Source organism: Pseudomonas sp. P7779, assembly GCF_013386315.1.
In the GTDB taxonomy this organism is placed as follows: Bacteria; Pseudomonadota; Gammaproteobacteria; order Pseudomonadales; family Pseudomonadaceae; genus Aquipseudomonas.
On the sequence record NZ_JACARZ010000076.1, the window covers coordinates 1 to 40,573 of the forward strand.

The following is a 40,573-nucleotide window of genomic DNA, read 5'->3' on the forward strand; positions in this document are numbered from 1 at the left end:
AGAATAAGCCACCCGAGCAGCCCCAACCCCAAGCCCCTCCCGAAACGCCAAATAATGCTTCAACACCTGCACCGGCGCCTCAATCTGCGGATAGTGCCCAATATTCGCCAGCAACACCGTATCCGCGTGCGGCACCAGCTCACGATAACGCTGAACCATATGCCCCCCGGAAATCGGATCAACCTCCCCATCGATCACCCGCAACGGCACCTCCCCCCGCTGCATGGCCGCCACCCATCGATCCCGCTGCCGCCGACGCTGAGGAATATACGCAATCAACTTGTGCAAAATCCGCGGCCCATCCTGGCTCTCGATCAAGCTCCAGAAATCATCCAGCGCACTCTCACTGGGCCGAGTCGCCGGCCCGAAAATCTGCCCAAAACTGTTAGCAAGGGCATTACGCCCAAACGCCCGCCCGATCATCCAACCCAATGGGCTCAGCAACAGCTTCTGCACCAACGCCGGACGATGCGTCTCCGGAAACAACCCACCGTTGAGAAACACACAACTGCCCATCCGAAACCGGCCTTCGTAATGCCGCGCCAACAACTCCTGCGCAACACTGTCACCGTAATCATGGGCCAGCACATGCACCGGCTGCTGCACCCAAAGATGCTCCAGCAACGCCTGTTGCAAGTCCGCCTGCTCCAGCAGGCAATAGGTGTGGTCCAGCGGCTTGGCCGAATCGCCAAACCCCAGCATGTCGCAGGTAATCACTTGATAGCGCTGGGCCAACGGCTGCCAGAGGTAATGCCAATCCCAACTGGCCGTGGGAAAACCATGGATCAGCAGCAACGGCTCGCCCTGCCCCGCCACCCAGTACCGAATGGTGCGGCCGCGAAACTCAAAGCTCTGGGCACGCTGGCGCCAGATGCGCAGCGGGATCTCGGCGAGTGGCATCAGCTTTTATACCCGGGGTCGAGTGCATCGAGTTTGCGCAGCAACGCCGGCCACGCCAGCGCGCCGCCCATGCCCTGAGCGCTTTTGGTGACCCCAGCGATCATCGCCCGGGCACCGGCCAATATCTGCGGCGCAATGCTGATCAGTTCAGCGCCACCGTTCTGCGCCATCACCTGGATATCGCAGGTGCGCTGGAAGATGAACATCATCAGGAACGTATCGGCGATGCTCCCACCACAAGTCAGCAAACCGTGGTTGTGCAGCATCAGGAAATTGTTTTCGCCAAGGTCGGCCTGCAAGCGGGCCTTTTCCTCGTGGTTCAGCGCGACACCTTCGTAGGCGTGATAGGCCAGGCTGGACAGCACAAACAGTGATTGCTGGCTGATGGGCAGCACGCCCTGCTTCTGCGCGGAGACGGCAATGCCGGAAGCGGTGTGGGTGTGCAGCACGCAGACCACATCGTGCCGCACTTCGTGCACCGCACTGTGAATGGTGTACCCGGCAGGGTTGACCTCGTAGGGACTGTCCATCAGCTTGTTGCCGGCCTGATCGACCTTCACCAGGCTCGACGCGGTGATCTCGTGGAACATCAGCCCGTAGGGGTTGATCAGGAAGTCTTCGGTGCCCGGCACCTTGGCCGAGATGTGGGTGAAAATCAGGTCGTCCCAACCATGCATCGCCACCAGGCGATAGCACGCGGCGAGGTCGACGCGGGCCTGCCATTCGGCCGCGCTGACCTGGTCTTTTACACTGTGTGTCGATTGAACAGTGGCTAGGCTCACGGCAATGACCTCCTTGGCGCGCTTATTATTGTTTTTTTGAGTGAAGAGGCAGTCTAGTCAGACCTCGAGGCCGCCGTAGTTGCATTGGCAGCCAGCTTGATGACCGAACGGGTCAGTCCTGAGGATAGTTCGATTTTGTTCTGCGCGTGTCAGAGAAGCGACGCCAATAAAGGCGCGGCGAACAGGTTGAGCAAGCCGGTCAGCACCATTACCAGGCCCGCCACGGAGCCTTCCTCACCGCCCACCTCATGAGCCCGGCTGACACCCGCGCCATGAGCGCCCACGCCAAACAATGCGCCACGGGCCAATGGCGTGCGCAACGGCAACCACTTGAGCAGTACGCCGCCGAGCATGGCGCCAAACACCCCGGTGAACATCACGAACACCGCCGTCAGTTCCGGCACGCCGCCCAGGTCGGAAGACACCGGCATGGCGAACGGGGTGGTGATCGAACGGGGCACCAACGACATCGTCACCAAGCTGTCGAGCGCCAAGGCTTTGGCCAGGCCATACGAAGTGGCGATGGACGCTGCGCTGCCCGCCACCATCCCCAGCAACAACGCTGACCAATGACGCATCAGCAACTGGCGCTGTTGCCAGATCGGAATGGCGAACGCCACGGTCACCGGGCCCAGCACCAGCATCAGCCAGTGGGTGTCGGTGGAGTATTCGGCATAGGCCGTCTTCATCGGCACGGCCACGGCCAGTAACAGCGCGGGCACCAGGATCAGCGGCGACAGCAGGTAACGCCCGGTGCGCCGGTAGATCCACCGGCTGAAGCCGTAGGCACCGAGGGTCAGCGCCAGCCAGAACATCGGCATCAGCTCAAGCTTCATGGCGCAGCTTCCAGCGGCAGACGAATTCCACGGTAAACGCAGTCACCAGCATCACCGACAAGGTGCTGAAGCCGATGACCAACATGATCCGCCAGCCGTCGTGCTTTACCAGGCCACCGTAGTCCAAAAGGCTCATCAAGGCAGGAATAAAGAACAGCAGCATCTCGGCCATCAGTACACCGGCGCCCAGTTGCAGAGCCGCCGGTTTTACCAGGCCGGTGGCGAAGGTCAGCAACAACAGGCCCAGGCCGACCACACCACCGGGAATAGGCCAGCTCAGCCAGGCGGCCAATTGGCAGCCCAGAAAATATATGGCCAGCAGGATGATCAGTTCAGTCAACAACCGACCGACGAATTTGAAGGTGAAACGTTTCATGAGCTTTGGGTCCTCGCAGGGCTCCCATTTTAAAGAGGCCCCTGGCATCCCCACAGCGAATTGTTAGACTGCAAGCTATTCCAAACTGGAATCATGTCGATGGAATTTAAACAACTGCGCAGTTTTGTCGAAGTGATACACCGCGGCGGCTTTACCCAGGCCGGCAAAACCCTGCACATCAGCCAATCCGCCGTCAGCAAGCAGGTGGCACAACTGGAGCAAAGCCTGGGCACGCCGCTGCTGGATCGCCTGGGTTCGCAGATTCGCCTGACGGCTGCCGGACAAGTGGTGCTGCAGCGGGCGGAGGCCATGCTGCGCCAGCAAACCGAATTGCTCAGTGAGCTGGATGACTTGAATCAGTTGACCCGTGGCGAGTTGCGCATGGGCTTGCCGCAGTTGGGCGGTGACACGTTGTTCGCCGGGCTGTTTGCCGAATACCGCCGCCGTTATCCGAACGTCACCATTCAATTGCTGGAAGGCGGCAGCCGCAATATCGAGCAGGCGATCTTGAGCGGAGAGCTGGAAGTGGGCGGCAGCCTGATGCCCAGCGACCCGGCATTCGCCTGGCAGGCATTCTGCGATGAACCGCTGGATGCCCTGCTGCCGATGGACCATCCATTGGCCGATAACGCGCAGATCCGCCTGGAGGAGTTGGCTGACACGCCGTTCCTGATGTATCAGCGCAGTTTTGTGTTGAACGACCGCCTGCTACAGGCCTGTCAGCAATTGGGCTTTACCCCGAAGGAAAGCGGGCGCAGTGGCCAGGCGGATTTTCTCGCCGCATTGGTGGCCGCCGGCCAAGGCGTGGTGCTGCTGCCCAGCGTAGTAGCCCGGGGCCTGATAAGGCCCGGCGTGGTGCGCCTGACGCTCAAGGCGCCGGAATACCTGCGCTGGGACATTGCCTTTATCTGGCGTGAGGGTGCCTACCTGTCGAAAGCCGCCCAGGCCTGGCTGGCGTTATTGCGCGAGTTCCCGGTCAACCGCGCAGTGCAGTGACCAACTCGGCCAGCCACGGCTCGGCGTCGGCTTCCGGGGTCACGCTTTCGCTGGCGTCCAGGCGCAGCATCGGCAGCACTTCGTGCACGCCCAACTCGGCAAACAGCTCGCGCATTTGCTCGCCGCCGCCGCAGAACGTGTCGCCATAGCTGGCGTCGCCCAGGCCGATCACCGCGCCGGGCAAGCCTCGCCAGGCGGCCGGCAGTTGGTCGCGAATGGTCGAGTAAAGCGGCTGCAGGTTGTCGGGCAGTTCGCCCATGCCAGTGGTGGACGTCACGGCCAGGAAGGCTTCCGGAGCAAAGCCCTGTACGTCGGCGAGGGTTGCCCGCGGGTTGTGCCAGGCGTCGAAGCCGGCAGCGTTGAGGATGCTTGCAGCATGACGGGCGACTTCTTCAGCCGTGCCGTACACCGAGCCGGAAAGGATGGCGACTTTCATCAATCTGATCCTGTAGCTGACTAAAAGCCTGGGATATTAACAGCTGGGGCCCATGGACAGGCTGCCGGCATGTCTTAAACTGCAAACTCCAACTACAAGCCATGGACCGCTCAATGATTAACGCCAAGCTGATGCAACTGGTGATCAACGCTTCCAACGACGGCATCGTTATCGCCGAGCGCGAAGGCAAGGACAAGCCACTGATTTATGTGAACCCGGCCTTCGAGCGCATGACTGGCTACACCCTCGACGAAATCCTCTATCAGGACTGCCGCTTCCTGCAATCGGGCGATCGTGACCAGCCGGGGCTGATGGCGATTCGCGAAGCCCTGGAGAGTGGCGGCGCCTGCCGGGAAATCCTGCGCAATTACCGCAAGGACGGCACGCATTTCTGGAACGAGCTGTCGTTATCGACGGTTTATAACCCGGCCGACAAGCAGACCTACTTTGTCGGTGTGCAGAAGGATGTGACCGTTCAGGTCAAGGCCCAGCAGCGTGTCGCGCAACTGGAAGCCCAGTTGGCTGACCTCAAGGCGGAGCTTGCGGCACTCAAGGCGACGAGCGGATCTAACAAAAACTAGAAAACGCGGTCTTTAAAGAGATAATGGCGTTTTAATACCTTTTTCTTGAGCAAGATCAATGCAACGCGACGCGCTTTTGACGCAGGACGAGCTGGATTTTATTCAGACCATGCACCATAACCCGCAACTCAATGTGCGGGACGCGTCGTCGAGCCTGACGGTCAATGGCGGTGCGCAGATTCGTGATCTGCTCACCCGCCTGGCCGCCCATGACCATGTCACCCTCCAGGCCCAATTCGACAACCAGCAAATGACGTTTCCGCTGCAATTGGTGGAAGACGAGTTTCATGCCGTGCATCTGCGGCTGGGTGTACCGAGTATTTTCGAAGACGGGCCGATGATCCGCCCGTGGCGCCTGGCGCTCGAAGAGCCGGTACCCCTGGAAAACATCAAGGGCCAGCCCGGTGCGCTGTGGGTGCATGAGGTGTCATTCAAGGGATTGCTGGTGGAAATTCGCGGGCGGATCAAGGCGCCAAGAACCTTTTCGCTGTGGTTCAGTCCGTCCGGGTACGAGCGCATTTCGGTGCGGGGCACGCTGGAACGGGAAACTGCCCGAGGATTGTTCGCCTACCGCCTGAGCCAGAACGATGTGGATGAGACCGAGCGCCTGCGCCAGTTTATCCTGCAGCAACATCGCCTGTTTCACCCAGAAGTCCACGCCTGAAGTCAGGTATCCAGGTTACCGCGCAGAAACTGCTGCAAGCGGCGCTGCATCAATCGCCCTTCGTTACCCAGGCAGCCAACGGATGAACCCGCCAGTTGTTCCTGCGCCAACTCCGCCGCATCGCCGGCCAGCAACAGCGGGCAATCCAGGGTCAGGGCCAGCCGTTCAAGGCGCCGAGGCAAGCCATTGGCCGGAGAGTGATTGGAGAACACCACAAGGGCTTGTGGCCTGGTTTTTTCACAGACAAGGGTCAATTCATCCATCGGCTGGCCCACAGCCAGAACCTTGACCGCCAACTCGTCACCGCTCATCAACAGGCCTGCGACCAACAACTCCAGCTCTCGGCACTCCCCCGCAATGGCCGCCAGCAATACCCGTGGCGCCGCTGAGGCACAGCCTATCTGCAGGCGTTTCCAGGTTCGGCTGCGCAGAAATCCATCAAAAAACAGCCATTCACTGGTTTGTCCAAACAACCCCTGATGTCGCAACAGTTGCTGCCAGAGGGGCATCAGGATGTCCTGGAACACCACCGCGACCGGGTAGGCAGCGAAAATCTGGCCATACAACCGGTCCAGTTGCCGGTCGTCGAAGGCACCGACGGCCGTTCGCAACTGCGCCTGCCATTGGGCCCATTCATGCTCTGCACCTGCCGGCGAAGCAGCCGCCGCTTCGACTTGATGATCGTCGCGCGCGAGGATCTTGCCGACCTTGCTCACGGCCACGCCACGCTCGATCCAGTCAAGAATGCGATGAACGGTCTCGATATCGGTGCGCGAATACAGGCGGTGCCCACTTTCGGTGCGAACCGGGTGGATCAGCCCGTAACGCCGTTCCCAGGCACGCAAGGTGACAGGGTTGATGCCTGTCAATCTCGCGACTTCGCGAATCGGAAACAGCTCATCGGAATCGGCAGGGTTGCCAAGGGCCATGTCGGGACGTGGAGCAGTCATTACAGACATCAGGGCATCAATATACTGTCAGGAACTTGGATCCCATTTAACGCCCATACAGCTGTCCGATTCAAGGTCTTCGACAAGCCGACCAATGTCGCTGGTGTATTTCTGCAAAACAGGAATAATCCTTGCCTGTTTTTTCAACGTGGCTGCTTACCCCGCAGCTTCGTTCGTGCGCCGCCTACCCGGCCCAGTGCACCTGATCCTTATGGAGATACACAATGTCTACCTCCCCCGTCACCCTGATGGTTGCGCGCCGCGTGGCCAAGGGTCGCTATGAAGAGTTGATGGCCTGGCTGCGCGAAGGCGAGCAATTGGCCACGGACTTCCCCGGTTACCTGGGTTCAGGCGTGCTTGCACCGCCGCCCAACGATGACGAGTTCCAGATTATTTTCCGCTTCGCCGACGAAAAAACCCTGCATGCGTGGGAGTTTTCCGCCTCCCGTGGTGCATGGCTCGGGCGTGGCAGTGAGCTGTTTGCTGCGCCGTCGGAGCATCGCGTACGCGGTATCGACGGCTGGTTTGGCGCCGCCGCCGCACGTCCGCCGCGCTGGAAGCAGGCCGTGGCCATCTGGCTGGCATTTTTCCCGGTGTCGCTGCTGTTCAACTTCGGCCTTGAGCCGCTGCTCAGCGAGTTGGGGTTGTTGAGCCGTGTGCTGGTCAGCACCCTCGCGCTCACGCCATTGATGGTTTACTTCTTTATTCCGTTGTCGACCCACCTGCTGGCCGGTTGGCTGCATCCGGCGCCAGCCCGGGTAAAGGCCACCGAAGCCGCTGCTTGAGTACAAGGGAGGCCGCTCGCTGGTATAGTTTTAGCCTGCCAGCGATTCGAGCCTCCCATGTCTTCAACACCCGCCCCGATCCTGATCACCGGTGCCGGCCAGCGCGTCGGCCTGCATTGCGCCCAGCGCCTGCTGGACGAAGGGCAGCCAGTGATTTTCAGCTACCGCAGCGAACGTCCCGGCGTGCAAGCCTTGCGCGAACGCGGTGCGATCGGTGTGTTTGCCGACTTCTCCAATGAGACCGGTATTCTCGCCTTCATCGACGAACTGAAGACGCACACCCAAAGCCTGCGGGCGATCATTCATAATGCCTCGGCCTGGGAAGCGGAAGCGCCCGGCGACGAGAGCCGCGCCTTTACCGACATGTTCAGCGTGCACATGCTTGCGCCGTACCTGATCAACCTGCATTGTGCTTACCTGCTCCAACGCTCCACGCCTGCGGATATCGTGCACATCAGCGATGACGTGACCCGCAAGGGCAGCCGCCAGCACATTGCCTACTGCGCCACCAAGGCCGGGCTCGACAGCCTGACCTTGTCGTTTGCCGCGCAGCTTGCACCGGATATCAAGGTGAACGGCATTGCCCCGGCAATGGTGATGTTCAACGAGGGCGACGACGCGGCTTACCGCGCCAAGGTCCTGGCCAAGGCGGCACTGGGCATCGAGCCCGGCCCCGAGGTGATTTACCAGAGCGTGCGCTACCTGCTGGATAACCCGTATGTCACCGGTACCACCCTGACCGTCAATGGCGGGCGGCATATCAAGTAAGCCGTTTGCGAGGATGTTGTATGACTTTGTCCCTGCCCCACCACTACCGCGAGATCCTCAAGGGCCTGGGTGAAGACCCCGAGCGCGAGGGTTTGCTCGACACGCCAAAGCGTGCCGCCAAGGCCATGCAGTACCTGTGTCACGGCTACGAGCAGAACCTGGAAGAAATCGTCAACGGTGCGCTGTTTGCCTCCGACAACGACGAGATGGTGATCCTCAAGGACATCGAGCTGTATTCGCTGTGCGAGCATCATCTGCTGCCCTTTATCGGCAAGGCCCATGTGGCCTATATTCCGACCGGCAAGGTGCTCGGCCTGTCGAAGCTGGCGCGTATCGTCGACATGTTCGCCCGTCGCCTGCAGATCCAGGAAAACCTCACGCGGGAAATCGCCGACGCCATCCAGACGGTGACCCAGGCCGCCGGCGTGGCGGTGGTGATCGAAGCCAGGCACATGTGCATGATGATGCGCGGTGTCGAAAAACAGAATTCAACCATGAACATCTCGGTGATGCTCGGCGCCTTCCGCGAGTCGAACACCACGCGCATGGAGTTCCTGCAACTGATTGGACGGAGCAAGTAGCAATGCCACAACTTCAGCCAGGCATGGCGCGCATCCGGGTCAAGGACCTGTGCCTGCGCACGTTTATCGGGATCAACGAGGATGAAATCCTCAACAAGCAGGATGTGTTGATCAACCTGACCATCCTGTATGCCGCCCAGGAAGCCGTGCGCGACAACGACATCGACCACGCGCTGAACTACCGCACCATCACCAAGGCGATCATCGCCCATGTGGAAGGCAATCGCTTTGCCCTGCTGGAGCGCCTGACCCAGGAGATCCTCGACCTGGTGATGAGCAATACATCGGTGCTGTACGCCGAAGTCGAAGTCGACAAACCCCATGCGTTGCGTTTTGCCGAATCGGTGTCGATCACCCTGGCGGCCAGTCGCTAACCCTTACCTTTGCAGTGAGCATCATGAACGATCAACAACGCCTCGAACTCGAAGCTGCCGCCTTCCGCCGGCTGGTGGCCCACCTGGACAGCCGCAAGGATGTTCAGAACATCGACCTGATGAACCTCTCGGGCTTCTGCCGCAACTGCTTGTCCAAGTGGTACAAGGCCGAGGCCGACGAGCGCCAGATCGAGCTGAGCCTCGATGACGCCCGTGAAGTGGTGTACGGCATGCCGTACGCCGAGTGGAAAGCCCAATACCAGCAAGAAGCCAGTGCCGAACAGCAAGCGGCATTCGCCAAAGGAAAACCCCATGACTGACCTGAACACCCTGCGCGCCAGCCTCAACAGTGGCAAACATGTTTTTGCCGATACCCTGGCCTTTGTAGCTGCCGGTTACGACTACCAGCCACAAGCGTTCACCAATGGCAGCGTGGAAAACGCGGCCGGGCAGAACGAAGGTTCGTGCAAGACCCTGGGCCTGGCGCTGCTGGAAGGCTTGAGCGACCATGAAGCGCTGTTGGCGTTTGGCGAGCATTACCGTTCGGTGCTGGCCACGCCTGAAGGCAGTGACCATGGCAACATTCGTGCGCTGATCGAGCATGGGTTGGCGGGTGTGAAGTTTGCCGCACAGCCACTGACCCGCAAATCCTGAGTCAGACATAGATCAAAATGTGGGAGCGGGCTTGCTCGCGAAAGCAGAGTGTCAGTCAATACATCGGGTGACTGACACACCGCTTTCGCGAGCAAGCCCGCTCCCACATTTGGACTGCGGTGATCATCAAATCCCGTGCATAAAAAAACCGGCCTCGCAGCCGGTTTTTTTGTTTCTACGGTTTAGAACGAAGCGTCCTTCAAACCGTCGAGGTAACGCTCGGCATCCAGTGCCGCCATGCAACCGGCGCCGGCGGAGGTGATCGCCTGGCGGTACACGTGGTCGGCCACGTCACCGGCAGCGAAGATACCTTCGATGTTGGTGGCAGTCGCATTGCCTTCACGGCCGCCCTGCACGATCAGGTAACCGTCTTTGGCATCCAGCACGCCTTCGAACAACGAGGTGTTCGGAGTGTGGCCGATGGCGATGAACACGCCGTCGACTTTCAGCTCGTCGAAGCTGCCGTCGTTGTTCTTCAGGCGAGCACCGGTCACGCCCATGTTGTCGCCCAGGACTTCATCCAGGGTGGCGTTGAGCTTGAGGATGATCTTGCCTTCGGCCACGCGGGCATGCAGCTTGTCGATCAGGATCTTCTCGGCGCGGAAGGTCTCGCGGCGGTGAACCAGGGTCACGGTGCTGGCGATGTTGGCCAGGTACAGCGCTTCTTCCACCGCGGTGTTGCCGCCACCGACCACAGCCACTGGCTTGTTGCGGTAGAAGAAACCGTCGCAGGTTGCGCAGGCGGAAACGCCCTTGCCCATGAACGCTTCTTCCGACGGCAGGCCCAGGTAACGAGCGCTGGCGCCGGTGGCGATGATCAGCGCGTCACAGGTGTACACGCCGCTGTCGCCGGTCAGGCTGTAAGGCTTCTTGGAGAAGTCGACCTTGTTGATGTGATCAAACACGATCTCGGTTTCGAAACGCTCGGCGTGCTCTTTCATGCGCTCCATCAGCACCGGGCCGGTCAGGCCGTGGACGTCGCCCGGCCAGTTGTCGACTTCAGTGGTGGTGGTCAACTGACCGCCCGCTTGCATGCCGGTGATCAGCAACGGCTTGAGGTTGGCCCGGGCAGCGTAGACGGCAGCGCTGTAACCGGCAGGGCCGGAACCGAGAATAATCACTCGCGAATGACGGGTATCAGACATGACTCACTCCTATCGACCGCCCGGACTACAGAACGGCTGGAATAAAAAAGGACCGCGAAGCACTTGGGGAAGGCTTGAACTCGCAGATCCTGAAAATAATGGGTGCAGCGTATAGAGGGAGGCAAGATTAAGGAAATACGGATTAACAATCCAGCTCATAGGTGGTCTCTATCCCATGCCCTCTATTAATCGACACCTTTGTTACCGTTAATGTCGCGATGCGGGCCGTGCTTTCCCGGTACTCCCAAAGCCGGTAAGGTCGGCGCGTTCGCCCCTATTGCCCGGAGTTATCCATGCCCGCCCCCGTTCTTTCAGGCCCACAGTACCTGCGCGAAGGTCTCAAACTGGTACTCAGCCCCGGCCTGCGGCTGTTTGTGCTGCTGCCGCTGGCAATCAACCTGATCCTGTTCGTCGGATTGATCTACTTCGCCGGCCATCAGTTCAGCCTGTGGGTCGACACGCTGATGCCGACCCTGCCGAGCTGGCTGAGCTTCCTCAATTACCTGCTGTGGCCTTTATTTGTGGTGCTGGTGGTGCTGATGGTGTTTTTCACCTTCACCATGCTCGCCAACATCATTGCCGCGCCGTTCAACGGCTTTCTGTCGGAAAAGGTCGAAGTGGTGGTGCGCGGCACCGATGATTTCCCGGCGTTCAGCTGGGGCGAACTGGCGGCCATGGTCCCGCGCACCCTGGCCCGGGAAATGCGCAAACTGGGTTACTTCCTGCCCCGGGCCATCGGCCTGTTTATCCTGTCGTTCATCCCGGTGGTCAATCTGGTGGCAGCACCGCTGTGGCTGCTGTTTGGTGTGTGGATGATGGCGATCCAGTACATCGACTACCCGGCGGACAACCACAAGCTGGGCTGGAACGAAATGCTCGCCTGGCTGCGCCAGAAGCGCTGGCAGAGCATGAGTTTTGGCGGCATCGTCTACCTGGTGCTGCTGGTGCCAGTGGTCAACCTGCTGATGATGCCGGCGGCGGTGGCCGGGGCGACGTTGTTCTGGGTGCGTGAGCAGGGCGCCGAGGCCATGGCCATTAAAAAGGCCTGAGCCGTCACAAATCCATCATCCAAAAGACACAATGACGACATGGCCCACGCCGACACTGTGGGTCATGACGACAGCTTCGCTCCACATCACCCTGATCACCGAAACCTTCCCGCCAGAGATCAACGGGGTGGCCAATACCCTCGGCCGCCTGTGTGACGGTTTGCGCGCGCGCGGGCATCAAGTCGAACTGGTTCGCCCGCGCCAGGGCAGCGACCAGAGCCGGCCCAGCGACGACGGCCTGATGCTCTGTCGCGGCTGGCCGCTGCCGGGCTACCCGGGGCTGCAATGGGGCCAGTCGTCGATGCACAAGCTGTTGCGGCGCTGGACCCGCCAGCGCCCGGATGTGTTGTATATCGCCACGGAAGGCCCGCTGGGTTTGTCGGCGCTGCGGGCGGCGCGGCGCCTGGGGATCAGCGTGGTGAGTGGCTTCCACACCAACTTCCAGCAGTATTCCAACCAGTACGGCCTGGGCATGCTGAGCCGGGTGCTGACCCACTATCTGCGCTGGTTCCATAACCGCTCGACCCTGACCCTGGTGCCCAGCGCCAGCCAGCGACTGGAGCTGGAGCGGCGCCATTTCGAGCGCCTGGGCATGCTCGCGCGCGGTGTCGACAGCCAGCTGTTTCACCCGGCCAAACGCGACCCAGCCCTGCGTGAGCAGTGGGGGCTGAGCGATGAAGACATCGCCGTGCTGCACGTCGGACGCCTGGCCCAGGAAAAAAATCTCGGGCTGCTCAAGCGCTGCTTCGACTCGCTGCAAACCACTTACCCACAGCGCCGGTTGAAACTGATCATTGTCGGCGATGGCCCCCAACGGACAATGCTTGAGAAATCGCTGCCTCAGGCAATTTTTTGCGGTACCCGACGCGATGAGGAGCTGGCTCGGCACTACGCCTCAGGGGATCTGTTCCTGTTCCCCAGCCTGACCGAAACCTTTGGCAATGTAGTGTTAGAGGCCATGGCCGCAGGGTTGGGGGTGGTGGCTTACGACCAGGCAGCTGCAACCCAGCATATTCGCCATGGTTACAACGGTGTGCTGGCGATGCCTGGGGACGAGGAGGCATTTTGTGATGCCGCCAACTGGTTGTTGGAGGAGCGTGAAAGTTTGCGCAGGGTCAGGCTCAATGCCCGACAACACGCCAGTCGCCAGGGCTGGCCGGCAATTATTGAGCAGTTTGAAAGCAAGTTACTGGATGTATGCAGGGGCATATCGAGTGTGTACAAAGTCAGCAGCAACACTATGAATGTCTAGTATTCGATGTAGATATTTTTGATCTGCCCAAGCGAACACCCTTGAATGACCAGTAGACAAGCCAACTCAGTGCTGCGTGAGGGGGAATGTTGCGAGTTGCAGTTGGGAACTAGTGCGCAGGTGAACGCCACAACATCAGTGGCGGTTGTTCAGGGTCATAGGAAGAACCAGCCATAAAGCCCAAATACTCTTAGATAAAATATGTGGAGTTCTCCCATGTCGATGCCACTCAACAGCATCCAGCCTTCGTCGTTCAGTCTGCCTCCTGCGCCTTCGGGCTTAGAGAACGGGGGTATTCGCGGCAAGCGGCCTGACGATCAACAAGCAGGCCTCCTTGCATTGCAGCAGCAGCAGAAGCAGCAGGAGCAGGAAAAAAACCAGCTGAAGTTTTAATACAACTCAAGGCAACTTGGCAAAAATGCCTGGAAACTGGTTCCAGGCATTTTTTGCAGCCACGCAGTTAAACGTGTGCGCGTCAAACGAGGGTCGTCAACGCCTCACGACTGAACGGCAGGATGTCGCCTTCACGGCCTTCGCGAACCTTCAGTGCCCAATCCGGATCCACCAGCAGCGCACGACCCACAGCGACCAGGTCGAACTCGTCGTTGTTCAGGCGCTCCAGCAGTTTTTCCAGGCTGGCGGGTTGCGCCACTTTATCGGTGTTGACCATGAACTGCAGGAACTCGCCGTCCAGGCCGACGCTGCCCACGGTGATGGTCGGCTTGCCGCTGAGCTTGCGGGTCCAGCCGGCCAGGTTCAGCTCGGAGCCTTCGAATTCCGGCTCCCAGAAACGGCGGGTGGAGCAGTGGAAAATATCCACGCCGGCGTCAGACAGCGGCTTGAGGAATTCACCCAAGGCTTCCGGGGTTTGCACCAGGCGCGCGGTGTAGTCCTGCTGCTTCCACTGGGAGAAACGCAGGATGATCGGGAAGTCCGGCCCCACGGCGGCGCGGACGGCCTGGATCAATTCGATGGCGAAACGCGAACGGTTGGCCAGGCTGCCGCCGTATTCGTCGGTGCGCTGGTTGGTGCCTTCCCAGAAGAACTGGTCCACCAGGTAGCCATGGGCGCCGTGGATTTCAACGCCGTCCATGCCGATGCTCTGGGCATCCTTGGCAGCCTGGGCGAACGCGGCGATCACGTCCTTGATGTCTTGCACGGTCATGCCGTGGACGACGACATTGCCGTCCTTGAGTTTTTCGGTGGGGCCGTAAGCCGGGACGCTGGCATCCGGCTCGGTGCCGATGCGCCGCACGCTGCCCACATGCCACAGTTGCGGAACGATCTTGCCGCCTTCGGCATGTACCGCGTCGACTACTTTCTTCCAGCCGGCCAGGGCGGCTTCACCGTAGAAGTGCGGGACGTTCGGGTAGCCGTTGGAAGCCGGGTGGCCGACCACGGTACCTTCGGTGATGATCAGGCCGACACCGGCGGCGGCGCGGCGGCGGTAGTACTCGATCACTTTGGAGTTGGGCACGCCACCCGGAGAAAAGGAACGGGTCATCGGCGCCATGACCACGCGACTCGGCAGTTGCAGTGCACCGAGCTGGAACGGTTTGAACAAAGCTTGGACAGGCATGGGAGCACTCCATCGGAAAGGAATTTATGATGTGGATAATATGGAGTGTGCAGCGTGTTGGATAGCACTATTGATTGGGGTGATTAAGGGGTAAAAGCGGGAGGGCATGGGGCTGCTTCGCAGCCCAGCGGGAGCAAGCTCCCTCGCCACAGCAAGCTCCCTTGCCATAGGAAACTCCCTGCCACAGGAAGCTCCCTTGCCACAGAAACTCACTCGAGAATGCTGAAAGTATCAGCTCAATGCTTTTTCGATCGCCTGAATAATGGAGGGGTCATCCGGCGGTGTACGCGGCGAGAAACGCGCCAGCACCCGGCCGTCCTTGCCCAACAGGAATTTCTCGAAGTTCCAGGTGATGTCCCCGGGAAATTCGGCGCCCTCGCCCGCCAGCAATCGATACAGCTGGTGGCGATCGTGGCCATTCACCTCAAGCTTGCTGCCCAGGGGAAAGGTCACGCCGTAGTTGAGGCTGCAGAATTCCTGGATTTCTTCTTCAGTACCCGGTTCCTGCCCGGCAAATTGATTGCACGGCAGCCCGAGTACGGTGAAACCCTGGTCTTTGTATTGCTGATAGAGGTTTTCCAGCGCGGCGTACTGTGGGGTCAACCCACATTTGGAGGCGACGTTGACCACCAGCACGACTTGCCCCTTGAAGGGCGCCAGAGGCAGCTCCTGACCATCCAGGGCTTTGAGTTTAAGGTCGTGGAAAGCACTCATGACGAACTCCAGATATCCCATGTTCTTCGTAACGGCCATTCGAGATTACAGCCGCCAAGTCGGCAAGAATAGCCGCCAAATGAAAAAGGCGCCCGAAGGCGCCTTTTTCCAACTGACAGAGCGTCGCTCAGTCAATTAATGGTGGTGACCACCTTCGCCGTGCACGTGGCCGTGGGCCACTTCTTCCTGGGAAGCGTCACGGATAGCGACGATCTTCACCTGGAAGTTCAGGCGCTGGCCAGCCAGCGGGTGGTTGCCGTCGACGGTCACGTCGTCGCCGTCCAGGTCACGGATGGTGACGATTTGCATCTGGCCGTCCGGAGCGGAAGCGTGGAACTGCATGCCCACTTCCAGCTCGTCGACACCTTCGAACATGCTGCGGCTCAGGGTGCTGACCAGTTCGGCAGCGTATTCGCCGTAGGCATCTTCAGGTTCTACGGCAACGGTCAGTTCGTCACCGACCTCTTTGCCTTCCAGGGCCTTTTCCAGGCCCGGGATGATGTTACCTGCACCTTGCAGGTAGACCAGCGGCGCGCCGCCGGCAGAACTGTCGATGACCTCACCAGCGTCGTTGGTCAGGGTATAGTCAATGGAGACAGCCTTATTGGCGGCGATCGGCATGGGGCGAGACCTTTTGCAGAAGAATGAAGAACGGACAAGTCTAAACAAGGATTTGCCCGAAAGCGAACACAACCCGGACGGACGGGGTCGAACAACTGACCCGACGGTCGTCGGATTTCACCAGGACGAAGACCGGCACTGGGTCGTCGAGCTTTCCTGCGGCCACACCCAGCACCTGCGCCACCAGCCACCCTGGCAATCCCGGGCCTGGGTCACGGACCCGGCGCAACGCCTTGAAAAAATAGACAAGCCCTTTACGTGCGGCTGGTGTGCGCAAGGCTCAGATAAAGATAACCTTGGCACCTGATTCCCGGTAGGCAGCCAGCCATAGGCCGCCACCGAAGCCATGCACCTCCAGAGAATTCGCATGCAGACTTTTTTTATCGCGCCCACCGATTTTGGTGTGGGTCTGACCTCCATCAGCCTTGGGCTGGTGCGCACCCTTGAACGGGCCGGGCTGAAAGTCGGCTTCTTCAAACCGATTGCCCAACCGCACCCCGGCGACACCGGCCCCGAGCGCTCTACCGAGCTGGTGGCCCGCACCCACGGCCTGAAACCGCCCCAGCCTCTGGGCCTGGCCCATGTCGAACGGATGCTCGGCGACGGCCAGCTCGACGAGCTGCTGGAAGAAATCATCACCCTTTACCAGCAAGCCGCCGTGGGCAAGGACGTGCTGATCGTCGAAGGCATGGTGCCGACCCGCAGTGCCAGCTATGCGGCCCGGGTCAACCTGCACCTGGCCAAGAGCCTGGACGCCGAGGTGATCCTGGTCTCGGCCCCGGAAAACGAAGTGCTGACCGAACTCTCCGGCCGCGTGGAATTGCAGGCCCAGCTGTTCGGCGGCCCGAAAGACCCAAAAGTGCTGGGCGTGATCCTCAACAAAGTGCGCACCGACGAAAGCATGGAGGCGTTCTCGGCACGGCTCAAAGAACATTCGCCGTTGTTGCGCAGCGGCGATTTCCGCCTGTTGGGCTGCATCCCCTACCAACCGGAACTCAACGCCCCGCGCACCCGCGACGTGGCCGACCTGATGGGCGCGCAGATCCTCAATGCCGGTGATTACGAAACCCGGCGCATGACCAAGATCATCATCTGCGCCCGTACCATGCGCAACACCGTGGAGCTGCTCAAGCCCGGCGTATTGGTGGTGACACCCGGCGACCGCGACGACATCATCCTCGCCGTCAGCCTGGCCGCCATCAACGGCGTGCCGCTGGCCGGCCTGTTGCTGACCAGCGACACCCTGCCCGACCCACGGATCATGGACCTGTGCCGTGGCGCGTTCCAGGCCGGGCTGCCGGTGTTGTCGGTGAGCACCGGCTCGTATGACACCGCCAACCAGCTCAACAGCCTGAACAAGGAAATCCCGATTGATGACCGCGAACGTGCGGAGATCATCACCGACTTCGTCGCCAGCCACCTCGACGCCCGCTGGCTGCACCAACGCTGCGGCACGCCGCGGGAGATGCGCCTGTCGCCGGCGGTGTTCCGTTATCAACTGATCCAGCGCGCCCAGGCGGCCAACAAGCGCATCGTGTTGCCCGAAGGCAGCGAGCCGCTGACCGTGCAGGCCGCCGCCATCTGCCAGGCACGCGGGATCGCCCGTTGCGTACTGCTGGCCAAGCCGGCCGACGTGGAAGCCGTAGCCCGCGCCCATGGCATCGAGCTGCCCGAAGGCCTGGAGATTCTCGACCCCGACCTGATTCGCCAGCGCTACGTGGAGCCGATGGTGGCCCTGCGCAAAACCAAAAGCCTCAACGCGCCGATGGCCGAGCAGCAACTGGAAGACACCGTGGTGATCGCCACCATGATGCTCGCCCTGGATGAAGTGGACGGCCTGGTCTCCGGCGTCATCCACTCCACTGCCAATACCATTCGCCCGGCCTTGCAACTGATCAAGACCGCGCCGGGCTGCACCCTGGTCTCGTCGGTGTTTTTCATGCTGTTCCCCGAGCAAGTGCTGGTATACGGCGACTGCGTGATGAACCCGCACCCCAGCGCGGCGGAGCTGGCGGAAATCGCCCTGCAAAGCGCCGACTCGGCCGCCGCATTCGGTATCACGCCACGGGTGGCGATGATCAGTTACTCCAGCGGTGATTCGGCCACGGGCGAGGAGGTCGAGAAGGTCCGCGAAGCCACCCTGCTCGCCCACGAAGCCCAAAGCTCGCTGCTGATCGACGGCCCGTTGCAGTACGACGCCGCCGCCAACGAAAGCGTGGCCCGGCAACTGGCGCCCAACAGCCTGGTGGCGGGCAAGGCCACGGTGTTCGTGTTCCCGGATCTCAACACCGGCAACACCACCCACAAGGCCGTGCAGCGCAGTGCCGATTGCGTCAGCCTGGGCCCAATGCTGCAAGGCCTGCGCAAACCGGTGAACGACCTGCCCCGCGGGGCGCAGGTGGACGACATCGTGTACACGATCGCATTGACCGCGATTCAAGCCGCCAACCGACCTATGGATGTCTAAATGCTGGATTTTCTACCTGCCGCCGTGCGCGGGGTGATCGCCTCGCTGTTGCTGGCGTTGAATACGATTTTGCTGTGCTCGTTCCTGTTTATCGTGGCGCTGTTCAAGGCGCTGCCGTTTGCCAAGCGCTTCAGTGAATGGCTGATGAACCAGACCCACGAGGCCTGGATCAGCAACAACAAGGCCTGGATGAACCTGGTGCGACGCACCCGCTGGCACCTGAAAGGCCTGGAAGGCCTGGACTATGAACACTCATATCTGGTGACCAGCAACCACCAGAGCTGGGTCGATATCATGGTGCTGCAATACGTGCTCAACCGGCGCATTCGCCCGCTGAAGTTCTTCCTCAAGCAGGAGCTGATCTGGGTCCCGGTGATTGGTTTGGCGTGGTGGACACTGGGCTTCCCGTTCATGAAGCGCTACACCAAGGCGTACCTGGAAAAGCACCCGGAGAAGAAAGGCAAGGACCTGGAAACCACCCGCAAGACCTGCGCGAAGTTTCGCCACAACCCGGTGGGCATTTTCAACTTTGCCGAAGGCACGCGGTTTACCCCGGGCAAGCATGCACAGCAACAGTCACCGTTTCGCTACCTGCTCAAGCCCAAGGCCGGCGGCATTGCCTTTGTGCTGGATGCCATGGGTGAACAGCTGAAGTCGCTGGTGAACGTGACCATTCACTATCCTGGTGGGCGCCCCGGTTATTGGGATTTGCTGTGCGGGAATGTGAAGGACGTTGTCGTACAGTTTGAAGAGGTGCAGATTCCGGCCGAGTTTATCGGCAAGAATTATGAGCAGGATGGGGAGTATCGGTTGGCGTTCCAGGGCTGGATCAACCGGTTGTGGGAAGAGAAGGATGTGTTGCTCGCCAAATTGCACACAGATTATCCCGCCAGTCACTGATCAAAATGTGGGAGCGGGCTTGCTCGCGAATGCGGTGTGCCAGCCTATACATGTGGCGGCAGACACTCTGCTTTCGCGAGCAAGCCCGCTCCCACATTTGACCGAGTTGTTTCCAAGGCCCCATAAAAAAAGCCCGCCAACATGGCGGGCTTTTTTGCGCGCGTGAAGCTTAGATCGCGCCGCGCTGGCGCAGCAGGTCCAGCACTTGCTTGACGCTGTCTTCCAGCGACAACGCCTGGGTGTCGATCACAAGGTCCGCATTCAACGGCACGTCATACGGGAAGGACTCACCCGGGATGTTATCGCCGCCCGCCGCGTACAAACCTTGCGGATCACGCTCGGCACACACCAGCGGCGAAGCCTGCACGTACACGGTCAGCAAACGATCACCGCCGATCAGCGCCTTGGCCTGTTCACGCCCTTCAGCATCCGGGGCAACAAACGCCGCCAACGTCAGCAAGCCGGCTTCGTTGAACTGACGCGCCACGTGCGCGGCACGACGCCAGTTCTCGGTACGCCCGGCACGGTCCTGCGGCAAGCCCTTGTTCAGGTCGTGGCGCAGGTTCTGGCCGTCCAGCACAAACACCGCACGGCCCATGTCGAACAGCTTGCGTTCAACCGCGTAGGCCAGGGTGCTTTTGCCGGCGCCCGACAAGCCGCTGAACAACACGGTCGCCGGTTGCTGGCCGAAGCGCTGGGCGCGCTCTTCGGTGGCCACGTGAGCCAGTTTGCCGTGCTGCGCCGCGCTGCCATGGGTCACCGGCGGCGCGATGATCATGCCCGCAGCCACGGTGCCGTTGGTCAAACGGTCGATGACGATGAACGAACCGGTGGTGCGGTTGCTCGCGTAACCGTCCAGGGCGATGACCGTGTCGAGGCTGACCTTGACCCGGCCGATCTCGTTCAACTGCAAGGCGCTCGCCGGGCCTTCTTCCAGGGTGTTCACATCCACGCGATGCACAATGCTGGTGATGGAACCCGGCACGTAGCTGGTGGCGCGCTTGATGTCATATTTCTTGCCCGGCAGCATCGGTTCTTCAGCCATCCACACCAGCATGGCGTCGAAAGCGTCGGTCACTTGCGGCACGTTGTCGGCATGCACCAGCAGGTCGCCACGGGAGATGTCGATTTCGTCTTCCATGGTCAGGGTCACGGCCTGGCCGGGACCTGCGTTTTCCAGTTCACCTTCAAAGGTGACGATGGATTTGACGCGGCTGCTCTTGCCCGACGGCAGCACCACAACTTCGTCGCCCTTGTGCACGATGCCGCTGGCCAGGGTGCCGGCAAAACCACGGAAGTTCAGGTTCGGACGGTTGACGTACTGCACCGGGAAACGCAGGTCGGTGTAGTTGCGGTCGTTGGCGATCTCGACGGTCTCGAGGATCTCCATCAGCGACTGCCCGGTGTACCAGGGCGAACGCTCGCTCTTGTTCACCACGTTGTCGCCCTTGAGGGCCGACATCGGCACGAAGGCCAGGGTGCTCGGCTTGAACGCGATACCGTCGGCAAACTTCAGGTAATCAGCCTTGATCGACTCGAATACGCTTTGGTCAAAGCCATTGATGTCCATCTTGTTGACGGCCACCACGATGTGCTTGATGCCCAGCAACGAGGCGATGAAGCTGTGGCGACGGGTCTGGGTCTGCACGCCGTAGCGGGCGTCGATCAGGATGATCGCCAGGTCACAGGTGGAGGCACCGGTGGCCATGTTGCGGGTGTACTGCTCATGGCCGGGGGTGTCGGCGATGATGAATTTGCGCTTGGCGGTGGAGAAGTAGCGGTAGGCAACGTCGATGGTGATGCCCTGCTCACGCTCGGCCTGCAGGCCGTCGACCAGCAACGCCAGGTCGATGTCGTCACCGGTGGTGCCGGATTTCTTCGAATCGCGGGTGATGGCTTCCAGGTGATCCTCGTAGATCATCTTGGAGTCGTGCAGCAGGCGCCCGATCAGGGTGCTCTTGCCGTCGTCGACGTTGCCACAGGTCAGGAAGCGCAACATTTCCTTGCGCTCGTGCTGGCCCAGGTAGGCGAGGATGTCCTCGCTGATCAAATCAGATTGATGCGACATGACAGCCCCTTAGAAATAGCCTTGACGTTTTTTATCTTCCATCGAGCCTGCACCATCGTGGTCGATGACACGGCCCTGGCGCTCGGAAGTTCGCGTCAGGAGCATTTCCTGAATGATGTCCGTCAGCGTCTCGGCTTCGGACTCCACCGCGCCCGTCAACGGGTAGCAGCCAAGGGTACGGAAACGTACTTTCTTTTTGACGATTCGGGCTTTGTCTTCGTCGGACAGGTGCTCGAGGATGCGGTCGTCGTCGATCATGATCAACGTGCCGTTCTTCTCGATCACTTCGCGTTCGGCGGCGAAGTACAGCGGGACGATCGGGATGCCTTCCAGGTAGATGTACTGCCAGATATCCAGCTCGGTCCAGTTGGACAGCGGGAACACACGGATCGACTCGCCTTTGTTGACGTTGCCGTTGTAGACGTTCCACAGCTCCGGGCGCTGGTTTTTCGGGTCCCAGCGGTGCTTGCTGTCGCGGAACGAGTACACGCGCTCTTTGGCACGGGATTTCTCTTCATCGCGACGGGCACCGCCGAATGCAGCGTCGAAACCATACTTGTCGAGCGCCTGTTTCAGGCCCTCGGTCTTCATGATGTCGGTGTGCTTGGCGCTGCCGTGGGTGAACGGGTTGATGCCCTGCGCCACACCGTCCGGGTTGACGTGAGTGATCAACTCAAGACCAAGCTCTTCGACCATCTTGTCGCGGAACTTGTACATCTCCTGGAATTTCCAGCGGGTGTCGACGTGCATCACCGGAAACGGCAGCTTGCCCGGAAAAAAGGCCTTGCGTGCCAGGTGCAGCATCACGGCGGAGTCTTTACCGATCGAGTAGAGCATCACCGGGTTATCGAACTCGGCGGCGACCTCGCGGATGATGTGGATGCTTTCCGCCTCCAGCTGTTTCAGATGCGTCAGTTTGTCGACCATGGTTACTCACGGAAAAACGATCTTATGGACGGCCAGCGGGCCGTGTTCGAGCGGGGCATGCTAGCACAGCGCCTGATTCTATTGAGGGGGCTGGCTAGATCGAAACGGTATATCAATATACCGCTGGGTTTGGCTCGACTCGATCAAATGTGGGAGCGGGCTTGCTCGCGAATGCGGTGTGTCAGTCAATGCATATGGCGACTGATGCACCGCATTCGCGAGCAAGCCCGCTCCCACATGTATCCGGTGGTGTTCGTTAGATCGGGTTTGGGCAGTCGATGAAGAGGTGTTCGAGGGCGAAGCGCCGTGCGAGGTAATCGCCCAAGGCTTGCACGCCGTAACGCTCGGTGGCGTGGTGCCCGGCCGCGATAAAGCTGATGTCGTTTTCCCGGGCGCTGTGGAAGGTCTGCTCCGAGGCTTCGCCGCTCAGGTACAGGTCAACCCCGGCGAGCACCGCCTGGTCGATATAGCCCTGGCCACCACCGGTGCACCAGCCCACGCGGCGGATCATCTCGCTGCCTTCGATCAGCAGCGGCTCGCGGCCCATGGCTTCCTGCACGCGGCGGGCAAAATCACGGGGCGACGCCGGCTCAGCCAGGGAACCCACCAGGCCGACGACCTTGAGGTTGTCCGGGTCCAGCGGGCCTTCGACGGTGATGTCCAGTTGCCGGGCCAGTTGCACGTTGTTGCCGACCTCAGGGTGCAGGTCCAGCGGCAAGTGATAGGCCAGCAGGCTGATGTCGTGCTTGAGCAGGGTTTTCAGGCGGCGCTGCTTCATGCCGGTGATGCACGGGCTTTCGCCTTTCCAGAAATAACCGTGGTGCACCAGCACCAGGTCGGCCTGGGCTTCGACCGCCGCGTCCAGCAATGCCTGGCTGGCGGTCACGCCGCTGACGATGCGCAGCACTTGCGGTCGGCCCTCGACCTGCAGGCCGTTGGGGCAGTAATCGGCGATTTTGGCACTATTAAGGTAGCGGTCCGCTTCCTCGACTAAGGTGCTCAGGGCAACGGCCATAAAAGACTCCTAAATATCCCGTTCAGAGGCGCTCACGGCCTCGTATAATGCGCGACATTATGGGCGCTCTCCCGCCCCCTGCAACCTGTCAGGATTTTTCTTCATGCTCAAGGCACTGCGTTTTTTTGGATGGCCATTGTTGGCTGGCGTGCTGATCGCGATGCTGATTATTCAGCGTTATCCACAACTGGTCGGCCTGCCGACCCTTGATGTCAACCTGCAACAGGCACCGCAAACCAGCGCGGTGGTACAAGGCCCGGTGACTTACGCCGATGCAGTGGTGATCGCCGCCCCCGCCGTGGTCAACCTGTACACCACCAAGGTCATCAACAAACCGGCGCACCCGCTGTTTGAAGACCCACAGTTTCGTCGCTATTTCGGCGACAACTCGCCCAAGCAGCGGCGCATGGAATCCAGCCTCGGCTCCGGCGTGATCATGAGCCCGGAAGGCTACATCCTCACCAACAACCACGTGACCACCGGCGCCGACCAGATTGTGGTGGCCCTGCGTGATGGCCGGGAAACCCTGGCCCGCGTGGTCGGCAGCGACCCGGAAACCGACCTCGCGGTGCTGAAAATCGATTTGAAAGGCCTGCCCTCGATCACCATCGGGCGCTCCGAAGGGCTGCGCGTAGGTGACGTGGCGCTGGCCATCGGCAACCCGTTCGGCGTCGGCCAGACCGTGACCATGGGCATCATCAGCGCCACCGGGCGTAACCAGTTGGGCCTCAACAGCTATGAAGACTTCATCCAGACCGACGCGGCGATCAACCCGGGCAACTCCGGCGGCGCGCTGGTGGATGCCAACGGCAACCTGACCGGCATCAACACCGCGATCTTCTCCAAGTCCGGCGGCTCCCAGGGCATCGGTTTCGCGATTCCGGTGAAGCTGGCCACTGAAGTGATGAAGTCGATCATCGAGCATGGCCAGGTGATTCGTGGCTGGCTGGGGATTGAAGTCCAGCCGCTGACCAAGGAACTGGCCGAGTCGTTTGGCCTGACCGGACGCCCTGGCATCGTGGTCGCCGGGATCTTCCGCGACGGCCCGGCGCAGAAAGCCGGCCTGCAACTGGGGGATGTGATCCTCAGCATCGACGGCGAGCCGGCCGGGGATGGTCGCAAGTCGATGAACCAGGTGGCGCGGATCAAACCCACCGACAAGGTGGCGATCCAGGTGATGCGCAATGGCAAGGAAATCAAGCTGTCGGCGGAAATTGGCCTGCGTCCGCCGCCTGCACCGGTGAAAGAAGAGGAATAACGGCTTCGGGAGCCCGTTCGCGGGCTCCTGTTACCTAATATTTCAAAAGAAATTCATTCTCATTAGTCATGTTATATTGTTTCAATATCGCTATTGGAACGCTCTATCATGCCGTCTCGAAGATTTGCCCGGCTGGCGGGAATCGCCCTGGGTTTGCTGGTGGACCCGGCCTACGCCGAAGACACCGCCCCCGTTGAACTGGAAGCCACCCGCATCACCAGCGAGGCGTACGAATCAGCCACCGGCCCGGTCAAGGGCTATCGCGCCACCCGCTCCGCCAGCGCCACAAAAACCGACACCGCCTTGCGGGATATCCCACAGTCCATCAGCGTGATTCCCGCTTCGGTACTCAACGACCTGGGCAGCACCAACGTCGAGCGTGCCCTTGAGTTTGCCGGCGGCGTGTCCAAACAGAACAACTTCGGCGGCCTGACGCTCTACGAATACAGCGTTCGCGGCTTCACCACGTCAGAGTTTTACGTGGACGGTTTCAGCGCCAACCGCGGTTACCCGAGCACGCCGGACGCGGCGAATATCGAGCGCATCGAGGTGCTCAAAGGCCCCGCCGCCAGCCTGTATGGCCGTGGTGACCCAGGCGGCACGGTGAATATCGTCAGCAAAAAGCCGCAGCCCGATGCCTTCACCACACTGCAGACCAGCGCCGGCAGTTGGGACCGCTACCGCACCGCGCTGGACGTGAACACGCCGCTGGACAGCGAGGGCAACCTGTTATCGCGGGTCAACCTGGCGGTGGAAGACAACCACAGCTTTCGCAACCACGTTGAAGCCAGGCGGGTCTTCGTCGCGCCCTCCATCAGTTGGCAACTTGACCCGGACACCCGCCTGCTGGTGGAAAGTGAATTCGTGCGTCACCGCTCCACTTTCGACCGCGGCATCGTCGCGCCCAACAACCGCTGGAGCGGCGTCTCCCGCTCGACCTTTCTCGGCGAGCCCGACGACGGCGATATCCGCAACCACAACAACCGCCTGCAAGCCAGCCTCGAGCATCACCTCAACGATGCCTGGCAACTGCGCCTGGCCAGCCATTACAAACAAGGCAGCCTGTGGGGCAACGCCTCGGAAAACCGCGCGCTGGATGCCGATGGCCACACCCTCAGCCGCCGCTACCGCGAGCGCTCCACCGGTTGGCATGACAGCATCACCCAGCTCGAGCTGCGCGGTCGGTTCGACATCGGCAGTTGGCAGCACGAATTGCTGATCGGCACCGAGTACGAGGACTACCGCAAGAAAGAACGGGTGACCGCCATCGCCGGCGGCGATTACGCCATCGACATCTATGACCCGGTCTATGGCCAGCCCAAACCGAACGGCAAGCGCTCCGGCACTGACTTTTTCCAACAGGTGAAAAGCCAGGCGCTGAACCTGCAGGACCAGATCATCTTCACCGACCGCCTGCGCGGGATGATCGGCGCGCGGTTCGAACACTTCGAGCAGCGCACCGACGACTTCAGCCGCAACCATGCCAAAAGCCGGCAGACCCACGACGCCCTGACCCAACGCGCCGGCTTGCTCTACCAACTGACGCCTGAAGTGGGCCTGTTCGCCAACGCCTCCACCTCGTTCAAACCCAACAATGGCCTGGACGCCGGCGGCAAATCCTTCAAGCCGGAAGAAGGCGTGGGGTATGAAATCGGGATCAAGAGCGAGCTGTTCGACGACCGCCTGAGCACCACCCTCGCCGCCTTCCATATCGAGAAAGAAAATGTCCTGGCCCTGGACCCGGCTACCGACACACAGCGCGCCATGGGCAAGGCCCGCAGCCAGGGTTTTGACCTGCAACTGACCGGCCAGGTGACTGACGCCGTACGGGTGATCGGCGCCTTTGCCTACATCGACGCCGAAGTGACCAAAGGCGACAAAGCCATCCCCACTGGCAGCCGGATTCTCGGCGTAGCCAAACGCAGCGCCAGCTTGCTCGGAGTGTATGAATTCCAGGACGGCTTGCTGCGCGGCTCCGACCTCGGCGCGGCCTTTACCTACGTCGGCGACCGCTCCGGCGAAGCCGGCAAAAGCTTTGAATTACCGGCCTACCACACCGTCGATTTGCTGGCCCATTACAAGGCCAGCGACAACGTCACCGTGGGCCTGAACCTCAACAACCTGTTCGATGAAAAGTACTACGAGCGCTCCTACAGCAACTACTGGGTCAATCCCGGCGAGCCGCGCAACTTCACCGTCAGCCTGACCCTCAACCTGTAAAAGGACGTCTCCATGCAAGCCTTCAAATCCCTGGCCGTGCTCGGCCTGCTGTTTGCCACCCAAGTCTCGGCCCACGGACTGTGGACCGAACAACGGCGCGGCAATATCGAAGTGATCTACGGCCACGGCGCCGAAGACAACGCGTTCAAGGCGCAGAAAATCAGCGGCGCCTGGGCTTATGACGCCAGCGGCAAAATGATCCCGGTGACCGTGGAACGCCTGCCCGACCATGCGCGCCTGAAGCCGCTCAAATCGCCGGCTGTACTGGCGGTCGCCCTGGATAACGGGATGTGGTCACAGACGCCTGACAAGAAGTGGATCAACGAGGGCCGCAGCAAGGTGCCGGGGGCGATTGAGTCGACCCAGACCTTCAAGTACAGCCTGGCGATCTACCAGCCGGGGGCGAAGGTGCCGAAGCTGGATCAGATCAAGCTACTGATCTTGCCGGAAGTTGATCCGCTGACGGTCGGCCCGGGTAAATCACTGCCGGTACGGGTGCTGCTGGATGGCAAGCCGGCGGCAGGAGTCAAGCTGATCGGAGACTATCGCAACGCACCGAACACCCTGAGCACCGAGACCGATAAAGACGGTCGCGCCCAGGTGCTGGTGAGGAATGAAGGATTGAATGTGATTGCGGCGCAGGTGGAGATCCCGCTCAAAGACAATGCTGATGTCGCGACTCGCGGACTGTTCAGTTCCCTGACTTTCCTGGGCGAGCCGCATCACGAGTAACCCCGCAAATCCAAAGTGGGCACAGTCAATGTGGGAGCGGGCTTGCTCGCGAAAGCGGTGTGTCAGTCGCCATCTTCATTAACTGACCCACCGTCTTCGCGAGCAAGCCCGCTCCCACATTCAGTCCTCACTCGGCTTGATTACAGCGCGACCGGCGCTCTTTCCAGTTCCCTGAGCTTTCAGGGCGAGCCGCATCACGAGTAACCCCGCAAATCCAGAGTGGGCACAGTCAATGTGGGAGCGGGCTTGCTCGCGAAAGCGGTGTTTCAGTCGCTATCTTCATTAACTGACCCACCGTCTTCGCGAGCAAGCCCGCTCCCACATTTAGTCCTCACTCGGCTTGATTACAGTGCAACCGGCGCTCTTTCCAGTTCCCTGACTTTCCTGGGCGAGCCGCATCACGAGTAACCCCGCAAATCCAAAGTGGGCACAGTCAATGTGGGAGCGGGCTTGCTCGCGAAAGCGGTGTGTCAGTCGCCATCTTCATTAACTGACCCACCGTCTTCGCGAGCAAGCCCGCTCCCACATTCAGTCCTCACTCGGCTTGATTACAGTGCAACCGGCGCTCTTTCCAGTTCCCTGACCTTCCTGGGCGAGCCGCATCACGAGTAACCCCGCAAATCCAGAGTGGGCACAGTCAATGTGGGAGCGGGCTTGCTCGCGAAAGCGGTGTGTCAGTCGCCATCTTCATTAACTGACCCACCGCCTTCGCGAGCAAGCCCGCTCCCACATTCAGTCCTCACTCGGCTTGATTACAGCGCGACCGGCGCTCTTTCACACAGGGTATTGAGCGCCGCCGCCCACTGCGGGTCATCGTTCAGGCACGGCACCAACACCAACTCCTCGCCCCCCGCTTCGCGGAATTGCTCCAGGCCGCGATCACCAATTTCCTCCAGTGTCTCGATGCAGTCCGCAACAAACGCCGGGCACATCACCAGCAGCTTCTTCACGCCCTGTTGAGCCAACGCTTCAAGGCGTGCCTCGGTGTACGGTTCGATCCACTTGGCCCGGCCCAGCCGCGACTGGAACGCCACCGACCATTTGCCATCCGGCAACCCCAGGCGCTCCGCGAAGTCCCGCGCAACACTGAAGCACTGCGCGCGATAGCACGTGGCAAGCACCTCGGGAGAGGCGTTCTGGCAGCAGTTGGCGTCCTTGAAGCAGTGTTGCCCGGTAGGGTCGAGCTTTTTCAGGTGGCGCTCGGGCAACCCATGAAAGCTCAGCAGGAGGTGATCGAAATCCTCTTCCACATAGGCTCTGGCGCTGTTGGCCAAGGCGTCCAGGTACTCCGGTTCATCGTAGAACGGCTGCAGAATCGAAAACTCGATCGCCAGCTTTTTGTGCCGCACCACGCGCCGGGCCTCTTCGATTACCGTGGTCACGGTGCTGTCGGCAAACTGCGGGTACAACGGCGCCAGGGTCACTTTCTGGATGCCTTGGGACGCCAGCCGGGTCAGTACGCTTTCAATCGACGGCTCGCCATAGCGCATGGCCAACTCCACCGGCCCCTGGGTCCACTGTGCAGTCATCTGTTGTTGCAAGCGGCGGCTAAGAACTACCAGCGGCGAGCCTTCGTCCCACCAGATCGAGGCGTAGGCATGGGCCGATTGCTCCGGGCGCTTGATCAGGATCAGCGACACCAGCAAACGCCGAACCGGCCATGGCAGGTCAATGACGTAAGGGTCCATCAGGAACTGATTGAGGTAGCTGCGCACATCCGCCACCGAAGTGGACGCCGGTGAACCCAGGTTGACCAGTAACAACGCGTGATCCGTCATGCAACATCCTATCTCTAGAGGCGGCTGGACAAGTCGTCCAGGGCCGCATGCAACTCAGTGAACTGGAAAGTGAAACCGGCCGCCAACAGCCGCTGCGGCAAAGCCCGCTGGCCACCCAGCAACAAACCGGACAACTCGCCCAGGCCGATACGCAAGGCAAACGCCGGCATGGGCATGAACGCCGGGCGGTGCAGCACCTTGCCCAGGGTCTTGGCGAACTCCAGGTTGCGTACCGGGTGTGGCGCGCAGGCATTATAAGGACCGCTGGCATCGGTCTTGTGCAGAAGAAAATCAATCAGGGCGATTTGATCCTTTATATGGACCCATGGCATCCACTGCCGACCATTGCCGATAGGCCCGCCCAGCGCCAGTTTGAACGGCAGCAACAGCCGCGACAAAAAGCCGCCCTCCGCCGCCAGCACCAGCCCGGTACGCACCAGCACCACGCGGATGCCCAATGCCTCGGCACGCTGGGCGGTTTCTTCCCAGGCAATGGATAACTGGCTGCCGAAATCGTCCTGCACCGGGCCGCTGTCTTCGGTCAGCTCGCGCTCACCGCCGTCGCCGTACCAGCCCACCGCGGAACCGGAGATCAACACCGCCGGTTTGTGTTCAAGGCCCTCAAGCCAGGCCAGCAGCGTTTCGGTGAGGCCGATACGGCTGCTCCACAACAGCGCCTTGCGTTTATGCGTCCAGGGCCGGTCGGCAATCGGCGCGCCGGCCAGATTGACCACCGCGTCCACCGCCTCGTTTATGTCCTGCAGGCGGGCGACGCCACGCACCGGGGCGCCGCACAATTTAGCCACTTGTTCGGGATGGCGGCTCCAGACCGTGAGGCGATGGCCCTGGGCAAGCCAGTATTGGCAAAGTTGACGGCCGATCAAACCGGTACCGCCGGTCAGCAAAATGTGCATGAGTTGTTCCTCGTGTAACGTTCGCCGACCACCGTTAGTCTATTTTATAAACAGGGATGTTTTAATCGGGCGCAACGCTGGTTAAACCTTCAGGTTTAACCATAGGTCACGCCAAACGATCAGGTACGCCAAAACTTATACCAAAAAACAATATTGTACAGCTATTGGTGTCGGCGTAGTCTGTACCCAACGGTAAAACGAGGCCTCCCATGACTGTTCCCATCGCGATCATTGGCACCGGCATCGCCGGTCTCTCCGCCGCCCGAGCGTTGAAAGACGCGGGGCACGTTGTACAACTCTTCGATAAAAGCCGCGGCAGTGGCGGTCGCATGTCCAGCAAGCGCAGCGATGCGGGCTCGCTGGACATGGGCGCACAGTACTTCACCGCCCGCGACCGGCGCTTCGTCAACGAGGTGCAACGCTGGCAGGCCAATGGTTGCGCCGAGCAATGGAAGCCACAGCTGTACAACTTCAAGTCCGGTCAACTGACGCCCTCCCCCGATGAACAGATCCGCTGGGTCGGCACGCCGCGCATGAGCGCGATCACCCGCGCCCTGCTCGATGACTTGCCGGTGCAGTTCGGTTGCCGCATCACCGAAGTGTTCCAGGGCAAACATCACTGGAACCTGCTGGACGCCGACGGCGAAAGCCACGGCCCGTTCAGCCACGTGATCATCGCCACCCCGGCGCCCCAGGCCACTGCCTTGCTGGCCGCTGCGCCCAAGCTGGCGAGTGTCGCCGCCGGGGTCAAGATGGACCCGACCTGGGCCATTGCCCTGGCCTTCGACAAGCCGCTGGATACGCCCATGGAAGGCTGCTTCGTCCAGGACAGCCCGCTGGACTGGCTGGCGCGCAACCGCAGCAAACCGGGGCGCGACACCACCCTCGACACCTGGGTTTTGCACGCCACCAGCACCTGGAGCAAGCAACACCTGGACCTGTCCAAGGAAGCCGTGATCGAACACCTGCACGGCGCCTTTGCCGAACTGCTGCACAGCGCCATGCCGGCGCCATCCTTCACCCTCGCCCACCGCTGGCTGTACGCGCGGCCGTCCACCAGCCATGAATTTGGCGTGCTGGCCGACGCCGACCTGGGCCTGTATGTGTGTGGCGACTGGTGCCTGTCAGGCCGCGTGGAAGGCGCGTGGCTCAGCGGCCAGGAGGCGGCGCGGCGGTTGATCGAGCACCTGCGATGAACCGCATCAATCCCGCCAAGCTGCTGCTGTCGAAGTGGACAGCAGCCCGCCCGCAGCACAAGGAAAAACATTTTCTGGTGACCAAACTGCTGCGTGATGACGAAGGCGATGTGCAGGAAATCGAGCTGGAAGCCGTGATGAGCCATCGCGTGCAGCGCCTGGCCTGGCAAACCCTGCAAAACGCCGAAGACTGGAAAATCGGCTGGAAATAGCCATTCCGCAAATACCTGTACAAATTATTTGACTTGTACAGCTTCAAACCTATGATGAGATTAAGTTGTACAGGAATTTAACTCTGTACAGGAATTTCATCGAGGTTTGGCCATGTCCAGCACCCTGCCCGCCACCGGCAAACCGAAAATCGCCATCAGCGCCTGCCTGTTGGGCGAGAACGTGCGCTTCAACGGCGGGCATAAACAATCCCAGCTGTGTAGCCAGACCCTGGCCGATTATTTCGACTTCGTGCCGCTGTGCCCTGAAGTCGCCATTGGCCTGGGCATCCCCCGCGAACCGATTCGCCTGGTGGGCGACCCGCTCAATCCACAGGCCGTTGGCACCGTAAACCGCGAACTTAACGTGACCCAGCCGCTGGACGATTACGGCCAGCAAATGGCAGCTGAACACACCGACCTCTGCGGTTACATCTTCATGCAGAAATCCCCGTCCTGCGGCCTGGAGCGGGTAAAGGTCTATCAGGACAACGGCATGCCCATCGACGGCGGCGGGCGCGGCATCTACGCCCAGGCGTTTTGTGCGCGCCACCCCAACCTGCCGGTGGAAGAAGACGGTCGGCTGAATGACCCGGTCCTGCGGGAAAACTTCCTGACCCGGGTGTTCGTCTACGCCACCTGGCAGCAACTGCTCGCCGAAGGCCTGACCCGTCACCGCCTGCTGGAATTTCACTCGCGCTACAAATACCTGCTGATGGCCCACAGCCCGGTGCATTACAAAAGCCTCGGCAACCTGCTGGGCAGCATGCCCAGGGACGTCGACCTGGGCGCCTTGGCCGCCGGCTACTTCAGCGAACTGATGAGCGCCCTGACCCAGTGCGCCACACGCGGCACCCACACCAACGTGCTGCAACACATCAGCGGCTACCTCAAGCAAGCCATCAGCGCCGAAGACAAACAGGAAATGCAGACCATCATCAGCCAATACCGCCAGGGCATCGTGCCGCTGGTGGTACCGCTGACGCTGCTCAAGCACCACTTTCGCCAGCATCCGGACCGCTATATCGCGCAGCAGGCCTACCTGCAACCGCACCCGGAAAACCTCAGCCTGCGTAATGCGATTTAACCTATGACTTTTCCCCTGCAAGAACCTGGCGAAGACATCGCCGAGGCCATCGAACAAGGCTGGCTGCCGATCCGCGAAGTGGCGCGCCAGACCGGCGTCAACGCCGTGACCTTGCGCGCCTGGGAGCGGCGCTACGGCCTGATCGTGCCCCAGCGCACGCCCAAGGGGCACCGCCTGTTCAGTGCCGAACACGTGCAACGCATCCATGCCATCCTGACCTGGCTCAACCGCGGTGTGCCGGTCAGCCAGGTCAAGAGCCTGATCGACACCGCGCAAGCCACCAGCGAGCCGCCGGTGGAAAACGAATGGCATAACCGCCGCCAGCACCTGGTGCAGGCCATCAGCGAACTGGCCGAGCGCCGGGTGGATGATGCCTTCAACCAGGCCATGGCGCTGTACCCGCCGCGCACCTTGTGCGAGCAACTGTTATTGCCGTTGCTCAAGGAGCTCGAACTGCGCTGGCAAGGCCAGTTCGGCGCGCAAATGGAACGGGTATTTTTCTATTCCTGGCTGCGCAGCAAATTCGGTGCGCGGATGTATCACAACAACCGCCAGCTCAACGGCGCCCCCCTGCTGCTGATCAACCATTCCGACCTGCCGCTGGAGCCGCACCTGTGGCTCACCGCCTGGCTCGCCAGCAGCGCCGATTGCCCGGTGGAAGTTTTCGACTGGCCATTGCCGGTAGGCGAACTGGCCCTGGCCGTCGAGCATCTGCAACCCCGCGCGGTACTGCTGTATTCGAGCAAGGCACTCCATACCTCGGTGCTGGGCAAACTGTTGAGCGGCTTCAGTTGCCCAAAACTGATAACCGGACCAACGGTATGCATCCACCAGGCGGAGCTGTCCGTATTAACCCAAGAGATTCCTGAATTGCTCCTGGCCGAAGACCCGTTGTCGGCCCATCAGGTACTGATCCAGCGTGGACTTATTTAAATGCACTTGATCTGGCTGCGCACCGACCTGCGCCTACATGACAACACCGCCCTCGCCGCCGCCGCACAGCGTGGCCCGACAGCGGCCGTCTACCTGATCAGCCCCGGGCAATGGCTGGCCCACGATGACGCGCCGTGCAAGGTCGATTTCTGGCTGCGCAACCTGCAGCGCTTGAGCTCGGCACTGGGCGAGTTGAACATTCCGTTATTGATCCGCCATGCCGACACTTGGGATCAAGCACCTGAAGTCCTGGCAGGCCTGTGCCAGGAACTGTCGGTGGAGTCGGTGCACGTCAATGACGAATACGGCATCCACGAAGAGCGCCGCGACGCCGCCGTGGCCAAGGCCCTCGAAGCTCAAGGCATCACGTTCCACACCTATCTGGACCAGTTGTTTTTCCAGCCCGGCAGCGTGCTGACCAAGACCGGCACCTACTTCCAGGTGTTCAGCCAGTTCCGCAAGGTCTGCTACAGCCGCCTGCATGGCGCCTTGCCGCGTTTGGTCGCCACGCCCAAGGCGCAGGCGCCGCTCAAACTCAAAAGCGACGAGGTTCCGGATCACGTCGAGGGCTTCGCTACCCCGAGCGAAGCCTTGCGCGCCCTGTGGCCTGCCGGCGCAGCCGAAGCCCGGCGCCGTCTCGACCAGTTTGCCGACGCACAAATCAGCTACTACAAGGACGAACGCGACTTCCCGGCCAAGCCCGGTACCAGCCAGCTTTCGGCCTACCTTGCAGCAGGCGTGGTTTCACCGCGCCAGTGCCTGCATGCCGCGCTGCAAAGCAACCAGGGTGAATTCGAAAGCGGCGACATCGGCGCGATTACCTGGATCAACGAGCTGCTGTGGCGCGAGTTCTACAAACATATTCTGGTGGGCTACCCACGGGTCTCGCGCCACCGCGCATTCCGCCCAGAGACCGAAGCCGTGGCCTGGCGCAACAGCCCGGAAGACTTGAAAGCGTGGCAGGAAGCACGCACCGGCCTGCCGATCATCGACGCCGCCATGCGCCAGCTGCTGGAAACCGGCTGGATGCACAATCGCCTGCGCATGGTGGTAGCGATGTTCCTGACCAAAAACCTGCTGATCGACTGGCGCGAAGGCGAGCGCTTTTTCATGCGTCACCTGATCGATGGCGACCTGGCAGCCAACAACGGTGGCTGGCAGTGGAGCTCGTCCACCGGCACCGACTCGGCCCCGTACTTCCGGATTTTCAGCCCCTTGAGCCAATCGGAAAAATTCGACGGCGAAGGTGTGTTTATCAAGCACTGGCTGCCGCAACTGGCGGCGCTGAACAAAAAGGAAGTGCACAACCCCGACGCCGTGGGCGGCCTGTTTGGTGTGGCCGACTATCCTCGTCCTATCGTCGACTTGAAAAAATCCCGCGAGCGCGCCCTCGCCGCTTTCCGCAGCCTGCCTTCACGCCAGGCGGTCGGAGGTGCTTATGAGTGATTTCCTGCGCCGCTTCGCCCAGGTGTTCGCCAGTGTGGACAAGCACAACCTGCACCTGCTCGACGGCCTGTACAGCCAGGACATCAGTTTCACCGACCCACTGCACGAGGTGCACGGGCTGCCGGCGTTGCACCGCTACTTCGCCGAGCTGTACGACAACGTTACCCAGTTGCGCTTTGACTTCCATGGCTTTGATCAAGTGGCGGAAGGCGAAGGCTACCTGCGCTGGACAATGAGCTTCTGCCACCCGCGCCTGGCCAAGGGCGAAGTGATTCGTGTGGAAGGCTGCTCGCACCTGCTGTGGCGCGACAAGGTGTATCGCCACCGGGATTATTTTGACGCTGGACAGTTGCTGTATGAACACGTGCCGGTCCTTGGCGGTGTGGTCAGCTGGCTGAAAAGGAGAATGGGATGAGCCTTAACCTTCCACGTCGTTACTGGTTGACCGGTGCCAGCAGTGGCATCGGGGCCGAACTGGCCAAGACGCTGCTCGAAAGCGGTGCCCATGTGGCCCTCAGTTCCCGCTCCAAGGCGCCCCTGGAACAGCTTGCCCAGCAATACCCCGGGCAAGTGCTGGTGGTGGCCGGCGACCTGACCAACAGCCAGACCGTGCGCGAGATCGGTGAACACATCGCAGTGGTCTGGGGCTCGCTGGACACCGTGATCCTGAATGCCGGTACCTGCGAATACGTGGATGCCAGGCAGTTCGACGCCTCGATCATCGAGCACGTGGTGCGCACCAACCTGCTGGCCAGCAGTTACTGCATCGAGGCCGCGCTGCCGCTGTTGCGTGCCGGTCATACACCGCACCTGGTCGGTGTGGCCAGTGCGGTGACCTACCTGCCGATGCCCAGGGCGGAAGCCTATGGTGCGTCGAAGGCAGGCCTGCGTTACCTGTTCGAGTCCCTGCGTATCGACCTGTCACCTGAAGGGATCGACGTCACCGTGGTCAGCCCGGGGTTTGTCGACACGCCGCTGACCGCCCGCAATGATTTCCCGATGCCCCTGAGCTGGCCGGCGGACAAGGCCGCGCGACATATCTTCGCCAAGCTGCAGAACCGCCCATTGGAAATTGCCTTCCCTGCCCTGTTTATTGCCGCCTTGTGGCCACTGTCGAAACTGCCGAACCGCGTCCAGTTGATCATTGGCAAACGCATGCTGCGCAGCCCGCCGCCGAGAAAGGACGACCTGTGAAGATCGCCATTATCGGCAGCGGCATTGCCGGGCTGACCAGCGCCTACCTGCTCAGTCGCCGCCACGACATCACCCTGTTCGAAGCGGGCGACCGCATCGGCGGGCACACTCACACGGTGAATGTCACAGTGGAAGGCAAAAGCCATGCGGTGGACACCGGCTTTATCGTGTTCAACGACTGGACCTATCCCAACTTCATCAAGCTGCTGGGGCAGATTGGCGTGACGTACAAACCCACCGAGATGAGCTTTTCGGTGTGCGACCCGAACGCCGGGTTCGAGTACAACGGCAACAACCTCAACAGCCTGTTTGCCCAGCGCCGGAATATTCTGTCGCCGGGGTTCTGGGGCATGTTGCGCGATATCCTGCGCTTCAACCGCCAGGCGCCCCTGGACCTGCAAGAGCAACGCATCAGCGCCGAGATGACCCTGGGCGAGTACCTGCAAGCGGGCGGCTACGGCCAGCGATTTATCCAGCACTACATCGTGCCGATGGGCGCGGCGATCTGGTCGATGTCCCTGGCTGACATGCTCGGGTTTCCCCTGCAATTCTTCGTGCGGTTCTTCAAGAACCATGGCTTGTTGTCGGTGAGCAACCGGCCGCAGTGGTGCGTGATCGAAGGCGGTTCCAGCCGCTATATCGAACCGCTGACCCAGTCCTTCCGCGAAAATATCCGCCTCAATTGCCCGGTCACCCGGGTTGAGCGCTCAGCCATCGGCGCAGTTATCCACAGCGCCGCCGGCAGCGAGGCATTCGACAAGGTGGTGTTCGCCTGCCACAGCGACCAGGCCCTGGCGTTGCTGGGGGATGCGAGCCTGGCCGAGCAACAGATCCTCGGCGCCCTGCCCTACGCCGACAATGACGTCGTCCTGCACACCGATACCCGTCTGCTGCCCGAGCGCAAACTGGCCTGGGCCAGCTGGAATTACCGCCTGGATGGCCGCGCGCAAAAACAGGCGGCGGTGACTTACGACATGAACATCCTGCAGGGCATCGACAGCACCACCACCTTTTGCGTGAGCCTCAATCAAACGGCGCTGATCAACCCGCTCAAAGTCCTCGCCCGCTACACCTACGCCCACCCGCAATACAGCCTGGCCGCCGTGGCCGCCCAAGCGCGCTGGGAAGAACTGCACGGAACGCAGCACACCTATTATTGCGGCGCCTACTGGGCCAACGGTTTCCACGAAGACGGCGTGGTCAGCGCATTGCGCGTGGCCAAGGCGTTCGGGGAAATCCTGTGAACAGCGCCCTGTACAGCGGCTGGATCGCCCATCGGCGGTTTACGCCAAAGGGCCATGCCTTCCGCTACCGGATCGGCCTGCTGTACCTGGACCTCAGCGAACAGGACGAAGTGTTCGGCTTGTCGCCATTGGCGGGCGAGCGCTGGGCGCCGTTCGCGTTTCGCCAGCAGGATTACCTGCGTGAATTTACCCGTCACGGCATGAGCTTGACCGATGCCGTACGCCAAGAAGTCGGCAAGGCCCTGGGGCGCATCCCCTCGGGCGTTATCTGCCTGCTGACCCAGGCCCGCAGTTGGGGCCTGGCCTTTAACCCGGTGAGTTTCTTCTACTGCTTCGAGGCCGACGGAACGCTGGCCGCGATCCTTTGTGAAGTGACCAACACCCCGTGGCGCGAGCGCTATCACTACGTGCTGCCAGCCCAGGCGCTGCCTGCCGGTGAGCATCAGCACTTCGCCGTGGCCAAGGCGTTTCATGTGTCGCCGTTCTTGCCCCGGGACCTGGAATACCGCATGAGCTTCAGCCCGCCCGCCGCCAGGCTCGGCGTGCATATGGCCGACTGGCAGGGCGAACTGAAAGTCTTTGACGCCACCTTGAGCCTGCAACGCGAAGCCCTGAACCGCGCCAGCCTGCACCGCTACCTGTGGCGCTTCCCGTGGATGACCGCCAAGACCTGCCTGGCCATTTATTGGCAGGCCTTGCGCCTCTTGCTTAAACGCACGCCGATTTTTTCCCATCACGCCGCCGAAGGCGCTTCTCGCACCGCAGTCGGGTACACCAAGGATCGCCGCCATGAAATCCCCTAGCTTATCGGTCAAATCCAACCGCTTGAACGTCAACGGCATGACCGCCGCGCTGCTGCGCAAAGCCGTTCTGCGCCAGCTCGGCCAACTGCGCCACGGCCAGTTGGTGGTGATCGAGGACGGCGAACGGCAAGTCTTCGGCGCACGGGAAGCGCACCTGCTGGGGGAGATCCAGATCCTCGATTCAGCCGTGTGGGGGCTGGTGGCAGCCAACGGTTCCATCGGCGCGGGCGAGGCATTTATTCATGGCTACTGGAGCAGCCCGGACCTGACTGCCGTGGTGCGGGTGATGGTCAGCAACCTCGACGTGCTGGATGCGCTGGAAGGTGGGCTGGCCAAACTGGCGCGGCCCTTCACCCAGGGCCTGCACTGGCTCAACCGCAATACGCGCAAGGGCTCGCAGAAAAACATTGCCGCCCACTACGACCTGGGCAACGACCTGTTCGAGGAATTCCTCGACCCGACCATGATGTATTCGGCCGCGCAGTTCCTCACCGCCGATGACACACTGGAACAGGCACAACTGAACAAACTGGAACGCATCTGCCAGAAGCTCGCGCTGAAACCGTCCGACCACCTGCTGGAAATCGGCACCGGCTGGGGCAGCATGGCGATTTATGCCGCGCAGCAGTACGGCTGCAAGGTCACCACCACGACCCTGTCCAAAGAGCAGTTTGCCTACACTGAAAAACGCATCGAGGCCCTGGGTTTGCAGAATCAGGTGACGTTGCTGCTGGAGGACTACCGCGACCTGACCGGGCAGTACGACAAGCTGGTGTCGATCGAGATGATCGAAGCCGTGGGCCACCGCTTCCTGCCGACCTATTTCAAACAGTGCGCGCAGTTGCTCAAGAGCAACGGCCTGATGTTGCTGCAAGCCATCACCATTCGCGAGCAACGCTACGAACAAGCCAAGAGCAGCGTGGATTTTATCCAGCGCTATATCTTCCCCGGCGGCGCCCTGCCCTGTGTACAGAAGATGCTGGAGGTCGTCAGCCGCGACACGGACATGAACCTGCTGCACATGGAGGACTTCGGCCTGCACTACGCGCGAACCCTGCGCCTGTGGCATGAGAACTTTCGCCGCGCCCACAGCCGCCTGACGGAAATGGGCTACGACGAATACTTCCTGCGGCTGTGGGAGTTTTACCTGTGCTACTGCGAAGGCGGCTTTATGGAGCGCACCATCGGCACCGCGCAGATGCTGCTGGCCAAGCCGGCGGCGCTGACCCAGCCACTGCTCGGGCGCTTTGATGCTTAAACCACTGGCAAATGCCGTGCTGTTCCAGTGCGGCTGGTTTGCCTGTGTGCTGGGCGGCGACAGTCTGTGGCTGTTGGTGGGGTTGGCGGTGCTGGTAATCCACCTGCTGTGGATAAGTTCGTGGTCAGCGGAAGGCCAGGTGATTCTTGCCGTCACCTTATTGGGCACCGTGATCGACACCGTGCTACGAGCATTCGGCGTGTTTCATTTCAGCCTGCCCGGACCGTTGGCACCATGGTGGCTGATCCTGTTGTGGGCATTGCTGGCGACCACGCTGCGCCATTGCCTGGCCTGGAGCGCGCAGCCCTGGTGGCGTGCGAGTTTGTTGGGGGCGGTGGGTGGGCCGCTGTCCTATTACGCGGGCAGCCAACTGGCCGGGGTGAGTTTCGGCTATGGCACCGTGCCGACCGTCATCGGCCTGGCGTTACTCTGGGGGATGATTTTTCCGTTGTTGCATTGGGTCGCCAGGCAGTTGGCGCATTGACGTCCGTCAGCCCTTTCACACACCTATGAGCCGCTTGCCTTACACTGCGCGCCTATGACCAACATCCCCCATACCCAAATCGCCGAACCTGCCGTCACCTGCTCCACCTGCGCCGCGTGCTGCTGCCAGCTGGAAGTCATGCTGATCACCGACACCGGCGTGCCCGATCGCTTTATCGATACCGACGATTGGGGCGGCGAAGTCATGCTGCGCCTGGATGACGGCTGGTGCGCGGCGCTGGACCGCGACACGATGATGTGCACGATTTACGAGAAGCGGCCGCTGATCTGCCGGGAATTCGAGATGGGCGCGCCGGAGTGCATCGATGAGCGCCAGGGGATTGCGACGGTGTATCGCTGATTTCGGAACCAATGAGTAGCCAATGTGGGAGCGGGCT

Annotated in this window: 45 protein-coding genes; 30 read left to right on the forward strand and 15 right to left on the reverse strand. The window is 61.1% G+C overall.

What is annotated here, in order from left to right:
- The 4 genes from HX869_RS21800 to HX869_RS21815 all read right to left on the reverse strand — a co-directional run.
- On the reverse strand, positions 1 to 900 hold a 900-nt coding region (locus HX869_RS21800), incomplete at its 3' end, for an alpha/beta fold hydrolase (protein ID WP_178903632.1).
- Positions 900 to 1,682: a class II aldolase/adducin family protein gene (locus HX869_RS21805; protein WP_003208491.1), complete on the reverse strand. Its 783-nt coding sequence runs from the start codon at positions 1,680 to 1,682 to the stop codon at positions 900 to 902. The genes HX869_RS21800 and HX869_RS21805, both read right to left, overlap by 1 nt.
- A gap of 149 nt (positions 1,683 to 1,831) precedes the next feature.
- The gene (locus tag HX869_RS21810) at positions 1,832 to 2,518 is read right to left on the reverse strand and encodes an LrgB family protein (protein WP_178903633.1); all 687 of its coding nucleotides are present in this window, start codon (positions 2,516 to 2,518) and stop codon (positions 1,832 to 1,834) included.
- Positions 2,508 to 2,894, reverse strand: a complete 387-nt coding sequence (locus HX869_RS21815) for a CidA/LrgA family protein (RefSeq protein WP_178903634.1) — start codon at positions 2,892 to 2,894, stop codon at positions 2,508 to 2,510. The genes HX869_RS21810 and HX869_RS21815 overlap by 11 nt, the downstream gene beginning before the upstream one ends.
- A gap of 99 nt (positions 2,895 to 2,993) precedes the next feature.
- Between HX869_RS21815 and HX869_RS21820 the strand changes: the two genes are divergently transcribed.
- Positions 2,994 to 3,890, forward strand: a complete 897-nt coding sequence (locus tag HX869_RS21820; RefSeq protein ID WP_177039601.1) for a LysR substrate-binding domain-containing protein — start codon at positions 2,994 to 2,996, stop codon at positions 3,888 to 3,890.
- On the opposite strand, the gene HX869_RS21825 is transcribed toward HX869_RS21820, so the two are convergent.
- A complete protein-coding gene (locus HX869_RS21825) occupies positions 3,871 to 4,326 on the reverse strand; it encodes a flavodoxin (protein WP_003208486.1) in 456 nt (151 codons plus the stop codon). The genes HX869_RS21820 and HX869_RS21825 overlap by 20 nt on opposite strands.
- Before the next feature lie 113 nt (positions 4,327 to 4,439).
- Here HX869_RS21825 and HX869_RS21830 point away from each other — a divergent pair, with 113 nt between their 5' ends.
- Positions 4,440 to 4,907 carry a PAS domain-containing protein gene (locus HX869_RS21830; RefSeq protein WP_003208484.1) on the forward strand — a complete coding sequence of 156 codons (468 nt, stop codon included), beginning with the start codon at positions 4,440 to 4,442 and terminating at the stop codon, positions 4,905 to 4,907.
- Positions 4,908 to 4,965: 58 nt separating this feature from the next.
- Complete coding sequence (locus HX869_RS21835) at positions 4,966 to 5,571, forward strand: hypothetical protein (protein WP_003208483.1); 606 nt, start codon at positions 4,966 to 4,968, stop codon at positions 5,569 to 5,571.
- Between the two features lie 2 nt (positions 5,572 to 5,573).
- On the opposite strand, the gene HX869_RS21840 is transcribed toward HX869_RS21835, so the two are convergent.
- On the reverse strand, positions 5,574 to 6,530 hold the full coding sequence (locus HX869_RS21840) for a MerR family transcriptional regulator (RefSeq protein WP_371858909.1): 957 nt from the start codon (positions 6,528 to 6,530) through the stop codon (positions 5,574 to 5,576).
- A 215-nt stretch (positions 6,531 to 6,745) separates the two neighbouring features.
- Here HX869_RS21840 and HX869_RS21845 point away from each other — a divergent pair, with 215 nt between their 5' ends.
- From HX869_RS21845 to HX869_RS21870, 6 genes are read left to right on the forward strand one after another with little or no spacing between them, the layout of a single operon-like run.
- Entirely contained in the window at positions 6,746 to 7,306 is a 561-nt protein-coding gene (locus HX869_RS21845) for an antibiotic biosynthesis monooxygenase (protein ID WP_008432309.1), read from the forward strand.
- 57 nt (positions 7,307 to 7,363) lie between these two features.
- Positions 7,364 to 8,074, forward strand: coding sequence for a dihydromonapterin reductase (folM, locus tag HX869_RS21850; RefSeq protein ID WP_008432306.1), 711 nt, complete (start codon positions 7,364 to 7,366; stop codon positions 8,072 to 8,074).
- A gap of 20 nt (positions 8,075 to 8,094) precedes the next feature.
- A complete protein-coding gene (gene folE, locus HX869_RS21855) occupies positions 8,095 to 8,655 on the forward strand; it encodes a GTP cyclohydrolase I FolE (protein ID WP_178903635.1) in 561 nt (186 codons plus the stop codon).
- Between the two features lie 2 nt (positions 8,656 to 8,657).
- On the forward strand, positions 8,658 to 9,029 hold the full coding sequence (gene folX / locus HX869_RS21860) for a dihydroneopterin triphosphate 2'-epimerase (protein WP_003208474.1): 372 nt from the start codon (positions 8,658 to 8,660) through the stop codon (positions 9,027 to 9,029).
- Between the two features lie 23 nt (positions 9,030 to 9,052).
- The gene (locus tag HX869_RS21865; protein WP_003208473.1) at positions 9,053 to 9,349 is read left to right on the forward strand and encodes a DUF1244 domain-containing protein; all 297 of its coding nucleotides are present in this window, start codon (positions 9,053 to 9,055) and stop codon (positions 9,347 to 9,349) included.
- Complete coding sequence (locus HX869_RS21870) at positions 9,342 to 9,683, forward strand: HopJ type III effector protein (RefSeq protein WP_102606071.1); 342 nt, start codon at positions 9,342 to 9,344, stop codon at positions 9,681 to 9,683. Before HX869_RS21865 ends, HX869_RS21870 begins: the two co-directional genes overlap by 8 nt.
- A 182-nt stretch (positions 9,684 to 9,865) precedes the next feature.
- Here HX869_RS21870 and trxB read toward each other — a convergent pair whose 3' ends face one another.
- The gene (trxB, locus tag HX869_RS21875; protein WP_003208470.1) at positions 9,866 to 10,828 is read right to left on the reverse strand and encodes a thioredoxin-disulfide reductase; all 963 of its coding nucleotides are present in this window, start codon (positions 10,826 to 10,828) and stop codon (positions 9,866 to 9,868) included.
- 293 nt (positions 10,829 to 11,121) lie between these two features.
- On the opposite strand from trxB, the gene cysZ reads away from it, so the two are divergent.
- From cysZ to HX869_RS21890, 3 genes are all read left to right on the forward strand, one after another.
- The gene (gene cysZ / locus HX869_RS21880; RefSeq protein WP_003208468.1) at positions 11,122 to 11,877 is read left to right on the forward strand and encodes a sulfate transporter CysZ; all 756 of its coding nucleotides are present in this window, start codon (positions 11,122 to 11,124) and stop codon (positions 11,875 to 11,877) included.
- Between the two features lie 64 nt (positions 11,878 to 11,941).
- Complete coding sequence (locus tag HX869_RS21885; protein WP_102368138.1) at positions 11,942 to 13,129, forward strand: glycosyltransferase family 1 protein; 1,188 nt, start codon at positions 11,942 to 11,944, stop codon at positions 13,127 to 13,129.
- A 216-nt stretch (positions 13,130 to 13,345) separates the two neighbouring features.
- Entirely contained in the window at positions 13,346 to 13,522 is a 177-nt protein-coding gene (locus HX869_RS21890; RefSeq protein ID WP_177010042.1) for a hypothetical protein, read from the forward strand.
- An 82-nt stretch (positions 13,523 to 13,604) separates the two neighbouring features.
- On the opposite strand, the gene HX869_RS21895 is transcribed toward HX869_RS21890, so the two are convergent.
- The 3 genes from HX869_RS21895 to HX869_RS21905 all read right to left on the reverse strand — a co-directional run bounded on the left by HX869_RS21895 (position 13,605) and on the right by HX869_RS21905 (position 16,043).
- The gene (locus HX869_RS21895; RefSeq protein ID WP_178903636.1) at positions 13,605 to 14,708 is read right to left on the reverse strand and encodes an NADH:flavin oxidoreductase; all 1,104 of its coding nucleotides are present in this window, start codon (positions 14,706 to 14,708) and stop codon (positions 13,605 to 13,607) included.
- A 231-nt stretch (positions 14,709 to 14,939) separates the two neighbouring features.
- The gene (locus HX869_RS21900) at positions 14,940 to 15,422 is read right to left on the reverse strand and encodes a glutathione peroxidase (protein WP_003208462.1); all 483 of its coding nucleotides are present in this window, start codon (positions 15,420 to 15,422) and stop codon (positions 14,940 to 14,942) included.
- Between the two features lie 135 nt (positions 15,423 to 15,557).
- Positions 15,558 to 16,043, reverse strand: coding sequence for a peptidylprolyl isomerase (locus HX869_RS21905; RefSeq protein WP_003208457.1), 486 nt, complete (start codon positions 16,041 to 16,043; stop codon positions 15,558 to 15,560).
- Between HX869_RS21905 and HX869_RS21910 the strand changes: the two genes are divergently transcribed.
- The 3 genes from HX869_RS21910 to HX869_RS21920 are packed head-to-tail and all read left to right on the forward strand — an operon-like array spanning position 16,012 to position 19,410.
- Positions 16,012 to 16,350 carry a DUF3565 domain-containing protein gene (locus HX869_RS21910; protein ID WP_003208456.1) on the forward strand — a complete coding sequence of 113 codons (339 nt, stop codon included), beginning with the start codon at positions 16,012 to 16,014 and terminating at the stop codon, positions 16,348 to 16,350. The two genes, HX869_RS21905 and HX869_RS21910, sit on opposite strands and share 32 nt — an antisense overlap.
- A 60-nt stretch (positions 16,351 to 16,410) precedes the next feature.
- Positions 16,411 to 18,510, forward strand: a complete 2,100-nt coding sequence (pta, locus tag HX869_RS21915) for a phosphate acetyltransferase (protein WP_003208454.1) — start codon at positions 16,411 to 16,413, stop codon at positions 18,508 to 18,510.
- On the forward strand, positions 18,511 to 19,410 hold the full coding sequence (locus HX869_RS21920; RefSeq protein WP_003208452.1) for an acyltransferase: 900 nt from the start codon (positions 18,511 to 18,513) through the stop codon (positions 19,408 to 19,410). It abuts the gene before it with no gap.
- 169 nt (positions 19,411 to 19,579) lie between these two features.
- On the opposite strand, the gene cysN is transcribed toward HX869_RS21920, so the two are convergent.
- The 3 genes from cysN to HX869_RS21935 all read right to left on the reverse strand — a co-directional run bounded on the left by cysN (position 19,580) and on the right by HX869_RS21935 (position 23,420).
- On the reverse strand, positions 19,580 to 21,478 hold the full coding sequence (gene cysN, locus HX869_RS21925; protein ID WP_003208449.1) for a sulfate adenylyltransferase subunit CysN: 1,899 nt from the start codon (positions 21,476 to 21,478) through the stop codon (positions 19,580 to 19,582).
- Positions 21,479 to 21,487: 9 nt separating this feature from the next.
- A complete protein-coding gene (cysD, locus tag HX869_RS21930; protein WP_003208447.1) occupies positions 21,488 to 22,405 on the reverse strand; it encodes a sulfate adenylyltransferase subunit CysD in 918 nt (305 codons plus the stop codon).
- A gap of 256 nt (positions 22,406 to 22,661) precedes the next feature.
- Positions 22,662 to 23,420 (reverse strand): Nif3-like dinuclear metal center hexameric protein, encoded by a 759-nt coding sequence (locus HX869_RS21935; RefSeq protein WP_003208444.1) that lies wholly within the window; start codon positions 23,418 to 23,420, stop codon positions 22,662 to 22,664.
- Positions 23,421 to 23,523: 103 nt separating this feature from the next.
- Between HX869_RS21935 and algW the strand changes: the two genes are divergently transcribed.
- The 3 genes from algW to HX869_RS21950 all read left to right on the forward strand — a co-directional run bounded on the left by algW (position 23,524) and on the right by HX869_RS21950 (position 27,630).
- Positions 23,524 to 24,678, forward strand: coding sequence for a Do family serine endopeptidase AlgW (gene algW, locus HX869_RS21940; protein ID WP_003208442.1), 1,155 nt, complete (start codon positions 23,524 to 23,526; stop codon positions 24,676 to 24,678).
- 108 nt (positions 24,679 to 24,786) lie between these two features.
- Positions 24,787 to 26,898 (forward strand): TonB-dependent siderophore receptor, encoded by a 2,112-nt coding sequence (locus HX869_RS21945; protein WP_178903637.1) that lies wholly within the window; start codon positions 24,787 to 24,789, stop codon positions 26,896 to 26,898.
- 12 nt (positions 26,899 to 26,910) lie between these two features.
- Positions 26,911 to 27,630 (forward strand): DUF4198 domain-containing protein, encoded by a 720-nt coding sequence (locus HX869_RS21950; RefSeq protein WP_087693760.1) that lies wholly within the window; start codon positions 26,911 to 26,913, stop codon positions 27,628 to 27,630.
- A 752-nt stretch (positions 27,631 to 28,382) separates the two neighbouring features.
- Here the strand turns inward: HX869_RS21950 and hemH are convergent.
- A complete protein-coding gene (gene hemH / locus HX869_RS21955) occupies positions 28,383 to 29,408 on the reverse strand; it encodes a ferrochelatase (protein ID WP_134325751.1) in 1,026 nt (341 codons plus the stop codon).
- 14 nt (positions 29,409 to 29,422) lie between these two features.
- Positions 29,423 to 30,322, reverse strand: a complete 900-nt coding sequence (locus tag HX869_RS21960) for a TIGR01777 family oxidoreductase (RefSeq protein WP_178903638.1) — start codon at positions 30,320 to 30,322, stop codon at positions 29,423 to 29,425.
- Between the two features lie 209 nt (positions 30,323 to 30,531).
- Here HX869_RS21960 and HX869_RS21965 point away from each other — a divergent pair, with 209 nt between their 5' ends.
- The 12 genes from HX869_RS21965 (at position 30,532) to HX869_RS22020 (ending at position 40,536) form a co-directional block, all read left to right on the forward strand.
- Positions 30,532 to 31,518, forward strand: coding sequence for an NAD(P)/FAD-dependent oxidoreductase (locus HX869_RS21965; protein WP_003208434.1), 987 nt, complete (start codon positions 30,532 to 30,534; stop codon positions 31,516 to 31,518).
- The gene (locus HX869_RS21970; protein ID WP_003208432.1) at positions 31,515 to 31,730 is read left to right on the forward strand and encodes a TIGR02450 family Trp-rich protein; all 216 of its coding nucleotides are present in this window, start codon (positions 31,515 to 31,517) and stop codon (positions 31,728 to 31,730) included. Before HX869_RS21965 ends, HX869_RS21970 begins: the two co-directional genes overlap by 4 nt.
- A 112-nt stretch (positions 31,731 to 31,842) precedes the next feature.
- A complete protein-coding gene (locus tag HX869_RS21975) occupies positions 31,843 to 32,814 on the forward strand; it encodes a DUF523 and DUF1722 domain-containing protein (protein WP_008432288.1) in 972 nt (323 codons plus the stop codon).
- Between the two features lie 3 nt (positions 32,815 to 32,817).
- Positions 32,818 to 33,747, forward strand: coding sequence for a MerR family transcriptional regulator (locus HX869_RS21980; RefSeq protein ID WP_178903639.1), 930 nt, complete (start codon positions 32,818 to 32,820; stop codon positions 33,745 to 33,747).
- Positions 33,748 to 35,193 carry a deoxyribodipyrimidine photo-lyase gene (phrB, locus tag HX869_RS21985; protein ID WP_178903640.1) on the forward strand — a complete coding sequence of 482 codons (1,446 nt, stop codon included), beginning with the start codon at positions 33,748 to 33,750 and terminating at the stop codon, positions 35,191 to 35,193.
- Positions 35,186 to 35,608, forward strand: a complete 423-nt coding sequence (locus HX869_RS21990; RefSeq protein ID WP_008432282.1) for a nuclear transport factor 2 family protein — start codon at positions 35,186 to 35,188, stop codon at positions 35,606 to 35,608. The genes phrB and HX869_RS21990 overlap by 8 nt, the downstream gene beginning before the upstream one ends.
- The gene (locus tag HX869_RS21995) at positions 35,605 to 36,387 is read left to right on the forward strand and encodes an SDR family oxidoreductase (RefSeq protein WP_102604719.1); all 783 of its coding nucleotides are present in this window, start codon (positions 35,605 to 35,607) and stop codon (positions 36,385 to 36,387) included. The genes HX869_RS21990 and HX869_RS21995 overlap by 4 nt, the downstream gene beginning before the upstream one ends.
- On the forward strand, positions 36,384 to 37,631 hold the full coding sequence (locus tag HX869_RS22000) for an NAD(P)/FAD-dependent oxidoreductase (RefSeq protein ID WP_134325746.1): 1,248 nt from the start codon (positions 36,384 to 36,386) through the stop codon (positions 37,629 to 37,631). The genes HX869_RS21995 and HX869_RS22000 overlap by 4 nt, the downstream gene beginning before the upstream one ends.
- Positions 37,628 to 38,434 carry a DUF1365 domain-containing protein gene (locus HX869_RS22005; RefSeq protein ID WP_003208422.1) on the forward strand — a complete coding sequence of 269 codons (807 nt, stop codon included), beginning with the start codon at positions 37,628 to 37,630 and terminating at the stop codon, positions 38,432 to 38,434. The genes HX869_RS22000 and HX869_RS22005 overlap by 4 nt, the downstream gene beginning before the upstream one ends.
- Positions 38,421 to 39,692 carry a cyclopropane-fatty-acyl-phospholipid synthase family protein gene (locus HX869_RS22010; RefSeq protein WP_087693767.1) on the forward strand — a complete coding sequence of 424 codons (1,272 nt, stop codon included), beginning with the start codon at positions 38,421 to 38,423 and terminating at the stop codon, positions 39,690 to 39,692. The genes HX869_RS22005 and HX869_RS22010 overlap by 14 nt, the downstream gene beginning before the upstream one ends.
- Positions 39,685 to 40,176: a DUF2878 domain-containing protein gene (locus HX869_RS22015; RefSeq protein ID WP_008432274.1), complete on the forward strand. Its 492-nt coding sequence runs from the start codon at positions 39,685 to 39,687 to the stop codon at positions 40,174 to 40,176. The genes HX869_RS22010 and HX869_RS22015 overlap by 8 nt, the downstream gene beginning before the upstream one ends.
- Before the next feature lie 54 nt (positions 40,177 to 40,230).
- A complete protein-coding gene (locus HX869_RS22020; protein ID WP_003208416.1) occupies positions 40,231 to 40,536 on the forward strand; it encodes a YkgJ family cysteine cluster protein in 306 nt (101 codons plus the stop codon).
- Positions 40,537 to 40,573 lie beyond the last annotated feature (37 nt).

Coding starts and splice junctions, on each gene's coding strand:
- HX869_RS21810 (WP_178903633.1), bottom strand. CDS start 2,518: ATGAAGCTTGAGCTGATGCCGATGTTCTGGCTGGCGCTGACCCTCGGT.
- HX869_RS21815 (WP_178903634.1), bottom strand. CDS start 2,894: ATGAAACGTTTCACCTTCAAATTCGTCGGTCGGTTGTTGACTGAACTG.
- HX869_RS21820 (WP_177039601.1), top strand. CDS start 2,994: ATGGAATTTAAACAACTGCGCAGTTTTGTCGAAGTGATACACCGCGGC.
- HX869_RS21825 (WP_003208486.1), bottom strand. CDS start 4,326: ATGAAAGTCGCCATCCTTTCCGGCTCGGTGTACGGCACGGCTGAAGAA.
- HX869_RS21830 (WP_003208484.1), top strand. CDS start 4,440: ATGATTAACGCCAAGCTGATGCAACTGGTGATCAACGCTTCCAACGAC.
- HX869_RS21835 (WP_003208483.1), top strand. CDS start 4,966: ATGCAACGCGACGCGCTTTTGACGCAGGACGAGCTGGATTTTATTCAG.
- HX869_RS21840 (WP_371858909.1), bottom strand. CDS start 6,530: ATGTCTGTAATGACTGCTCCACGTCCCGACATGGCCCTTGGCAACCCT.
- HX869_RS21845 (WP_008432309.1), top strand. CDS start 6,746: ATGTCTACCTCCCCCGTCACCCTGATGGTTGCGCGCCGCGTGGCCAAG.
- folM (WP_008432306.1), top strand. CDS start 7,364: ATGTCTTCAACACCCGCCCCGATCCTGATCACCGGTGCCGGCCAGCGC.
- folE (WP_178903635.1), top strand. CDS start 8,095: ATGACTTTGTCCCTGCCCCACCACTACCGCGAGATCCTCAAGGGCCTG.
- folX (WP_003208474.1), top strand. CDS start 8,658: ATGCCACAACTTCAGCCAGGCATGGCGCGCATCCGGGTCAAGGACCTG.
- HX869_RS21865 (WP_003208473.1), top strand. CDS start 9,053: ATGAACGATCAACAACGCCTCGAACTCGAAGCTGCCGCCTTCCGCCGG.
- HX869_RS21870 (WP_102606071.1), top strand. CDS start 9,342: ATGACTGACCTGAACACCCTGCGCGCCAGCCTCAACAGTGGCAAACAT.
- trxB (WP_003208470.1), bottom strand. CDS start 10,828: ATGTCTGATACCCGTCATTCGCGAGTGATTATTCTCGGTTCCGGCCCT.
- cysZ (WP_003208468.1), top strand. CDS start 11,122: ATGCCCGCCCCCGTTCTTTCAGGCCCACAGTACCTGCGCGAAGGTCTC.
- HX869_RS21885 (WP_102368138.1), top strand. CDS start 11,942: ATGACGACAGCTTCGCTCCACATCACCCTGATCACCGAAACCTTCCCG.
- HX869_RS21890 (WP_177010042.1), top strand. CDS start 13,346: ATGTCGATGCCACTCAACAGCATCCAGCCTTCGTCGTTCAGTCTGCCT.
- HX869_RS21895 (WP_178903636.1), bottom strand. CDS start 14,708: ATGCCTGTCCAAGCTTTGTTCAAACCGTTCCAGCTCGGTGCACTGCAA.
- HX869_RS21900 (WP_003208462.1), bottom strand. CDS start 15,422: ATGAGTGCTTTCCACGACCTTAAACTCAAAGCCCTGGATGGTCAGGAG.
- HX869_RS21910 (WP_003208456.1), top strand. CDS start 16,012: ATGGAGACAGCCTTATTGGCGGCGATCGGCATGGGGCGAGACCTTTTG.
- HX869_RS21905 (WP_003208457.1), bottom strand. CDS start 16,043: ATGCCGATCGCCGCCAATAAGGCTGTCTCCATTGACTATACCCTGACC.
- pta (WP_003208454.1), top strand. CDS start 16,411: ATGCAGACTTTTTTTATCGCGCCCACCGATTTTGGTGTGGGTCTGACC.
- HX869_RS21920 (WP_003208452.1), top strand. CDS start 18,511: ATGCTGGATTTTCTACCTGCCGCCGTGCGCGGGGTGATCGCCTCGCTG.
- cysN (WP_003208449.1), bottom strand. CDS start 21,478: ATGTCGCATCAATCTGATTTGATCAGCGAGGACATCCTCGCCTACCTG.
- cysD (WP_003208447.1), bottom strand. CDS start 22,405: ATGGTCGACAAACTGACGCATCTGAAACAGCTGGAGGCGGAAAGCATC.
- HX869_RS21935 (WP_003208444.1), bottom strand. CDS start 23,420: ATGGCCGTTGCCCTGAGCACCTTAGTCGAGGAAGCGGACCGCTACCTT.
- algW (WP_003208442.1), top strand. CDS start 23,524: ATGCTCAAGGCACTGCGTTTTTTTGGATGGCCATTGTTGGCTGGCGTG.
- HX869_RS21945 (WP_178903637.1), top strand. CDS start 24,787: ATGCCGTCTCGAAGATTTGCCCGGCTGGCGGGAATCGCCCTGGGTTTG.
- HX869_RS21950 (WP_087693760.1), top strand. CDS start 26,911: ATGCAAGCCTTCAAATCCCTGGCCGTGCTCGGCCTGCTGTTTGCCACC.
- hemH (WP_134325751.1), bottom strand. CDS start 29,408: ATGACGGATCACGCGTTGTTACTGGTCAACCTGGGTTCACCGGCGTCC.
- HX869_RS21960 (WP_178903638.1), bottom strand. CDS start 30,322: ATGCACATTTTGCTGACCGGCGGTACCGGTTTGATCGGCCGTCAACTT.
- HX869_RS21965 (WP_003208434.1), top strand. CDS start 30,532: ATGACTGTTCCCATCGCGATCATTGGCACCGGCATCGCCGGTCTCTCC.
- HX869_RS21970 (WP_003208432.1), top strand. CDS start 31,515: ATGAACCGCATCAATCCCGCCAAGCTGCTGCTGTCGAAGTGGACAGCA.
- HX869_RS21975 (WP_008432288.1), top strand. CDS start 31,843: ATGTCCAGCACCCTGCCCGCCACCGGCAAACCGAAAATCGCCATCAGC.
- HX869_RS21980 (WP_178903639.1), top strand. CDS start 32,818: ATGACTTTTCCCCTGCAAGAACCTGGCGAAGACATCGCCGAGGCCATC.
- phrB (WP_178903640.1), top strand. CDS start 33,748: ATGCACTTGATCTGGCTGCGCACCGACCTGCGCCTACATGACAACACC.
- HX869_RS21990 (WP_008432282.1), top strand. CDS start 35,186: ATGAGTGATTTCCTGCGCCGCTTCGCCCAGGTGTTCGCCAGTGTGGAC.
- HX869_RS21995 (WP_102604719.1), top strand. CDS start 35,605: ATGAGCCTTAACCTTCCACGTCGTTACTGGTTGACCGGTGCCAGCAGT.
- HX869_RS22010 (WP_087693767.1), top strand. CDS start 38,421: ATGAAATCCCCTAGCTTATCGGTCAAATCCAACCGCTTGAACGTCAAC.
- HX869_RS22015 (WP_008432274.1), top strand. CDS start 39,685: ATGCTTAAACCACTGGCAAATGCCGTGCTGTTCCAGTGCGGCTGGTTT.
- HX869_RS22020 (WP_003208416.1), top strand. CDS start 40,231: ATGACCAACATCCCCCATACCCAAATCGCCGAACCTGCCGTCACCTGC.